54 protein-coding genes and 1 pseudogene (2 of these 55 cut by a window edge) are annotated in these 56,761 nt (G+C 69.7%); 16 read left to right on the top strand and 39 right to left on the bottom strand.

All coding sequences use genetic code 11. From position 1 onward, the window contains the following. On the bottom strand, positions 1–713 hold the 5' portion of the coding sequence (locus tag AB0M01_RS33145) for an MFS transporter (protein WP_363676421.1). The gene continues 646 nt to the left of window position 1, outside the view; 713 of the gene's 1,359 nt are visible here — the first part of the coding sequence; the start codon lies at positions 711–713; its stop codon lies off the left edge, out of view. Continuing rightward, positions 710–1,144 carry a MarR family transcriptional regulator gene (locus tag AB0M01_RS33150; RefSeq protein WP_363676422.1) on the bottom strand — a complete coding sequence of 145 codons (435 nt, stop codon included), beginning with the start codon at positions 1,142–1,144 and terminating at the stop codon, positions 710–712. Before AB0M01_RS33150 ends, AB0M01_RS33145 begins: the two co-directional genes overlap by 4 nt. 144 nt (positions 1,145–1,288) lie before the next feature. On the opposite strand from AB0M01_RS33150, the gene AB0M01_RS33155 reads away from it, so the two are divergent. From AB0M01_RS33155 to AB0M01_RS33180, 6 genes are read left to right on the top strand one after another with little or no spacing between them, the layout of a single operon-like run. Continuing rightward, positions 1,289–2,428 (top strand): ROK family transcriptional regulator, encoded by a 1,140-nt coding sequence (locus AB0M01_RS33155; RefSeq protein ID WP_363676423.1) that lies wholly within the window; start codon positions 1,289–1,291, stop codon positions 2,426–2,428. 11 nt (positions 2,429–2,439) lie between these two features. Next, positions 2,440–3,735 (top strand): extracellular solute-binding protein, encoded by a 1,296-nt coding sequence (locus AB0M01_RS33160; protein WP_363676424.1) that lies wholly within the window; start codon positions 2,440–2,442, stop codon positions 3,733–3,735. Positions 3,736–3,747: 12 nt separating this feature from the next. Next, complete coding sequence (locus AB0M01_RS33165; protein WP_363676425.1) at positions 3,748–4,716, top strand: sugar ABC transporter permease; 969 nt, start codon at positions 3,748–3,750, stop codon at positions 4,714–4,716. Then, entirely contained in the window at positions 4,713–5,531 is an 819-nt protein-coding gene (locus AB0M01_RS33170; protein ID WP_363676426.1) for a carbohydrate ABC transporter permease, read from the top strand. The genes AB0M01_RS33165 and AB0M01_RS33170 overlap by 4 nt, the downstream gene beginning before the upstream one ends. 20 nt (positions 5,532–5,551) lie before the next feature. Continuing rightward, positions 5,552–7,021 carry a glycoside hydrolase family 3 N-terminal domain-containing protein gene (locus tag AB0M01_RS33175; protein ID WP_363676427.1) on the top strand — a complete coding sequence of 490 codons (1,470 nt, stop codon included), beginning with the start codon at positions 5,552–5,554 and terminating at the stop codon, positions 7,019–7,021. After that, positions 7,018–8,115, top strand: coding sequence for an amidohydrolase family protein (locus AB0M01_RS33180; RefSeq protein ID WP_363676428.1), 1,098 nt, complete (start codon positions 7,018–7,020; stop codon positions 8,113–8,115). The genes AB0M01_RS33175 and AB0M01_RS33180 overlap by 4 nt, the downstream gene beginning before the upstream one ends. Here the strand turns inward: AB0M01_RS33180 and AB0M01_RS33185 are convergent. From AB0M01_RS33185 to AB0M01_RS33205, 5 genes are all read right to left on the bottom strand, one after another. Further along, positions 8,102–10,900: a BTAD domain-containing putative transcriptional regulator gene (locus tag AB0M01_RS33185; protein WP_363676429.1), complete on the bottom strand. Its 2,799-nt coding sequence runs from the start codon at positions 10,898–10,900 to the stop codon at positions 8,102–8,104. The two genes, AB0M01_RS33180 and AB0M01_RS33185, sit on opposite strands and share 14 nt — an antisense overlap. Before the next feature lie 89 nt (positions 10,901–10,989). Further along, positions 10,990–12,159, bottom strand: coding sequence for an ROK family protein (locus AB0M01_RS33190; protein WP_363676430.1), 1,170 nt, complete (start codon positions 12,157–12,159; stop codon positions 10,990–10,992). Then, positions 12,140–13,006: a carbohydrate ABC transporter permease gene (locus AB0M01_RS33195; RefSeq protein WP_363676431.1), complete on the bottom strand. Its 867-nt coding sequence runs from the start codon at positions 13,004–13,006 to the stop codon at positions 12,140–12,142. Before AB0M01_RS33195 ends, AB0M01_RS33190 begins: the two co-directional genes overlap by 20 nt. Beyond that, positions 13,003–13,962: a sugar ABC transporter permease gene (locus tag AB0M01_RS33200; protein ID WP_363676432.1), complete on the bottom strand. Its 960-nt coding sequence runs from the start codon at positions 13,960–13,962 to the stop codon at positions 13,003–13,005. Before AB0M01_RS33200 ends, AB0M01_RS33195 begins: the two co-directional genes overlap by 4 nt. 7 nt (positions 13,963–13,969) lie before the next feature. Beyond that, a complete protein-coding gene (locus tag AB0M01_RS33205) occupies positions 13,970–15,349 on the bottom strand; it encodes an extracellular solute-binding protein (protein ID WP_363676433.1) in 1,380 nt (459 codons plus the stop codon). 86 nt (positions 15,350–15,435) lie between these two features. Here AB0M01_RS33205 and AB0M01_RS33210 point away from each other — a divergent pair, with 86 nt between their 5' ends. From AB0M01_RS33210 to AB0M01_RS33220, 3 genes are read left to right on the top strand one after another with little or no spacing between them, the layout of a single operon-like run. Beyond that, entirely contained in the window at positions 15,436–16,446 is a 1,011-nt protein-coding gene (locus AB0M01_RS33210) for a zinc-binding dehydrogenase (RefSeq protein ID WP_363676434.1), read from the top strand. Further along, positions 16,446–17,240, top strand: a complete 795-nt coding sequence (locus tag AB0M01_RS33215; RefSeq protein WP_363676435.1) for a sugar phosphate isomerase/epimerase family protein — start codon at positions 16,446–16,448, stop codon at positions 17,238–17,240. The genes AB0M01_RS33210 and AB0M01_RS33215 overlap by 1 nt, the downstream gene beginning before the upstream one ends. Next, a complete protein-coding gene (locus AB0M01_RS33220; RefSeq protein WP_363676436.1) occupies positions 17,237–18,508 on the top strand; it encodes a hypothetical protein in 1,272 nt (423 codons plus the stop codon). The genes AB0M01_RS33215 and AB0M01_RS33220 overlap by 4 nt, the downstream gene beginning before the upstream one ends. Here the strand turns inward: AB0M01_RS33220 and AB0M01_RS33225 are convergent. The 6 genes from AB0M01_RS33225 to AB0M01_RS33250 all read right to left on the bottom strand — a co-directional run bounded on the left by AB0M01_RS33225 (position 18,499) and on the right by AB0M01_RS33250 (position 23,434). Further along, positions 18,499–18,765, bottom strand: coding sequence for a hypothetical protein (locus AB0M01_RS33225; protein ID WP_363676437.1), 267 nt, complete (start codon positions 18,763–18,765; stop codon positions 18,499–18,501). The genes AB0M01_RS33220 and AB0M01_RS33225 overlap by 10 nt on opposite strands. Beyond that, positions 18,762–20,351: a citramalate synthase gene (cimA, locus tag AB0M01_RS33230; protein WP_363676438.1), complete on the bottom strand. Its 1,590-nt coding sequence runs from the start codon at positions 20,349–20,351 to the stop codon at positions 18,762–18,764. The genes AB0M01_RS33225 and cimA overlap by 4 nt, the downstream gene beginning before the upstream one ends. 233 nt (positions 20,352–20,584) lie before the next feature. Further along, positions 20,585–20,983 carry a hypothetical protein gene (locus AB0M01_RS33235; RefSeq protein ID WP_363676439.1) on the bottom strand — a complete coding sequence of 133 codons (399 nt, stop codon included), beginning with the start codon at positions 20,981–20,983 and terminating at the stop codon, positions 20,585–20,587. Between the two features lie 46 nt (positions 20,984–21,029). Then, complete coding sequence (locus tag AB0M01_RS33240; RefSeq protein ID WP_363676440.1) at positions 21,030–22,121, bottom strand: branched-chain amino acid aminotransferase; 1,092 nt, start codon at positions 22,119–22,121, stop codon at positions 21,030–21,032. A gap of 102 nt (positions 22,122–22,223) precedes the next feature. Beyond that, positions 22,224–23,276, bottom strand: coding sequence for a 3-isopropylmalate dehydrogenase (locus tag AB0M01_RS33245; RefSeq protein WP_363676441.1), 1,053 nt, complete (start codon positions 23,274–23,276; stop codon positions 22,224–22,226). Then, positions 23,273–23,434, bottom strand: coding sequence for a hypothetical protein (locus tag AB0M01_RS33250; protein WP_363676442.1), 162 nt, complete (start codon positions 23,432–23,434; stop codon positions 23,273–23,275). The genes AB0M01_RS33245 and AB0M01_RS33250 overlap by 4 nt, the downstream gene beginning before the upstream one ends. 150 nt (positions 23,435–23,584) lie before the next feature. Here AB0M01_RS33250 and AB0M01_RS33255 point away from each other — a divergent pair, with 150 nt between their 5' ends. Continuing rightward, entirely contained in the window at positions 23,585–24,151 is a 567-nt protein-coding gene (locus AB0M01_RS33255) for a class I SAM-dependent methyltransferase (RefSeq protein WP_363676443.1), read from the top strand. A 151-nt stretch (positions 24,152–24,302) separates the two neighbouring features. Here AB0M01_RS33255 and serA read toward each other — a convergent pair whose 3' ends face one another. The 12 genes and pseudogenes from serA to AB0M01_RS33315 all read right to left on the bottom strand — a co-directional run bounded on the left by serA (position 24,303) and on the right by AB0M01_RS33315 (position 37,304). Then, a complete protein-coding gene (gene serA, locus AB0M01_RS33260; RefSeq protein ID WP_363676444.1) occupies positions 24,303–25,901 on the bottom strand; it encodes a phosphoglycerate dehydrogenase in 1,599 nt (532 codons plus the stop codon). Positions 25,902–26,000: 99 nt separating this feature from the next. Next, positions 26,001–27,230: a serine protease gene (locus AB0M01_RS33265; protein WP_363676445.1), complete on the bottom strand. Its 1,230-nt coding sequence runs from the start codon at positions 27,228–27,230 to the stop codon at positions 26,001–26,003. Between the two features lie 102 nt (positions 27,231–27,332). Then, the gene (gene ilvC / locus AB0M01_RS33270; RefSeq protein WP_363676488.1) at positions 27,333–28,355 is read right to left on the bottom strand and encodes a ketol-acid reductoisomerase; all 1,023 of its coding nucleotides are present in this window, start codon (positions 28,353–28,355) and stop codon (positions 27,333–27,335) included. Between the two features lie 187 nt (positions 28,356–28,542). After that, positions 28,543–29,046: pseudogene (gene ilvN / locus AB0M01_RS33275) on the bottom strand (acetolactate synthase small subunit); the annotation flags it as partial. Then, on the bottom strand, positions 29,046–31,073 hold the full coding sequence (locus AB0M01_RS33280; RefSeq protein WP_363676446.1) for an acetolactate synthase large subunit: 2,028 nt from the start codon (positions 31,071–31,073) through the stop codon (positions 29,046–29,048). The pseudogene ilvN and the gene AB0M01_RS33280, both read right to left, overlap by 1 nt. A 17-nt stretch (positions 31,074–31,090) precedes the next feature. Beyond that, positions 31,091–32,764 carry a dihydroxy-acid dehydratase gene (gene ilvD / locus AB0M01_RS33285; protein ID WP_363676447.1) on the bottom strand — a complete coding sequence of 558 codons (1,674 nt, stop codon included), beginning with the start codon at positions 32,762–32,764 and terminating at the stop codon, positions 31,091–31,093. 22 nt (positions 32,765–32,786) lie between these two features. After that, positions 32,787–33,758 carry a hypothetical protein gene (locus AB0M01_RS33290; protein WP_363676448.1) on the bottom strand — a complete coding sequence of 324 codons (972 nt, stop codon included), beginning with the start codon at positions 33,756–33,758 and terminating at the stop codon, positions 32,787–32,789. A 78-nt stretch (positions 33,759–33,836) separates the two neighbouring features. Next, positions 33,837–34,370, bottom strand: a complete 534-nt coding sequence (locus AB0M01_RS33295) for an AAA family ATPase (RefSeq protein ID WP_363676449.1) — start codon at positions 34,368–34,370, stop codon at positions 33,837–33,839. Between the two features lie 45 nt (positions 34,371–34,415). After that, positions 34,416–34,679 carry a ubiquitin-like small modifier protein 1 gene (locus AB0M01_RS33300; protein WP_363676450.1) on the bottom strand — a complete coding sequence of 88 codons (264 nt, stop codon included), beginning with the start codon at positions 34,677–34,679 and terminating at the stop codon, positions 34,416–34,418. Positions 34,680–34,687: 8 nt separating this feature from the next. Continuing rightward, a complete protein-coding gene (locus AB0M01_RS33305; RefSeq protein WP_363676451.1) occupies positions 34,688–35,776 on the bottom strand; it encodes an exo-alpha-sialidase in 1,089 nt (362 codons plus the stop codon). A gap of 46 nt (positions 35,777–35,822) precedes the next feature. Then, on the bottom strand, positions 35,823–36,752 hold the full coding sequence (locus AB0M01_RS33310; protein ID WP_363676452.1) for a 2-hydroxyacid dehydrogenase: 930 nt from the start codon (positions 36,750–36,752) through the stop codon (positions 35,823–35,825). A 9-nt stretch (positions 36,753–36,761) separates the two neighbouring features. After that, the gene (locus AB0M01_RS33315; RefSeq protein WP_363676453.1) at positions 36,762–37,304 is read right to left on the bottom strand and encodes a TIGR03086 family metal-binding protein; all 543 of its coding nucleotides are present in this window, start codon (positions 37,302–37,304) and stop codon (positions 36,762–36,764) included. A gap of 109 nt (positions 37,305–37,413) precedes the next feature. On the opposite strand from AB0M01_RS33315, the gene AB0M01_RS33320 reads away from it, so the two are divergent. After that, on the top strand, positions 37,414–38,793 hold the full coding sequence (locus AB0M01_RS33320) for an FAD-binding oxidoreductase (RefSeq protein ID WP_363676454.1): 1,380 nt from the start codon (positions 37,414–37,416) through the stop codon (positions 38,791–38,793). Then, positions 38,790–40,076, top strand: a complete 1,287-nt coding sequence (locus AB0M01_RS33325) for a cyclopropane-fatty-acyl-phospholipid synthase family protein (RefSeq protein ID WP_363676455.1) — start codon at positions 38,790–38,792, stop codon at positions 40,074–40,076. Before AB0M01_RS33320 ends, AB0M01_RS33325 begins: the two co-directional genes overlap by 4 nt. 329 nt (positions 40,077–40,405) lie before the next feature. On the opposite strand, the gene AB0M01_RS33330 is transcribed toward AB0M01_RS33325, so the two are convergent. From AB0M01_RS33330 to AB0M01_RS33350, 5 genes are all read right to left on the bottom strand, one after another. Continuing rightward, positions 40,406–40,798, bottom strand: a complete 393-nt coding sequence (locus AB0M01_RS33330; protein ID WP_363676456.1) for a hypothetical protein — start codon at positions 40,796–40,798, stop codon at positions 40,406–40,408. 166 nt (positions 40,799–40,964) lie between these two features. Further along, a complete protein-coding gene (locus AB0M01_RS33335; protein WP_363676457.1) occupies positions 40,965–41,387 on the bottom strand; it encodes an Imm10 family immunity protein in 423 nt (140 codons plus the stop codon). 4 nt (positions 41,388–41,391) lie between these two features. Next, a complete protein-coding gene (locus AB0M01_RS33340; protein ID WP_363676458.1) occupies positions 41,392–42,183 on the bottom strand; it encodes a hypothetical protein in 792 nt (263 codons plus the stop codon). A 46-nt stretch (positions 42,184–42,229) separates the two neighbouring features. Next, on the bottom strand, positions 42,230–42,541 hold the full coding sequence (locus AB0M01_RS33345; RefSeq protein ID WP_363676459.1) for a hypothetical protein: 312 nt from the start codon (positions 42,539–42,541) through the stop codon (positions 42,230–42,232). Further along, positions 42,531–43,130, bottom strand: a complete 600-nt coding sequence (locus AB0M01_RS33350; RefSeq protein WP_363676460.1) for a hypothetical protein — start codon at positions 43,128–43,130, stop codon at positions 42,531–42,533. Before AB0M01_RS33350 ends, AB0M01_RS33345 begins: the two co-directional genes overlap by 11 nt. A gap of 94 nt (positions 43,131–43,224) precedes the next feature. On the opposite strand from AB0M01_RS33350, the gene AB0M01_RS33355 reads away from it, so the two are divergent. Then, positions 43,225–44,361, top strand: a complete 1,137-nt coding sequence (locus AB0M01_RS33355) for a PQQ-dependent sugar dehydrogenase (protein ID WP_363676461.1) — start codon at positions 43,225–43,227, stop codon at positions 44,359–44,361. Positions 44,362–44,459: 98 nt separating this feature from the next. Next, the gene (locus tag AB0M01_RS33360; RefSeq protein ID WP_363676462.1) at positions 44,460–44,894 is read left to right on the top strand and encodes a hypothetical protein; all 435 of its coding nucleotides are present in this window, start codon (positions 44,460–44,462) and stop codon (positions 44,892–44,894) included. 107 nt (positions 44,895–45,001) lie between these two features. Here the strand turns inward: AB0M01_RS33360 and gatB are convergent, their stop codons facing one another. Genes gatB through gatC form a run of 3 tightly spaced genes read right to left on the bottom strand, consistent with a single transcriptional unit; the run spans position 45,002 to position 48,296 of the window. Next, on the bottom strand, positions 45,002–46,498 hold the full coding sequence (gene gatB, locus AB0M01_RS33365) for an Asp-tRNA(Asn)/Glu-tRNA(Gln) amidotransferase subunit GatB (RefSeq protein ID WP_363676463.1): 1,497 nt from the start codon (positions 46,496–46,498) through the stop codon (positions 45,002–45,004). Next, positions 46,495–48,000, bottom strand: coding sequence for an Asp-tRNA(Asn)/Glu-tRNA(Gln) amidotransferase subunit GatA (gene gatA, locus AB0M01_RS33370; protein WP_363676464.1), 1,506 nt, complete (start codon positions 47,998–48,000; stop codon positions 46,495–46,497). Before gatA ends, gatB begins: the two co-directional genes overlap by 4 nt. Then, positions 48,000–48,296 carry an Asp-tRNA(Asn)/Glu-tRNA(Gln) amidotransferase subunit GatC gene (gene gatC / locus AB0M01_RS33375; protein WP_363676465.1) on the bottom strand — a complete coding sequence of 99 codons (297 nt, stop codon included), beginning with the start codon at positions 48,294–48,296 and terminating at the stop codon, positions 48,000–48,002. The genes gatA and gatC overlap by 1 nt, the downstream gene beginning before the upstream one ends. Before the next feature lie 224 nt (positions 48,297–48,520). Here gatC and AB0M01_RS33380 point away from each other — a divergent pair, with 224 nt between their 5' ends. After that, positions 48,521–49,165, top strand: coding sequence for an amino acid-binding protein (locus AB0M01_RS33380; protein WP_363676466.1), 645 nt, complete (start codon positions 48,521–48,523; stop codon positions 49,163–49,165). 67 nt (positions 49,166–49,232) lie between these two features. Here the strand turns inward: AB0M01_RS33380 and AB0M01_RS33385 are convergent, their stop codons facing one another. The 6 genes from AB0M01_RS33385 to AB0M01_RS33410 all read right to left on the bottom strand — a co-directional run bounded on the left by AB0M01_RS33385 (position 49,233) and on the right by AB0M01_RS33410 (position 56,486). Then, positions 49,233–49,457 carry a hypothetical protein gene (locus tag AB0M01_RS33385; RefSeq protein ID WP_363676467.1) on the bottom strand — a complete coding sequence of 75 codons (225 nt, stop codon included), beginning with the start codon at positions 49,455–49,457 and terminating at the stop codon, positions 49,233–49,235. Between the two features lie 8 nt (positions 49,458–49,465). Further along, on the bottom strand, positions 49,466–50,896 hold the full coding sequence (locus AB0M01_RS33390) for a hypothetical protein (RefSeq protein WP_363676468.1): 1,431 nt from the start codon (positions 50,894–50,896) through the stop codon (positions 49,466–49,468). A 150-nt stretch (positions 50,897–51,046) separates the two neighbouring features. Next, positions 51,047–53,167, bottom strand: coding sequence for an NAD-dependent DNA ligase LigA (gene ligA / locus AB0M01_RS33395; RefSeq protein ID WP_363676469.1), 2,121 nt, complete (start codon positions 53,165–53,167; stop codon positions 51,047–51,049). Positions 53,168–53,212: 45 nt separating this feature from the next. Continuing rightward, positions 53,213–54,199 (bottom strand): methionine synthase vitamin-B12 independent, encoded by a 987-nt coding sequence (locus tag AB0M01_RS33400; protein WP_363676470.1) that lies wholly within the window; start codon positions 54,197–54,199, stop codon positions 53,213–53,215. Then, entirely contained in the window at positions 54,196–55,284 is a 1,089-nt protein-coding gene (mnmA, locus tag AB0M01_RS33405) for a tRNA 2-thiouridine(34) synthase MnmA (protein ID WP_363676471.1), read from the bottom strand. The genes AB0M01_RS33400 and mnmA overlap by 4 nt, the downstream gene beginning before the upstream one ends. After that, complete coding sequence (locus AB0M01_RS33410; RefSeq protein ID WP_363676472.1) at positions 55,284–56,486, bottom strand: cysteine desulfurase family protein; 1,203 nt, start codon at positions 56,484–56,486, stop codon at positions 55,284–55,286. The genes mnmA and AB0M01_RS33410 overlap by 1 nt, the downstream gene beginning before the upstream one ends. A gap of 140 nt (positions 56,487–56,626) precedes the next feature. On the opposite strand from AB0M01_RS33410, the gene AB0M01_RS33415 reads away from it, so the two are divergent. Beyond that, positions 56,627–56,761 carry the start of a serine hydrolase domain-containing protein gene (locus tag AB0M01_RS33415; protein ID WP_363676473.1) on the top strand. It continues 1,236 nt past the right edge of the window, so 135 of the gene's 1,371 nt are visible here — the first part of the coding sequence; the start codon lies at positions 56,627–56,629; the stop codon falls past the right edge of the window.

Here is a 56,761-nt window from a genome sequence, read left to right on the forward strand (position 1 = left end):
GCTACACCGATCAGCCAGAGGGCGGACAGGCTGGGGCGCATCAGAAAACCCATGAAGCTGACCAGCATCGCGGCGAACAGCACGATCCCTGCCAGATCAAGCTTTCCACCAGGAGAGCGACCAGTTGTTCGCGGCAACCAGATCGTGCCCAGGACCACGCAAGCCAGCGACAGCGGCACATTCACCGTGAAGATCAAGTGCCACCCACCCAGCCCGATCAGCAACCCACCAAGCGTCGGACCGATCACCGCGATCACCTGGTTGGCGATCGACAGCGCGCTCAGCACACCCGTCGGGCTGTCCATCCCCGTGCGGTCGGCCTCGCTGCGGATGAGCGACATCGACGCCGGGTACGCCGCTGACGTGCCGAAGCCGAGCAGCACGCGCGAGACGATCAGCACCCCGAGCGTCGGCGCGAACGCGCCGAGCAGCCCGGCGATGCCGACGAGCGCCGTACCGATCAGGTAGAGCGGGCGCGGTCCGTACCGGTCGACCAGGCGGCCCATCACCGGCTGGCCGACGGCGGTCGCGAGGTAGAGCCCGGTCACCAGCCATGCGGTGTCCGCCGGCCCGACCCCGAACGCTGCGCCGATCGGCACCAGCGCGACCGCGAGCATCGACGAGTTGATCGGATTGAGGATCGACCCGAGCAGCATCGGCGGCACCAACGTCCGCCGAAACTTCTCAGGAGCTTCAACCACAGAAGCGGTCAAGCCTGCGTCACCTCGTCCAGCAGACCCAGAGCAGCAATCAGAGCAACCCGCTGCTCCTCAGTGCACCGCTCCTCCAGCGCCGCGGCCAGCCACTCCTGCCGCACTCGCCGCCCACCCTGCAACCGCTCGACCCCAGCAGCAGTCAGCGACAGCACCTGTCGCCGCTTGTCCGCCTCGTCAGGCGCCCGCGTCACCATCCCCAGCTCCAGCAGCACCCCAACCGTCGCCGCCATCGACTGCGGCCTGACCCGCTCGGCAGCAGCCAGCGCGCTCGCTGTCGCGGGCCCGTCCTTGTCCAAACGCACCAGCACCGACGACTGTGACGGCGTCAGGTCCTCGGCGTCCGCGAGCTCCCGCAACCGACGGTGCAACCGCCCGAAAACGACCCGCACCTCGCTCGCCGCCCGCACCGAACTCTCGGAGATCTCCACACCGCCCAACCTAAACCATCAGTCCAAACTGATCAGTTCAGCCTGCACAACCAGAATGCATACAGAAGTCTGTAACCCCTGGACAGCGGTTACCAGGCAGCGCTAACCTCACAGCTCAACCAATTCTATTCACCGTGAGAATAAATGACGAAGCTGGTACGAGGCAGCGCCGGGACCCGGTCGGCCAACCGCGGCGCGATCATCGCCGCGGTGCTGTCCGGCGCCGGGATCGACCGTCGCCAACTGGTCGAGCAGACCGGCCTGAGCTGGGCCACCGTCGCCCGGATCGTCGACGACCTGCTCGCCGACGGGCTGGTGCTGGAGCAGCACAAGATCGTCCGCGACGGACCCGGCCGCCAGGCCGCTGCCCTCGGTTTCAACCCGCGGGCCGGCCTGGTCGCGGGGATCGACCTCGGCGGCACCTACTGCCGGACCGTCCTCGCCGACGCCCTCGGCACCGATGTCGTCCGCCGCCGCGACGAGACCCCGCGCGACCTGGGTGCCGTCGAGCTGGCCCAGTGGATCGCCGCCCGCGTCCTCGACCTGGTCGAGCAGCACGGCGACGGCGTGCCGCTGACCTCGGTCGCGATCGGGCTGCCCGGTGTGGTCGCCGCGACCAAGGACCGGGTCGTCGGCGCGTTCAACCTCCCGCAGATCCTCGGTACGACGTTCGTCGAGACGGTCGCCGACGAGCTCAAGGTCCCGACGATCATCGACAACGACTCCAACCTCGCGCTGCTCGGCGAGCTGCACTACGGCGAGCTGCCGCGCGACCAGACCGTCGTCCTGCTCAGCCTCGGCACCGGTCTCGGCTCGGCGGTCGCGTTCGACGGGCAGGTCGTCGCCGGACCGGAAGGCCTGCTCGGTGAGTTCGGCCGGCTCCGGCTCCCGGGTCGCCCGGAACGCCTTCGCGACCTGCTCTCCGGTGCGGGCCTGCTCAACCTCGCGCAGCAGCAGGGCCACCAAGTCACGAAAGCCGACGAGGTGTTCGCCGACCCGGCACGCTTCCCCGCGTTGCTCGACGACGTCCACGAGGCGCTGCTGCACCTGGTCTCGATCGTCGCCCTGGCCTACGAGCCACAGACGGTCGTGTTCACCGGCGGCTTCTCGGCCGCGTTCACCGACACCGTGCTCGACGCGGTCGGCAGTACGACGTACGAAACGGTCGGCGTGCGCACCGCTCTGCGCCGGTCTGTGCTCGGGGACTCCGGCGGCCTGCTGGGCGCGACCGCCGCGGCCCTGAGCGGTTACCACACCGCGATCGGCGTGGCCCGCCACCAGTGAAAGGAACAACCATGAAGCGTTGGAAGACGGCCGGCCTCGCCGCCGCGGTCTCGATCGCCCTGACCAGTCTGGCCGCCTGCGGGGGCGGTGACGCCAAGAGCTCGGGGCCGACGAACGAGCTGACGGTCTGGATGATGACCGGCGGCCCGGGCGACAACAAGATCATCGACGACGTCACGAAGCAGTTCCACGAGAAGCATCCCGACGTGACCGTCAAGGTCGAGGTGCAGCAGTGGGACAACATCGTCACCAAGCTGACCACGGCGCTGGCCTCGGACAACCCGCCCGACATCGTCGAGATGGGCAACACCCAGACCCCGCTGCTGACCGCGTCCGGTGCGCTCGCCGATCTCACCGGCGACAAGGCCGGCTTCGAGTCGTCGGACAAGTGGCTGGCCGGGCTCGCCGGCCCCTCGACGTACCAGGACAAGCTCTACGCCACTCCCCTGTACGGCGGGACGAAGGTCGTCATGTACAGCAAGAAGATGTTCGCCGCGGCCGGCATCGCCAAGCCGCCGGCGACCGTCGACGAGCTGATCGATGCCTGCGGCAAGCTCGCCCAGGCGCACAAGACACCGAACTTCTCCGCCTTCTACATGCCCGGTCAGTACTGGTTCGCCGGGATGCCGTTCCTGTTCGGCAAGGGCGGCGCGATCGCCACCGAGGACAACGGCAAGTGGACCGCGACGATGAGCAGCGCCGAGAACCAGGCCGGTCTGGCCGAGTGGAGGAAGTTCCAGAACGCCTGCTCGACCCCGTCGTCGATCGGCGCCAACACCGACAGCCCCGACCAGGACCAGATCTTCGCCGACAGCAAGGCCGCGATGATCTACGTGAAGGCCTGGGAGCCGGGTGCGGTCGCGGAGAAGAACGCGAAGACCGCGGCCGACGCCGGCTACTTCATCATGCCGGGCTACCAGCCGAACGAGCCGCTCCCGGTGATCGTGGCCGGCTCGACGATCGGCATCGCGGCCAAGAGCCCGAACAAGGACGTCGCCGTCGACTGGCTGAAGGCGATCACCGGCAAGACCTTCCAGCAGACGATGACCAAGACCATCCACCAGCTCCCGGTCGTCCCGGACTTCCTGCCGACCGGCGACATCCCGGACATCCTGAAGCTCGGCACGCAGGCCGCGACGGTCAGCCGGGCGCTGCCGGCCACGCCGGGTGAGGCGACGCTGGAGACCGAGAGCTACAACGAGCAGTTCTTCGCCAAGATCGCGAAGGGCGCCGACATCGCGAGCGCCGCGCAGGAGTACGACAAGCACGCGACCGAGGCGTTCAACGCGCTGTCCGGTCCGCGCTGACGGTCGCGGCTGATGACCTCGCTCACGCAGGAGCCGGCCACCGCAACGCCCGCGCTGCAGCGCACGGGCGCGGCGGTCCGGGCCGGCCGGCTCGCGCGCTTCACGCCGTACGGGCTGGTCGGGCCGGCCGTGCTCGCCTTCGCGGCCGTGCTCGGGTACCCGCTGGTCCGGCTGGTCTGGTTGTCGGTGCAGGACTTCGGGCCGCGGTCGCTGTTCACCGGCGAGGCGCCATTTGTTGGCCTCGGCAACTTCACCCGGGTCCTCGGCGACGCCGACTTCTGGCACGTGCTGCTGCGCACGCTGGTGGTCAGCGTCGGCTGCGTGGTCAGCCTGATGGTGATCGGCTTCCTGCTCGCGTCGCTGCTGCGCCTGGTCTCGAACTGGGCGCGCGTGATGCTGTCGGTCTGCCTGGTGCTGGTCTGGGCGATGCCGATGGTGTCGGCGTCGATGATCTGGCGCTGGCTGTTCGAGCCGCAGTACGGCGTGCTGAACTGGGTGATCACGCAGCTGCAGGTGTTCGGCGACTTCTCGGCGCACGACTGGTTCTCGTCACCCGGCCAGGCGCTGTTCCTGATCATCGCGCTGATCGTCTGGAAGGGCCTGCCGTTCGTCGCCCTCACCCTGTACGCCGCGATGGGCCAGATCCCCGACGACCTGTACGAGGCCTCCGGCCTGGACGGCGCCGGCCGCTGGGCGACCGCGCGGCACGTGACGCTGCCGATCCTCGGCCCGGTGCTCGGCGTCCTGGTGCTGCTCGAGGTGATCTGGTCGGTGAACTCGTTCACCCCGTTCTGGGTGCTCACGCAGGGCGGCCCCGACGGCGGTACGACGACGCTCGGCGTCTACTCGTACCTGGAGGCGTTCACCCGCAACGACTACGGCGGCGGTGCCGCGATCGCGATCATCACCGTCGTACTGCTCGCCATACTGGCGGTGCTCTACGTCCGGCGCCTGTTCGCGTCCGGTGAGGTGACCGCATGAACAAGCGCACGGTGCCGAACCTCATCGCGGTCGTGGTCTCGCTGATCGTGATCTTCCCGGTCTACTGGATGTTCGCGACCGCGCTCAAACAACCTGGCCGGATCCTGTCGGCGACGCCGGAATTCGTCCCGTGGCCGATCAGCTTCGAGAACTTCAGCACCGCGCTGACGCACGGCTCGTTCCTGCACTACGTCCGGAACTCGTTGCTCGTGTCGGTCTCGACCGTCCTGATCGCCCTGGTCGTTGCCCTCGGCGCCTCGATCGCGCTGGCCCGGTTCCGGTTCCTCGGCCGCCGCGCGTTCCTGGTCGGGCTGGTCCTGGTCCAGATGGTGCCGGGCTCGGCGATGGTGATCCCGCTCTACCTGATGCTGCGCTCGGTCGGCGCGATCGACTTCGTGCCCGGCCTGATCATCACCTACATGACCTTCGTGCTGCCGTTCACGATCTGGACGCTGCGCGGGTTCGTGGCCGGTATCCCGCTGGAGCTGGAGGAGGCCGCGCTGGTCGACGGCTGCGGCCGGTTCGGCGCGTTCTGGCACATCCAGCTGCCGCTGCTGGCGCCGGGCATCGTGGCCACCTCGATCTTCGCCTTCATCAGCGCCTGGGACGACTACCTGTTCGCCTACGTGTTCCTGAAGTCGCAGAGCAACTACACGCTGCCGGTCTGGCTGGTCTCGTTCCAGACCTCCGACGGTATCGACAACGGCGCCACCATCGCGGCGTCGGCGATCTTCTCGCTGCCGGTCCTGGTCGTCTTCCTGCTGGTCCAGCGCCGGCTGGTCGGCGGCATGACCAGCGGCGCGGTCAAAGGCTGAAACCCCTCAAGGAGAAACTGATGAGCTCAGAGCTCGAGCGGCTCGCGTACGGCGTCCTGTTCCCCGCCCTCGGCCGGCCCCGGGTCCCGAACTGGGTGCCGCCCCGGATCGAGGCCGGTCTCGGCGGGTTCGTGATCTTCGGCCGCGACATCGTCGACGGCGACCAGTTCCGCGACCTGGCCGGGCAGCTGCACGCGCTGCGCGACCACGTGCTGCTCTCGATCGACGAGGAGGGCGGTGACGTCAACCGGCTGGAGAACCTCGGCGGCTTCTCGATGCCGGGCAACCGGGCGCTCGGCGAGATCGACGACGTCGAGCTGACCCGGCAGGCGGCGTTCCAGATCGGGCTGTCGCTGGTCGACGCCGGCGTCGACTGGGACCTCGCGCCCGCGGTCGACACGGCCGTGAACCCGCTGAGCCCGAACGGGATCCGCTGCTTCGGCGCCGATCGCGACCTGGTCAGCCGGCACTCGGCCGCGTGGGTCGAGGGTCTGCAGGCCGCCGGGGTGAGCGCGTGTGCCAAGCACTACCCGGGCCACGGGCTGAGCGGCACCGACGCGCACCTCGCGACGCCGCTCGTCGACGTGTCGCGCGAGGAGCTGCTGGACAGCTACCTCGATCCGTTCCGGGCCGCGATCGCGGCCGGGGTGGACAGCATCATGGTGTCGCACGACCTGGTCCCGCAGGTCGACGACGTCCCGGCGACGATCAGCAAGGTGCTGCTCACCGACATCCTGCGGGGCGAGCTCGGGTACGACGGGGTGGTGATCACCGACGCGCTCGAGATGTACGGGATCGCCGACGTCGCGCCGCTGCCGGAGGCCGCCGTACGGGCGATCGAGGCAGGCGCCGACGCGTTGTGCCTGGGCTCGTGGGCGTTCCTGGACGACGTGGAGATCGCGGCGCGGGCGCTGGTCGAGGCAGTGGAGAGCGGGCGGCTGCCGCTGGAGCGGTTGCAGAGCGCGAACGAACGGCTCGCGCGGCTCGGGACGCGGCCGAAGGCCGACGTCGCGCTGCGGGACAACGCGCTCGGCGAGCGGCTCGCGGAGCAGGTCGCCGTCGTCCACGGCGACCCGGTGATCCGCAGCGACGCCGCCCTGGTGATCCGGCTGGAGCCGACCCACTCCCCCGCCGCCGGGTCGTCGGGTTGGGGCGTCGAGCAACTGCTGCGCGACGCCGGGAAGGTTGTCGAGAGCATCGGTCTGTCGGGGCAGACCTACAACGGCCCCGGGATGGCCAAGGCGAGCGTCGGCGAGTTTCGGTCGGAGTACGGCGACGACAGCCAGGTGGTCCTGCTCGTTCGCGGCGCGCACCGCTTCCCCTGGCAGGAGAAGCTGATCGCCGAGCTGCAGACCCAGCACCCCGACGCGGTCGTCGTCGACATGGGCGTCCCCGGCACCGACTACTCGGCCTTCGCCGCCTGGATCCAGACCTTCGGCAGCGCCAGGGTCTGCGCCGAAGCAGCGGCCCGCCGCCTGCTGGGCCGATGATCACTTTCCTCAACACCCAAATGGGTTCGGTACAGATCGAGAGAGGTGTCGTCACCTCTCTCGGTCTGTGTGAACCCCGAGGAGAAGTCATCGATCTGGCCGGTCGCTGGCTGCTTCCCGGCTTCGTCGACACCCACTGCCACGGCGCCGGCGGCGCCGCGCTGTACTCCGGCAACCCCGACGACGTCCGCCAAGCCGCGCGAGCCCACCTGCTCAGCGGCACCACCACGCTCTTCGCCTCGGTGGCGACCATGCAGCTCGACCGCATGCTCGCCGCCGCCTCCGCGATCGCCGCCGCGAACGCCCCGAACATCCGCGCCATCCACTTCGAAGGCCCCTTCCTCTCCCCGCACCGCCGCGGCGCCCAGACCGCCTCCGCGCTCCTCCACCCCGACGAGGACGTGTACAAGAAACTGATCGAGGCCGCCGGCGGCCTGGCGACTTCGATGACCATCGCCCCCGAGCTCCCCGGCGCAATCGACCTGATCGCCAACCACCCCGAGCTCACCTTCGCCGTCGGCCACACCGACGACGACGGCACCTGCACCCGCCAGGCCTTCGCCGCCGGCGCCCGCACCGCCACCCACCTCTTCAACGCGATGCCGGCCATGACCCACCGCCGACCGGGACCGGTCGGTGTCGCCCTGCTCGACGACCGGGTCGCCTGCGAACTCATTGCCGACGGCACCCACCTCTCCCCCGAGGCCCTCACCGTCGCGCTCCGCACCGCAGGCCTCGACCGCAGCATCCTGGTCACCGACGCGATGGCCGCGACCGGTCTCGGCGACGGCGACTACCAGTACGCCGACCGCCGCGTCACCGTCCGCGACCACGTCGCCCGCCTGCACGGCACCGACACGCTCGCCGGCTCCGTCCACTTCCTCTCCGACGCCCTCGCGTACGCCGTCCGGACGCTGCACCTGACGGTGCCGCAGGCAACCGCCCTGGTCGCCACCAACGCCGCCCGCCACTACCGCCTCGACGGCTGCGGCTCGCTTGCCGTCGGCAACCACGCCGACCTGGTCGTCCTGAACGAGGACCTGAGCGTCGACTCCGTCTACCTGGCCGGGCAGCGCTTGGTCAGCTCGACGTGACCGGCAGCCTGAGCAGCCGTTCTCGCACCGGCTCGGCCGCCGCCGGATCGACCCGGGCCAGGATCTCCGCGGAGATCGTCCAGGCGTCGCGAGCCGAGCTCTCGTCGCCTGCGGCCAGCAGCGAGTCGCCGAGGTGCCACAGGCTGTCCGCCCGGTTGACGTCGTCGCCGATGGCCTGGAACAGCTCGACCGAACGGCGCAGGCAGCGCACCGCGTCGGCGTACTGGCCCAGCTCGTGGTGCGCAGTACCCAGGCAGCTGTAGGCCTTGCCCTCGCTGTAACGGTCGCCGGCCGTGCGGGACCGCCGCACCGCCGCGGCGCTCAGCTCGAGCGCCTGCCGGTACTCGCCGCGCTGGACGTGCACGATCCCGAGCCCGTTCAGCGCCTTCGAGCAGAGCGTCTCGTTGGTGGTCAGCTCCAGGACGCGCTCGTTGGCGCGGATCGACTCCTCGTTGCGGCCGAGGTCGGCGAGCAGGCTGCCGAGGTTGATCGACGTGCTCGCCGCGCCCTCGGGGTCGTCGGCCTCGTTCAGGAACAGGTCGACCGCGCGGTTCAGGTGCTCCAGGGCGGCGTCGTTCTCGGCGATCTCGCTGTACAACCGGCCGATGCTGTTCAACGTCCGGGCCACCAGCTGCGGCGCATCCAGGCGCTCGAGGGCGATCAGCGCCGTCTTCTCCAGCGCGAGCGCCTGACGCCAGTGACCGACCCGGGCGAGGTAGGTCTGCAGCAGCCACGACACCCGCCAGACGTACTCGTCCAGCCCTTCCTCCAGCGCGAGCGCCTGCGCCGACTGCAGCGCTTCGCGGTGCGTGGCGAACCAGGCCCACGCGTCGTCGTGCCGATTGAACTCCCGTACGACGGCGCCCGGGCACGGCGTCAGCGGCTCGATCGGGCGCCGGGTCGGGTTGAGCCGGGCCTCCGCGTTCTGGCCGCTGAGCACGTAGTGGTCGAGCAGCCGGTGGATCGCGGCGCGGCGCTCCTCCTGCGGCAGCGCCTCGGCCAGCTCGGTCGCGTACAGGCGGGTCAGGTCGTGGAACGTGTAGCTGCCCGGCCCGTACGCCGCAATCAGGTTGGCCGAGAGCAGCTCGGCGAGCGTACGGCGTACGACGGTGATCGGCAGGCCGGTCAGGCTCGCGGCGGTGTGCTCGTCCCAGGTCAGCGAGCGGGTCAGCGCGAGCAGCCGGAACAGGTCGGTGGCCTTCGGCGAGAGCGCCTTGAGCGACCAGGAGAACACCGAGCGGACATCGACGACCGCGTCCACCTCGGTGAGCGCGTCGAACGGACTGCCCTCCGCGCGCAGCTGGGTGAGGATCTCGACCAGGTCGCTGTGCGAGGTGACGGCGACGCGGGCCGCGATGACCGCGATCGCCAGCGGCAGCCGTCCGCACCAGTCGACGATCGCCTCCATCGCGGCCAGGTCCTCGACACCGCGCTCGCTGCCGATCCGGCGGGCGAGCAGGCAGACCGCGTCGGCGGCGGGCAGCACGTCGAGCTCGATCAGTGCAGCGCCTTCGGTGACCGCGAGGGCGCGCAGCTGGTGCCGGCTCGTCACGATCACGAAGCTGTCGCCGCCGGGCAGCACCGGCCGGATCTGCTCGATGTCGCGGACGTTGTCGAGCACGAACAGCATCCGCCGCCCGGCCACCAGACTGCGCAGGTACGCCGCCTGCCGGTCCGGGTCGGCGGGCACCCGCTCCGGGCGGACGCCGAGCGAGTCGAAGACCGCGCCGAGCGCCTCCTCGGCGGTCAGCGGCGGTCGGGCGGCGTCGAAGCCGCGGAAGTTCAGGTAGATCTGGCCGTCGGGGTAGCGGTCGGCGATCCGGTGCGCCCAGTGCACGGCGAACGCGGTCTTGCCGACGCCGGCCATCCCGGTGATCACCACCGCGCCGTCCACAGCGAGCAGTTCGTCGGCCGCAGCCAGCTCGTCCGTCCGCCCGGTGAACCCGCGCAGATCCGCCGGCAGTTGAGCAGGCACCGGTACAGCTTGCTCACGGCGTTTTTCAGGTTGCCGCGGCTTCTCCCCCGGCAGCAGCGTCGGGTCCGCGCGCAGGATCCGCTCCTGCATCGTCCGCAGCCCGTGCCCGGGATCGACGCCGAGCTCCTCCGACAGCAGCTCCTGCGACGTCCGGTACAGCGCCAGCGCGTCCGACTGCCGCCCGTGCCGGTACAGCGACAGCATCAGCAGCTCCCGGAACCGCTCGTTCAACGGGAACTGCCGGATCAGCTCAGTCAGCACCGCCTCAGCGTCGGCGTGGTCACCGAGGTCGATCTGCGCGACCACCTTCGCCTCGACCGCACCCAGCCGCTGCAGCTCCAGATGCCGCCGCTGCGCGGCCACCGACTCCCCCGGCACACCGGCCAGCGGTGTCCCGTGCCACAACGCGAGCGCCTCGTCGTACCGGGCCACCGCGCCGACCAACTCACCGGCGCTCGCCATCTCCTGCGCAGCCCGCACGCCCTCCCGAAACGCCGCGAGATCGAGGTTCTCCGCGCCGGTCCGGATCAGGTACCCGCTGCCCACCGACACGATCGCGGGCTCGCCGTCGACCGGCCCGAGCGCCTTGCGCAGCCGGTACACGTACGTCCGGAGCACCTGCTCAGCCGACGCCGGTACGTCGTGCTCCCACAGCGTGTCGATCAGCTCCGCCGGCGACGCCGCCACCCCTTCACGCAGCAGCAGCGCCGACAGCACCGCCTGCTGCTGAGGCGCTCCGAGCCGCAGCTCGCCGTCTCCCCGCCAGGCCCGGACGGGACCGAGTACGGCGAACCTCAACCGATCCGCCACCCGCATCCTCCTCCAGCTCGCCCGGCCACTGGACCACGTTACTCCCGCGCGAGACGGCGTCTCATCCAGTGACCAGTCCTCGCGACCGGTCAGGCGAGCCGGGCGTCGATCGCGGCCGGCGAGTACACCTCGCTGACCACCAGCCGGGCCATCCCGTCCAGCGCCGCGTGGTCGGCCAGCTGCCCGGTCGCGACGGTCAGATGACGCGTGGCCCGCGGCAACGTCGTCTGGTAGAGCACCTCGTGCACCCCGGCAACGAAGTCGGTGTGCGCGAGATCTCCTGCGATCATCAACACACCCGGATTGATCAGACTCACCACGGTCGCCAGCACCTCGCCGACCCGCCGCCCGGCGTCGCGGGCGAGCCGCAACGCGTCCGGCTGCCCCGACTGCAGCAACACCCGGACGTCGGCCCCCGACCGCGCCGGAACGCCCAGCTCGGTCAGCGCCGCCGCGATCGCCCCTCCGCTGGCGACCGCCGCGAGACACCCGATCGACCCGCACTGGCACTTGGTGTCACCCGCGTCCCGCACTCTTACGTGCCCGATGTCGCCGGCGCCGCCGTCGATCCCGCGGAACACGCTGTCCCCGATCACGACCCCCGCGCCGATCCCGGTCGACACCTTCACCAGCACGAACGCCGGGCTGTCGGCGTACCCGGCGGAGTGCTCGCCGAGCGCCATCGCGTTCGCATCGTTGTCGACGAACACCGGTACGCCGTACTGGCGGTGCAGGTGCTCGCGGATCGGGTACTCGTCCCAGCCCGGCATGATCGGCGGCCGGATCACCAGCCCGGTGTCGAACTCCACCGGCCCCGGCACGGACACCCCGATCCCGGCCAGCTCGCCGACCGTCCGCCCGGCCTCCACCAGCAGGTCGTCGAACCAGTCGGCCAGCGTGTCGAGCACGACGCCGGGGCCGTCGGCAATCACCAGCTCGCCGGAGTGCTCAGCCAGCACACCGCCGGCCAGGTCCATCAACGCAGCGCGCGCATGCCGCGTGTCCAGGTCAGCCGCCAGTACGACGGCATGCTGCTCGTCGAACCGCAGCACCGTCGGCGGCCGGCCACCGGTCGAGGCCGTCGAACCTGCCTCGACCAGCCAGCCGTTGCCGAGCAGCGGCTCCAGCCGCTGGCCCAGCGTCGAGCGCGACAGGCCGGACAGCTCCTGCAGCTCGCCACGGGTCCCGGCCTGGCCGGTCCGGACGAGGTGCAGCAGCCGTCCCGCGGACGTCGTCGCGTCAGCCCTTGTCTGCCCCACTCGTCAGCCCTTCCGTCAGCAACCGTTCGGCGCCGTAGAACATCAGTACCACCGGCAGTGTCAGTACGACGGATCCTGCCATCAGCACGGTCTTCGGCACCTCCACGCCGTTCGCCAGCTGCTGCAGCCCGAGCGAGACCGTCCAGTGGGCCGGCTCGGCGGCCAGGAACAGCAGCGCGAACAGGAACTCGTTCCACGCGATCATGAAAACGTACAGGGCGGTCGCCATCACCGACGGCGCCGCCAGCGGCAGCACCACCTTGCGCAGGATCTGGAACCGGGACAACCCGTCCAGTGCCGCCGCCTCCTCGATGCTGATCGGCACGGTGCTGAAGTAGCTGCGCAGCATGTAGATCGCGACCGGCACGGTCTGGGCGATGTACACGATGATCAGCCCGACCAGGCTGCCCTGCAGGCCGGCCTTCGCGAACATCACGAACAGCGGCACCGCGAGCAGCGTCGCCGGGAACAGGTAGACACCGAGGAACAGCGCGCTCACCTTGCGGTGCCCGGTGAAGCGCAGCCGGCTGACGGCGTACGCGCCCGGGATCGCGACCAGCAACGTGAGCAGCATCGCGCCGATCGAGACGATCGCCGAGTTGCGCAGCATCAGCGGGAAGCCCTGGCCGCCGTTCTCGACCGAGGTCAGCACCGACCGGTAGGAGTCCAGGCTGAACTCCTTGGCCGACACCCAGATCCGCCCGGGGTCGAGCAGCAGCGCGTCGATCGGCTTCACCGACAGCAGGACCATGTAGTAGAAGGGGAACAGCGTCGCGATCACCAGCGCCGCGATCACCACCCAGCGCATGATCCCGAAGAACTTGATCTGGAACGCGTCCCTGGTCATGCCTGGTCCTCCTGCACCTTGCGTCCGAAGAACCTGAAGTACAGGCCCAGCAGCACGATCAGTACGACGGCCAGTACGACCGCCTGCGCCGACGCCAGTCCGACGTCGAAGCGCGCGGTCAGGAACCGGTACACCCGGACCGCGACCACGTCGGTCCCCGCGCCGCCGCCGGTGAGCAGGTACACGTCGTCGAACTTGTTGAACGTGAAGATGAACCGCAGCACCGCGAGCAGCGCGACCACCGGCATCAGCTGCGGCAGCAGGATGAACCGGAACCGCTGCCACGGCGTCGTCCCGTCGACCACTGCCGCCTCCTCGAGCACCGGCGGCACCGCCTGCATCCGGGCGATCAGGAACAGGAACGCGAACGGGAAGTAGCGCCAGGTCTCGAAGGCGATCACCGTGAACAGCGCCATCGGGACCGGGACACCGAGTACGTCGTACGAGCGCTGGGTCAGGAAAGCGATCGGGCGGTCCCAGCCGAGCCACTCGACGCCGACGTGGTTCACGACGCCGAGGTCGGGGCTGAGCAGCACCTGCCAGACGAACGCGACGGCGACCACCGGAGCGACGTACGGGAGCAGCATCGCGCCGCGGATCAGGGCCCGGCCGCGGAACGGCTTGCGCAGCGCGAGCGCGGCGACCAGGCCGACCACGATCGAGCCGAGCGTCGAACCGACCGTGTAGACCACGGTGGTCCACAGCGACGACCAGAAACCGGGTGAGCTGAAGACGCGTTCGAGGTTGCGCAGCGTCCAGTGGCCCCACAGGCCCTGGCTCTGGATGTCGACCAGGCGGACGTTCTGGAACGCCAGCATGATCGTCCAGAGGATCGGGAGTACGACGACCACGAGAACGATCACGAGGGTCGGTGAGACCAGCGTCAGGCCGGCCCGGTTCTCCTCCCGTCGGAGCGGGTTCTTCCGCGCCCGGCGCGCTTCGGTCACAGTTGTCATCTCCGCCTCACCCGAGCGAGTCCTGGATCGCGGCGACGTCGTCGGTCGCCTGCTGCGCGGCTTCGTCGGCATCGACCTGCCCACTGGCCAGCGCACTGATTGCCTTCGGCACCGGAAGCTCGCCGAGCGTGGCGCCGACCAGCGCGCCCTGTCCCTGCGTGATCCCCCAGCGCTGCATCTTGCCGATCCCACCGCGCAGCTCGGCGATCACCGGCGCCGGGTAGATCGCGGCCAGCGGCTTGCGGGTGTCGACGCCGATGTCGGCCTTGTCCCACGCTTGGTCGAACTTGTCCGGGTCGGCCGCCGTCCCGTGCCGGACCGGGAACTTGCCCTCGGCTGCCATCCCGAACCAGTCCTGGTAGCCCTGGTCGAGCATGTACTCGACGAGCTGCTCCGACGCATCCGCCTTCGCGGTCTTCGTCACCGTCCAGCCGGTCACCTCGCCGAACTGCGCGGGCTCGGCGCCGTCCGGGCCCTGGACCGCGGTGACGACACCGGTGTTGCGGGCCAGCCAGCCCTTGTCCTTCGCGCACGGCTCGCAGCTCGGCAGCGCGTCCTCGCGCAGCCCGGCCAGCTCGTCGAGCAGGAACGAGGACCAGACCACCATCGCCGACTTGCCCGCGAAGTACGACGCTCGCGTGGAGTCGACGGTCTGCGTGCCTGCGGCGGAGTACTTGGTCGCCAGGTCGCCGTAGAAGCGGAACGCCCCCTGACAGGGCGGACTGTCCAGCGTGATCTTGCCCTGGGCATCGACCAGCTGGCAGTTGTTGGCGAGGCCGAAGTACTCGAAGCTCTGCTGGGTGAACGGGTCGGCCGGGTCGGTGGCGATCGAGATGCCCTCGGTGCCGCCCTGGTTCAGCGTCTGCGCCGCCTTCTCGATCGCGGCGTACGACGTGGGCTCGGCCAGCCCGGCCTGCGCGAACAGGTCCTTGCGGTAGTAGAGCAGCTGCGTCCAGCTGTCCGACGGTACGGCGAGCTGCCGGTCGCCGTCGCGGGTCAGGTCGAGCGCGCGCTGGTCGAAGGTCTTCGGCCCGAGCTGGTCGACGACCTTGCCGGCCGCGTCGGGATTGAGCAGACCGTTGCTGGACAGCTGCTGGATCGCGGCCAGCGGGACCGCGCCGATCACGTCCGGGAGCTTGCCGGCGGCCGCGGCGGACATCACCAGCTGGCTCAGCTGCGGCTCGTCGACACCGACCAGCTTCACCTGGATCCCGGTCTCGGCGGTGAACTTCTCGAAGATCGCCCGGGTGGTCTCCAGCCGCCCGGACACGTTCTCGAGCGACCACACGGTGATGCTGCGCTCGTCGCCGGCGGTGGAGTCGTTCCCGCACGAACTCAGCAGCAGGAGCGCCGTCGCCACGGAGAGCGCCCTGATGAAGCGTGACATCTATCCTCCTGAGGGAGCTGACTTACGCATAACATCAGGACTATTGTATTTTGACAAGACCTAAGTCCGTCGCTCTGGAGGTTTCCGTGGCTCGCGTCGTGCAGTTCTCCGCTCCCCGGGTGGCCGAGGTGGTCGACTTCGACCCGCCACCGCTCCCGCCCGGTCACGTCCGGGTCCGTACGGCGTACTCGGGCATCTCGGCCGGCACCGAGCTCACGGCGTACCGGGGCACGAACCCGTACCTGACCCGGACCTGGGACGCCGACGCACGAATCTTCCGCGACGCCGAGGCGGGCGTCGCCTTCCCGGTCGTCGGCTGGGGCTACTCGGAGTCGGGCGAGGTCACCGAGGTCGCCGACGACGTCGCCGGGCTGTCGGTCGGCGACCAGGTCTGGGGCATCTGGGGCCACCGCAGCGAAGCAGTCCTCCCCGCCGACAAACTCACCGGCCACCAACTTCCCACCGGCGTCTCCCTCGCGGCAGCCTCCTTCACCCGAGTCGGCGCCATCGCCTACAACGCGATCCTCTCGGCCCGCATCACCCTCGGCGACGTGGTGGCCATCTACGGCCAAGGCGTGATCGGCCTCCTGGCCACTCGCCTCGCCACACTTTCCGGCGCACAAGTAGTCACCATCGACGCCGTCGAAGCCCGCCGCGAGGAGTCCCTGAGATACGGCGCTGTTGCTTCCTTCGCCCCCGGCACAGCTGCGGAGCAGATCCATCCGGTGGACACCGCCATCGAACTGTCCGGTGTCTACCCCGCCCTCCACGAGGCCATCCGCTCGGTCGGTGTCGGCGGGCGCGTGGTTGCCTCCGGCTTCTACCAGGGCGACGGCACCGGCCTGCGCCTCGGCGAGGAGTTCCACCACAACCGCGTCGAGCTGATCAGCTCGCAGATCGGTGGCGTCCCACCTGAGCTGGCCAACCGGTGGTCCGTCGACCGCCTCCAACGCGGCTTCCTCGAGCTGGTCGGCCGCGGCGCGGTCGACCCCGAGCCGCTGATCACCCACCGCGTCCCCGTCGAAGCCGCCGCCGACGCCTACGTCCTGCTCGACACGCGTCCCGGTGACGCCCTGCAAGTAGTACTGGAGTTCTGATGAAGATCGCATGCCAGGAGCAACTGTTGCCGGGGGCGACGTTGCCGGAGAAGTGGGAGTTCGCCACCGCCGCCGGGTACGACGGCATCGAGCTGCGCGGTAAGGGCGACCGCAGCTTCCGCGACCGGCTGCCGGAGCTGCAGAAGGCGCAGGCCGAGGGGGTCGTGATGCCGACGGTCTGTGTCGACATGCTGCACTTCTTCGGCGCCTTCGACGCCGTTCAGCGCGCCGACGCGATCGTGCAGATGAAGGACGAGCTGACCGTGATCGCCGAGCTCGGCGGGCTCGGCGCGCAGACGCCGGCGTCGTACGGGATGTTCTCGCGCCGGCTGCCTCCGTTCGAGCCGCCGCGCGACGAGGCCGGTGACCGCGAGGTGCTGCTCGACGGCCTGCGTGAGCTCGGCGAGCACGCCGCGGCCGCGGGCGTCGAGCTGTTTCTGGAGCCGCTGAACCGGTACGAGGACCACATGGTCAACCGCCTCGACCAGGCCGCCGAGCTGATCCAGGCGGTCGGCCTGGACAGCGTGCGGATCGGCATCGACAGCTACCACATGAACATCGAGGAGACCGACCCGTCCGCCTCGATCGTTGCCCAGGCGCCGTACGTCGGTCACGTCCAGCTGAGCGACTCCAACCGCTTCCAGCCCGGCGCCGGCCACCTCGACTGGGCCGCGTTCCTCGGTGCGCTCGATGCCATCGGCTACGACCGCTACCTGGCCGTCGAGTGCCGCCTGACCGGCGACCCGGTCGAGGCCGTGCGCTCCATCCCGTCGGTGGTCAGGCGGTACGTGTGAGTTTGCGTCAAGCTGCTGAGCGGGTGCTGCTGGGCAACTGGATCGGGCACTCGACGGTCCCGTCGCGATCGCTGTACCCGCACCAGTGGAGCTGGGACTCGGCCTTCATCGCGATCGGCCTGCGGCACCTGTCACCCCGTCGCGCCCAGGTCGAGCTGGAGTCCCTGCTCGGCTCGCAGTGGTCCGACGGCCGGATCCCGCACATCAGCTTCTCCCCCGCCGTCGCCCGCGACGCGTACTTCCCCGGTCCCGACTTCTGGCAGGCCACCACGGTCGGCGGCGTCGAGACGTCGGGCATCATCCAGCCGCCGGTCCACGCACTGGCGGCCTGGCTGACCCACCAGGCCGACGAGGCCGAGTCCGTACGCCGGAACTTCCTGCCGCGCGTCTACCCGAAGCTCGTTGCCTGGCACACCTATCTCCGCACCCGCCGCGACCTCGGCGGCCACGGCCTGGTCGCGATCGTGCACCCGTGGGAGTCCGGCATGGACAACAGCCCGGCCTGGGACGACGCGCTGGCGCGGGTCACTCCCGCGCCGCTGGACTCCTTCACGCGCCAGGACACCAACCACGCCAACCCGACCGACCGCCCCACGGACCTCGACTACGCCCGCTATGTCCAGCTCGCGGCGACGTACCGTGATCACCAGTACGACGACGCGACCACGCCGTTCGAGTTCGCCCTGGAGGACCCGGCGTTCAACGCGCTGCTCATCACCTCGGAGCACGCCCTCGCCGACATCGCGGAATACCTCGGCCTGGACCCCGCCCACCATCTGAAGGCAGCAGAAGAACTGACCCATGCCCTGGGACAGCTCTTCTCAGAGGATCTGTTTCACGCCCGGGACCTGCACACCGACCTGGTGCCGGCGCGCACGATCTCCGGGCTGATCCCCCTGATCGTCCCCGGTCTCCCCCAGGCCGCCGACCTGCTGGCCACCGCCCGCAGCGACCACTTCAAGCTCGGACAGGTCCATCTGGTCCCCAGCTACGACCTCACCGGCCCCGCCTTCGAGCGCAAGCGCTACTGGCGCGGCCCCAGCTGGTTCAACACCGCCTGGCTCGTCCACCGCGGGCTCCAAGCAGTCGGCGCCCACCCAGACGCCGACCACCTGAAAGACGACCTCCTCGCGCTGGCAGGCCGCACCGGCTTCGCCGAGTACGTCGACCCGTACGACGGCTCGCCGCGCGGCGCCCAGACCTTCAGCTGGACCGCCGCACTAGCCCTCGACCTGCTGGAGTCGCAGAACGCGCCGACTCAGCTGTAGCTGACGTCCAGCACACCGACCACCTTGTCGAGCCGGGCCGCCACCCGGCCGGCGTCGAACCCATTGCCCTCGACAACGATCCGCAGCTCGCAGCGCTCCAGGCACAGGCTGATCGTGCGCACGTCGTACGGGTTGAGCAGCACGGCGATCCGCGCGAGCAGTCCCGTCGTCTCGACGATCTGCGCGGTGAAGACGGTCATCGGGCGCTCGACCAGCTCCGGCCCGGCGTACTCGGGAGCGGAAACGACAGCAGTCATCGCACTACCTCCTTGTGGCGCAGCAAACCGAACGTGACCCCGTCGACCAGCGCCTCCCAGGACGCCTCGACGATGTTGTGGCCGACTCCGACGGTGACCCACGAGCCCTCGCCGTCGGCGGTCTGGATGAGGACTCTGATCACCGCGTCGGTCCCGTGCCCCTGGTCGAGGATCCGCACCTTGTAGTCCACCAGGTCGAACTTGTTCACCACCGGGTACGCGCGCTCGATCGCCGCCCGCAGCGCGTGGTCGAGCGCGTTGACCGGCCCGTTGCCCTCACCGGTCACCACCTCGCGGTCGCCACCCGCGACCAGCTTCACCGTCGCCTCGGACACCGCCTCGCCCTCGGCGCGCGACTCGGTGATCACCCGCCACGACTCGACGTCGAAGAAGCTCGCCCGCTCGCCGGTCACCTCCTCGGTGAGCAGCAGCTCGAACGACGCGTCCGCCGACTCGAACGTGTACCCGCGGGCCTCCATCTCCTTCACCCGCTCGGTCACCCGCCCGACCAGCTCCTTGTCGTTGCCGAGGTCGAAGCCGAGCTCGCGGCCCTTCAGCTCCACGCTGGCCCGCCCGGCCATCTCCGAGACGAGCATCCGCATGTCGTTGCCGACCAGCGCCGGATCCGTGTGCTGGTAGAGATCCGGGTCGACCTTGATCGCGCTCGCGTGCAGCCCGGCCTTGTGCGCGAACGCCGACAGCCCGACGTACGGCTGCCGGGCCGACATCGGCACGTTGGTGACCTCGGCGATCGCGTGCGCGATCCGGAACGACTCGGCCAGCTTGCCCGGCGGCAGCAGTTCCATCCCGCGCTTCAGCTCCAGGTTCGCGACCACGGCGAGCAGGTCGGCGTTGCCGGTGCGTTCGCCGTACCCGTTGACGGTGCCCTGCACGTGCGTCGCCCCGGCCTCCACCGCCGCGATCGAGTTCGCCACCGCGCACCCACCGTCGTTGTGGGCGTGGATGCCGAGCCGCGCCCCGGTCGTCTCCAGCACCTCCCGTACGACGTCCTGCAGCTCCCGCGGCAGCGAGCCGCCGTTGGTGTCGCAGAGCGCGACCACGTCGGCGCCGGCCTCGGCCGCGACCCGGACCACCTCCAGCGCGTAAGCCTTGTTGGCCTTGTAGCCGTCGAAGAAGTGCTCGGTGTCGAGGAACACCCGCTGCCCGTGCTCGCGCAGGTGCTTCACGGTGTCGGCGACCATCCGCAGGTTCTCGTCGAGCGTCGTGCGCAGCGCCCGCTCGACGTGCGCGTCGTGGCTCTTGGCAACCAACGTGACGACCCCGGCACCGGAGTCGCGGAGCGCGGCGACCTGCGGGTCGTCGGCCGCGGCCGCGCCCGGCTTGCAGGTGGCACCGAAGGCCGCGAACGTCGCGTGCCGCAGGTGCAGCTCGGTGCGGGCCCGCGCGAAGAACTCGGTGTCCTTGGGGACCGCGCCCGGCCAGCCGCCCTCGATGAAACCGACGCCCAAGTCGTCCAGGTGCTGCGCGATGGCGATCTTGTCGGCCACGGACAGCGCCAGACCCTCCTGCTGCGCACCGTCGCGCAGGGTGGTGTCGTAGACGTGGAACTCGTCGGGTCTGCTCACGGGGGTCGCCTTCCGGTGGATGGGGGCATCAGGCAAACAAAAAACCTCCCGCAAGGTGCGAGAGGTCTGCGCGCTCAGGTACTGCTGCTGAGCGCGCCTAGCCAATAATGACCCGGAAGTTCTTCATGACATTTTTCAGTCTGCCACAGCAGGTCGTGACCAGGCCGGAATGTCTCGAAAAGCGAACATCCAGTACGGCGTGCAGTACTACGGCGTGCGCCGCAGTCCAGGTTTCACGCGGTGAGCGACCATTCTGGGGTGTCCCAGGCGGTGTAGAAGTCGTCGCGATCCAGGGCCCGCAGGCCCCACTCGTCGCGGTCGAGGGCCTGGTCGGTCAGCGCACCCTGCTCGTCCTCGAGCCGCTGCCACCAGTACCGGGTGATGGTGCCGTCCTCGCTGACGTGCAGCTCGCGGACGACGACCCACTCGCGCTCGTGCCAGACCGCCTCGAACAGGCGGTCGGTCCCGTCGGCGTCGGCCTTGGCGCCGAACGTGCGCGCCGCCGTGCCCCGGTCCAGGTCGCGGATCAGCTCGACCGAGGCGCGAAACGCCGCCCGGGTGTCGTCTTCCCACTCCCGCACCCGGGCGAGTTCCGCGTAGTACCGCTCGACGTCGTCCGGTAGGTCGCTCATGGCCGCGACCCTACCGAACCGACCTGAAGGAATTCTGTGAAACCGGTCAGCAGATCCGGGTCATCCAGCCGTGGGTGTCCTTGGTGCGCCCGTACTGCAGGTCGAGCAGCGCGCTGCGGACCGCCGCGGTGACCGGGCCACCGTTGCCGTCGGCGACCTGGACCTCGCCGCCGTTCCACTTCAGCGACGCGACCGGGGTGATCACGGCCGCCGTACCGCAGGCGAACACCTCGCTGATCCGCCCCGACGCGGCACCGTCGCGCCACTCGTCGATCGAGATCTTCCGCTCGGTGACGGTGTGCCCGAGGTCGGTGACCAGCTTCAGGATCGAGTCCCGGGTGACGCCCTCGAGGATCGTGCCGGACAGCTCGGGGGTGACCACGGAGCCGTCGTCGAGCACGAAGTACAGGTTCATCCCGCCGAGCTCTTCGACCCACTTCTTCTCGACCGCGTCCAGGAACGCGACCTGGTCACAGCCCTGCTCGATCGCCTCGGCCTGGGCCAGCAGCGACGAGGCGTAGTTGCCACCGGTCTTGGCCGCGCCGGTCCCGCCGGGGGCCGCGCGGGTGTACTCCTCGCTGAGCCAGATCCGGACCGGCTTGACGCCCTTGGCGAAGTACGAGCCGGCCGGGGACGCGATCACGCAGTACGTGACCTGCGCGGACGGGCGGACGCCGAGGAACGGGTCCGAGCCGAACATGAACGGCCGCAGGTACAGCGAGGTCTCGCCGCCGCCCGGAACCCACGCCTTGTCGATCTCGACCAGCTTGGTCAGCGAGTCGAGGAACGCCGCCTCCGGCAGCTCCGGCAGCGCGAGGCGCTTCGCGGAGCGGTTGAACCGGGCCGCGTTCGCGTCCGGGCGGAAGGTGTGGATCGAGTCGTCGGGGTGCCGGTAGGCCTTCATCCCCTCGAAGATGGTCTGGGCGTAGTGGAACACCGAGGTCGCCGGAGACAGCTCCAGCGGCCCGAAGGCGGTGATCCTCGCGTCGTGCCAGCCGTTTTCCCGGTTCCAGGTGGCGATCGCCATGTGGTCGGTGAAGTACTGCCCGAATCCCGGGTTCGCCAGGATCGAGGCGCGCTGGTCGTCGCTGGCCGGTTGGGTGTTGGGCTCAACGGAGAACTGCAGATCGGCGCTCATGAGCGCACCGTACCTCTCGATGCAGTGGTCAGGCGAGCGCCGCAGACAGCGCCCACCCGACCGCCGGAGCGTGCTGTCCGGCAGTCGAGCGAAGACATCTCATCACCCGGCCGCGCGCTTGGCGATCGCGTCACCGATCTCCGCGGTGGACCGGGTCCCGCCGGCGGTGCGCTCCTCGATGTCCGCGGTCACCGCGGCCTCGATCGCCGCCGCGGCCTCGGTCAGCCCGAGGTGGTCGCAGAGCAGCGCCGCGGACAGGATCGCCGCGGTCGGGTCGGCCTTCTGCTGGCCGGCGATGTCCGGCGCGGAGCCGTGCACCGGCTCGAACATGCTCGGCGCGGTCTTGTCCGGGTTGATGTTGCCGCTCGCGGCCAGCCCGATACCGCCGCTGATCGCGGCCGCCAGGTCGGTGATGATGTCGCCGAACAGGTTGTCGGTGACGATCACGTCGAACCGGGCCGGGTCGGTGACCAGGAAGATGGTCGCCGCGTCCACGTGCAGGTAGTCGACGGTGATGTCCGGGAACTCGGTCGCGACCGCGTCGACGGTCCGCTTCCACAGGTGCCCGGCGTGCACCAGCACGTTGTTCTTGTGCACCAGCGTGAGCTTCTTGCGCGGCCGGGCCTGGGCCCGCGCGAACGCGTCCCGGACGACCCGCTCCACGCCGTACGCCGTGTTGACGGAGACCTCGGTGGCGATCTCGGCCGGCGTCCCGACCCGCAGGGCGCCGCCGTTGCCGACGTACGGGCCCTCGGTGCCCTCGCGGACGACGACGAAGTCGACCTCGCCCGGGCTGGCCAGCGGCGAACCCACCGACGGGTAGATCTTCGACGGGCGCAGGTTCACGTAGTGGTCGAGGGCGAACCGCAGCTTGAGCAGCAGACCACGCTCGAGTACGCCGGACGGCACGGTCGGGTCACCGACCGCACCGAGCAGGATCGCGTCGTGCTGACGGATCGCCTCCAGCTCGGTGTCCGGCAGCGTCTCGCCGGTCGCGTGCCAGCGCTTCGCGCCCAGGTCGTACTCGGTCCGCTCGAACGTCACGCCGTGCACCGCGCTGACCGCGTCGAGCACCTTGAGTGCCTCGGCGGTCACCTCGGGGCCGATCCCGTCGCCACCGACGACGGCCAGCGTGAAGTTCTTCTGAGTGCTCACTTCTTGGGTTCTCCCCCGTTGTCGCGGCGGTTCATGGCTTCTTGGACAGCTCTGGCCTCGGCCGCGGTCTCGCTCGACGCGCGTGGCCGGCGACGCCGGGCCGCCTTGCGCTCGCGGCCGTCGATCGCGGGCCAGTTGGCTGGGTACATGTCGTACATGCTGCTCCTCCCGGAAAAGGGGATTGCGGGCGGCAGGGTGTCTCAGAATTTACTCTGACGTCCGACTATTTCACCACAATGCGGGCACTCTGTCCCGAAATGTGAGATACCAGTGACAGTGCTGGACCGAAGCTGTGCAACTCTCAACCGGTGAGCGCTCCTCCAGAACTGCCGCCGCTGGTGTCGGCGGCCCTCAGCCTGTCCGGCCGGCGCGGTTTCGTGTCCTCGACCCGCAACGAGACCGGCCGGCTGCTCGCGACGCTGGCGGCGTCGCGTACCGGTACGGTCGGCGAGCTCGGCACCGGCTGCGGCGTCGGCTCGGCCTGGCTGCGCAGCGGCGTAGCCGAGGGCACCAAGATCGTCACCGCCGAGAGTGATCCCGAGCTGGCCAAGGCGGTGGCCGAGCTGTTCGCCGCCGACGAGCGGATCGAGGTCGTCGAGGCCGACTGGACCGCGCTGATCGAGCGCGGCCCGTTCTCGCTGCTGTTCGTCGACGCGCGCGAGGCCAAGCTGTCCGCGCGGGACGTGGTCGCGGAGGTCGTCGAGCCCGGCGGGTTCGTCGTACTGGACGACTTCACTCCGTCGGCGGTATGGCCGCCGATGTACGAAGGCAGAGTCGACACTCTTCGGCAGGAGTGGCTGATGGACAGCAGGTTCACGACGGTAGAGGTGATGGTGGCGCCGGACGCTGCCGTACTGCTGGCAACCAGGCGGTAGACAAACAGGTGGGCCCGAGCCACGCCTCCCGGGTGGGAGGGGCTCGGGCCCTGGCCGGCCGCCATGCGCCTGCGGGCGGCAGGCCGGTCCTGCCTTTCCAGTGTGACGGTCTCCTGGGGTCAGTGCTCCCCCAGGAGTGTCACAGTCCTGCTCAGGCCTCCAGGTCCACCGTCCGCGCCGTGTCGGCCTGTACGGCGGACGCGATGTCGTCCAGCTTGGCCGGCGGGATCGAGGAGTCGACGCTCAGCGCGACCAGCGCCTTGCCGCCCTTGCGGTCCCGGCTGACCTGCATGCCCGCGATGTTGATGTCGGACTCACCGAGGATCCGGCCGACCGCACCGACGATGCCCGGGCGGTCCTCGTAGCTGAGGAACGCCAGGTGCGCGGACAGCTCGATCTCCAGGTCGAACCCGTCGATCTCGACCAGCCGCTCGGACTGCTTGACGCCGACCAGCGTGCCGGAGACCGACACCTGCCCGCCGTCGGCCAGCGTGCCGCGCAGGGTGATCAGGTTGCGGTGCTCCGGGCTGTCGTGGTCGGTGACGAGCCGGACCTCGAGGCCCCGCTCGGCGGCCAGCAGCGGTGCGTTCACGTACGACACGTTGTCCTCGACGACGTCGGCGAAGACACCCTTCAGCGCCGCCAGCTCGAGCACCTTCACGTCGTACTGGGTGATCTCGCCGCGGACCTCGACGTCGAGCTGCTGCGCGACGCCGCCGGCCAGCGCGGTGAAGATCCGGCCCAGCTTCTCGGTCAGCTGGATGCCCGGGCGGACCTCCTCGGCGATGACGCCGCCCTGGACGTTGACCGCGTCCGGGACCAGCTCGCCGGACAGCGCGAGGCGGACGGACTTGGCGACCGCGATCCCGGCCTTCTCCTGCGCCTCGTCGGTGGACGCGCCCAGGTGCGGGGTGGCCACGACGTTCTCGAACTCGAACAGCGGCGAGTCGGTGCAGGGCTCCTTGGCGAACACGTCCAGCCCGGCGGCCGCGACCCGGCCCTCCTTGAGCGCGGAGTACAGCGCCTGCTCGTCGACGATGCCGCCGCGGGCGGCGTTGACGATGATCACCTCGGGCTTGACCTTGTGCAGCTGCTCGTCACCGATCAGGCCGATCGTCTCCGGCGTCTTCGGCAGGTGCACGGAGATGAAGTCGGACGCGGCCAGCAGCTCGTCGAGCGAGGCGAGCCGGACGCCCATCTGCGCGGCGCGACCGGCCTGCACGTACGGGTCGTAGGCGATCACGTTCATGCCGAAGGCGGCCAGCCGCTGCGCGACCAGGACGCCGATCTTGCCCAGGCCGACGATGCCGACGGTCTTCTCGAACAGCTCGACCCCGGAGTACTTGCTGCGCTTCCACTCGCCGTTCTTCAGCGACTGGTCGGCGGCCGGGACCCGGCGGGCCGCGGCCAGCAGCAGCGCGACCGCGAGCTCGGCGGCGGACACGATGTTCGAGGTCGGCGCGTTCACGACCATCACCCCGGCCTGGGTGGCGGCCTTGACGTCGACGTTGTCGAGGCCGACACCGGCGCGGGCGACGACCTTGAGCCTCTTGGCCGCGGCCAGGGCCTCGGCGTCGACCTTGGTGGCGCTGCGGATCAGGATCGCGTCCACGTCGGCGATCGCGGGGATCAGCTCGGCGCGGTCGGCACCGTTGGCGTGCCGGATCTCGAAGTCCGGCCCGAGGGCCTCGACGGTGGCGGGAGACAGCTCTTCGGCGATCAGGACGACGGGTCGGGTGGCGTCAGTCATGACAGACAACTCCTGCTGGAAGCGGTAGGGGGCTCGAAAAGATCAGAGCACCGCGCTGTGCCCGCTGAAATCGATGCTACCAAACGCCGAGGGTGACGCTCAGTCGGTGTCACACCCTGAACGGTTGGCCAGCGTCTGAGCGCCGTCGATCCGCAACCGCTGCTGCTCACGGACCAGGTGGTACCGGATCCGCAGCTGCGCGCAGGTCTGCCCGTTCGCCTGCGTGCTGGTCGGCGAGAACAGCACCGTGAACATCATGTCGGCATCCGCGTCGCTGGCCGCCCCCGACGCCGCGACCTTGTCGATCACCGCACCGAACGCGTACGACGTACCGTGCTTGCTCGCGTCGACCTTCGCCGAGCTGCGGCTGCGCAGCCGGGTCGAGTAGGTGGTCTGCATCGCCGTGAAGTCGTGCTGGTTGAGCGCGTCGAGGTACTCACCGAGCGCGGTGCTCACCTCCCCCGCCAGCGGCGTGTTCGCCACCGCGAGATCGGGCTCGACCGGCGTCTGCGGCCCGCGGGACTGGCAGGTCTTGACCGGCTCCGGGAACAGACCGGTGACGTTTCGCGCGAACGGCAACGCCGCGGTCGGAACGATCTTGCCGGCGGCAACGGTGTCGCCGGTGAACACCCCGATCAGCCGGCCCTTCCGGTCGACCACGGGCGCACCGAGCGCACCCGCGTCCACCACCCCGGCGAGCTCCCTCGGCTGCTCCGCGGTACCGGCCGGGACCACCACCTGCTCGCCGCCCAGGTCGTAGGCAACCACCGCCCGTTCGGCCTTCGGGTCGGGCACCTCCTGCTCGACACCGGCCGTCGGCTTGTCCACCGGCCCGGCCATCGACAGCAGGGCGACGCCGTCCGAGGTGCTCCCGTTCACCGTCGCCCGCCGGACCGCGCCGTCCTGCAGCAGCACCGCCACCGAGATCGGCGACCGGATCGCCGACGCCGCGGTCAGCACCAACCCGCCCGGCAGCAGGACGCCGGACGCCTGCCCGGTGCCTTCGCAGGTGGTCGCCAGGACCCGTACGACGGCGGGGCCGACGGCTTCCTGCACGTCCTTGGTGTCGAGGCTCAAGCTGTCGGCCCGCACCAGCCACCCGGCGGCCGCGCCGAGCACGAGCACGAACACCACCAGAGGAAGCACAAAACGAGGCCGGAACCTGGGTGGCAGCTCGTCGCCGCCGGCGCCGCCGGCCGCGGCGACGGCCGCGCGGCGGCGCGGCTCGATCGTCGTCCGGGGACCACTCGGCTCGGGTGCGTTCTCCGCCGCCCAGCTCGGGACCCGGCGCGGCGGGCGCGGCAGCTCGCGGCGGCCCTGCTCACCCATCGCCTGCCCTCCCCTGTCCGGTCCAGTCCCGATTCTGTCAGAACGGACGGACGCCCGGGTCACTCAACGTGACCCGGGCGTCCGGTACGGCGTACGGCTGGATCAGCGCGCCGCGGTGCCCTCGACGTAGTCGTCGGCGTCGTGCGACTTGACCCACGCCATCAGCGCCCGCAGGTCCTTGCCGACGGCCTCGATCGGGTGCGCCTCGCTGGCCTTGCGGAATGCGGCGAACTCCGGCGCGCCGGCGTCCTGGTCGGTGATGAAGCGGTCGGCGAAGGTGCCGTCGACGATGTCGTTCAGCACGTCCTTCATCCGGGCCTTCACCGACGCGTCGATGATCCGCGGGCCGGAGACGTAGTCGCCGTACTCGGCGGTGTCGGAGACCGACCAGCGCTGCTTGGCGATGCCGCCCTCGTACATCAGGTCGACGATCAGCTTGAGCTCGTGCAGGCACTCGAAGTACGCGACCTCCGGCTGGTAGCCGGCCTCGGTCAGCGTCTCGAACCCGGCCTGGACCAGCGCCGAGACACCACCGCAGAGGACGGCCTGCTCACCGAACAGGTCGGTCTCGGTCTCCTCGGTGAAGGTGGTCTTGATGCCGCCGGCGCGCAGGCCGCCGATGCCCTTGGCGTAGGCCAGCGCGAGGTCCCACGCCTTGCCGGTCGCGTCCTGCTCGACGGCGACCAGGACCGGGACGCCCCGGCCCTCGGAGTACTCGCGACGGACCAGGTGACCCGGGCCCTTCGGGGCGACCATGAAGACGTCGACACCGGCCGGGGGCTTGATGTAGCCGAACCGGATGTTGAAGCCGTGGCCGAAGACGAGCGCGTCGCCGTCGACCAGGTTCGGCTCGATGGCCTCCTTGTAGAGCGCCCGCTGGGCCGGGTCCGGCGCCAGCACGACGATCACGTCGGCCTCCTCACAGGCCTCGGCCGGCGAGACGACGCGCAGACCCTGGGCCTCGGCCTTGGCGCGGCTCTTGGAGCCTTCCGGCAGGCCGACCCGGACGTCGACGCCGGAGTCGCGCAGCGACAGCGCGTGGGCGTGGCCCTGGGAGCCGTAGCCGAGGACGGCCACGTGCTTGCCCTGGATCACCGACAGGTCGGCGTTGTCGTCGTAGAACATCTCTGCTGCCACTTCTACTTCTCTCCTCTGAAATGTTTGTTTTTCAGTTCGATTGTCACCGGACAGCAGGGCGGTGGCCCGGCGGAGGTCCAGGAACTGGATGGCTGGAAGTCGCCATCTGAGCGGCCGGGCGGGCCTGCAGCGCCGGGGCGCCGTCGGCCACGTGCGGCGGCGGGACCGGGACCGGGCGCAGCGAGCGGTCGGAGATGGACCGGCCACCGCGGCCGATCGCGACCATGCCGGACTGGACCAGCTCGCGGACGCCGAACGGCTCCAGCACCCGCATCATCGCCTCGAGCTTCTCGGGGTTGCCGGTCGCCTCGATGGTGATCGCGTCCGGGGCCACGTCCACCACTTTCGCACGGAAGAGCTGGACGGTCTCCAGCACCTGCCCGCGGGTCAGGGTGTCGGCCTTGACCTTGACCAGCACCAGCTCGCGCTGCACGGTCTGGGTCGGCTCCAGCTCGACGATCTTGATCACGTTCACCAGCTTGTTCAGCTGCTTGGTGATCTGCTCCAGCGGCTGCTCCTCGACGCTGACCGCGATCGTCATCCGGGAGATCTCCGGGTGCTCGGTCGGGCCGACCGCGAGCGAGTCGATGTTGAAGCCGCGGCGCGAGATCAGCGCCGCGATCCGGGCCAGCACACCGTGCTTGTTCTCGACCAGGATGCTCAGCGTGTGCTTGCTCATTACAGCTCCTCCGAGTCCCAGTTCGGGGCCATGTCGCGGGCGATCTGGATGTCGTCGTTGCTGGTGCCGGCGGCAACCATCGGCCAGACCATCGCGTCGCGGTGCACGACGAAGTCGACCACCACCGGCGCGTCGGTGACCGCCATCGCCTTCTCGATGGTGGCGTCGACGGAGTCGCGGTCGGAGCAGCGCAGACCGACCCCGCCCATCGCCTCGGCCAGCTTGGCGAAGTCCGGGATCCGGGCCGAGTGCAGGTCGGTGTTGGAGTAGCGCTTGTCGTAGAACAGCGTCTGCCACTGCCGGACCATGCCCAGCGACTGGTTGTTGATCACGGCAACCTTGATCGGGATGCCCTCCAGTGCGCAGGTGACCAGCTCCTGGTTGGTCATCTGGAAGCAGCCGTCGCCGTCGATCGCCCAGACGGTGGCGTCCGGCCGGGCCACCTTGGCGCCCATCGCGGCCGGCACCGAGTAGCCCATGGTGCCGAGGCCGCCGGAGTTCAGCCAGTTCAGCGGCTTCTCGAACGGCAGGTAGTGCGCCGCCCACATCTGGTGCTGGCCGACGCCGCTGGTGTAGACCGCGTCCGGCCCGGCGATCTGGCCGATCCGCTGGATCACGTACTGCGGGGAGAGCGTGCCGTCGTCGGGCTCGTCGTACCCGACCGGGTACTTGGCCTTCACCGAGTCGAGCAGGTTCCGCCAGGCGGTGTAGTCCGGGGTCTTGCCGTTGCTGGCGATCTCGGCCTTCAGCGCGCCGATCAGGTCGCCGATCACCTCCTTGCAGTCGCCCACGATCGGCACGTCGGCGGCCCGGTTCTTGCCGATCTCGGCCGGGTCGATGTCGGCGTGGATGACCTTGGCCTCCGGCGCGAACGACGACAGCTTGCCGGTCACCCGGTCGTCGAAACGGGCGCCGAGCGCGATCAGCAGGTCCGAGCGCTGCAGCGCGCCGACCGCCGAGACCGAGCCGTGCATGCCCGGCATCCCGAAGTGCAGCTCGTGCGTGTCGGGCAGGGCGCCGCGGGCCATCAGCGTGGTGACCACGGGGATGCCGAGCAGCTCGGCGAGCTCCTTCAGCTCGGCCGAGGCCTTGGCCCGGATCACGCCGCCGCCGACGTACAGGACCGGCTTCTCGGCGGCCGCGATCAGCCGGGCCGCCTCGCGCACCTGCTTGGGGTGCGGGCGGGTCACCGGGCGGTAGCCGGGCAGCGACAGCTCGGTCGGCCACTGGAAGTCCACGGTGGCCTGCATCGCGTCCTTGGTGACGTCGACCAGGACCGGGCCGGGCCGGCCGGTGGCGGCGATGTGGAACGCCTCGGCGATCGTCGAGGCGATGTCGTTCGGGTCGTTGACCAGGAAGTTGTGCTTGGTGATCGGCATCGTGATGCCGCGGATGTCGGCTTCCTGGAACGCGTCGGTGCCGATCGAGGCGCTGGCCACCTGGCCGGTGATCGCCACCATCGGGACCGAGTCCATGTAGGCGTCGGCGATCGGGGTGACCAGGTTGGTCGCCCCCGGGCCCGAGGTCGCCATGCAGACGCCGACCTTGCCGGTGGTCGACGCGTAGCCCTGGGCCGCGTGCCCGGCGCCCTGCTCGTGACGTACCAGGATGTGGCGGATCTGGGTCGAGTCGAGCATCGGGTCGTACGCCGGGAGGATCGCGCCGCCCGGAATGCCGAAGACGGTGTCCACCCCGGCGTGTTCCAGTGCGCGGATCAGAGCCTGTGCCCCGGTCAGCTGCTCACTCATGAGTGCCTTCCCTTGTCCAGTCACGATGTTGGCTTGCTCGCGACCGATCCATCCTCGCTCGTCTGGCCTTCGGCCAGGGCTTCTGGGTCCCAGATAGTCGCCCTGGCAACAACGGTGCCAATAAAAAGGCCCCTTCTGCCGGGTTGGCTGAAGGGGCGCGCTCGACTCGGTGGTCGCGTCAGTCGGCGCGCCGCACAAGTACGAGGAGAATCGATCGCATGCAGGTAACAGTCGCCGACCGGCGGCGATCTGGTCAAGTTCCCCGCTGAGTTGTCTCATTTCCTGAGATGACTGTCCTAGATACAGACAGCGCCTTCCGAGGCGGAGCCGACCAGGCGGACGTACTTGCCGAGTACACCGCGGGTGATCGCGGGCTCCTTCGGTGACCAGCCCACCTTGCGCCGCTCCAGCTCGTCAGCTTCAACGTGCAGCTCCAGGGTCCGGTTACGCACGTCGAGGGTGATCCGGTCGCCGTCGCGGACGAAGGCGATCGGTCCACCGTCGACGGCCTCCGGGGCGACGTGGCCGACGCAGAGTCCCGTCGTACCGCCGGAGAAGCGGCCGTCGGTCAGCAGCAGCACGTCCTTGCCGAGGCCGGCGCCCTTGATCGCGCCGGTGACGGCGAGCATCTCGCGCATCCCGGGACCGCCCTTCGGCCCCTCGTACCGGATCACCACCACGTCACCGGCCTGGAGGGTGCCGTCCTCGACCGCGTCCATCGCGCCACGCTCACCGTCGAAGACCCGCGCGGTGCCCTCGAACACGTCGGAGTCGAACCCGGCGCTCTTCACCACCGCGCCCTCGGGCGCCAGCGAGCCGCGCAGGATGGTGATCCCGCCGGTGCCGTGGATCGGCCGGTCGATCGCCCGGATGATCGTCCCGTCGACGTCCGGCGGCGCGATCTCGGCCAGGTTCTCGGCCATCGTCTTGCCGGTGACGGTCAGGCAGTCGCCGTGCAGCAGACCGGCGTCGAGCAGCGCCCGCATCACCACCGGGATCCCGCCGACCCGGTCGACGTCGGTCATCACGTACGCGCCGAACGGCTTCAGGTCGCCCAGGTGCGGGACCTTGTCGCCGACCCGGTTGAAGTCGTCGAGGGTGAGCGCGACGCCGGCCTCGCGGGCGATCGCGAGCAGGTGCAGTACGGCGTTCGTCGAGCCGCCGAGCGCCATCACCACGGCGATCGCGTTCTCGAACGCCTCCTTGGTGAGGATCTGGCGGGCGGTGATGCCCTTCTCGAGCAGACCGACCACCGCCTCGCCGGACTTGCGGGCGAACCCGTCGCGGCGCCGGTCCACCGCGGGCGGCGCGGCCGAGCCCGGCAGCGACATTCCGAGCGCCTCGGCCGCCGAGGCCATCGTGTTCGCGGTGTACATCCCGCCGCAGGCGCCCTCGCCGGGGCAGATCGCGCGCTCGACGGCGTCCACCTGCTCGCGGCTGATCAGCCCGCGCGCGCAGGCGCCGACGGCCTCGAACGCGTCGATGATCGTCACGTCCTTGTCGCCGAGCCGGCCGGGCATGATCGACCCGGCGTACAGGAAGACGCTGGCCAGGTCGAGCCGCGCGGCGGCCATCAGCATCCCCGGCAGCGACTTGTCGCAGCCCGCGAGCAGCACCGAGCCGTCCAGCCGCTCGGCCTCCATCACGGTCTCGACCGAGTCCGCGATGATCTCCCGGCTGACCAGCGAGTAGTGCATCCCGACGTGACCCATCGAGATCCCGTCGGAGACGCTGATCGTGCCGAACTCCAGCGGGTAGCCACTCGCGGCGTGCACCCCGTCCTTGACCGCCTTCGCGAGCCGGTCCAGCGACAGGTTGCACGGGGTGATCTCGTTCCAGCTGGACGCGACGCCGATCTGCGGCTTGGCCCAGTCGTCGTCACCCATCCCGACCGCGCGCAGCATCCCGCGCGAGGCCGTGGCCTCCAGCCCGTCGGTGACCGTACGACTCCGCGGCTTGATGTCAGTCATGCCCCTGACTGTATGCCTGTCGTCAGCGCCGGTACTCCTCCGCGAACGCCTCCAGCGGGTCGCCGCTGTAGGCCCAGGGCAGCGTGCCGACCCGGTTGAACATCGCGTCGGCCGACGCCCGCCCGGCGTCGCGGTGGTTCTTCAGCAGGTAGGCGTAGTAGTTGTGGGCGTCCAGGTCGGGCGCCTCCGGCGTACGGCCTGGCTGCAGCCACTTCTCGCGCGCCGCGATCAACGGATCGGCCCAGGTGTTGGCCAGCTTTGTCGCCGCCGCGATCTTCTTCACCGCGCCCGCATCGGTGAAGCTGAACACGTGCAGCCGCGCCTCGGTCACCGCCTTGGCCAGTACGCCGCCCAGCACGCTCCCCGGCGCCGCCTTGTCCGCCGTCTCCGCCCCGAACGCGAGCATGTCCTCGACGCTGGTGCCGTACCACTTCGGGGCGATCGCGTGCACCTTGTTGCCGTGCGCGGCGTAGCTGGCGGGGTGCCGCGCGATCGCCTCCTGGAACAACGCCTCGTGCGTGTCCAGGTTGGCTCCGAGCCCGATCGCCACCCACTGGTAGACCGTCCACGGCGTCGGGTCGTCCGGAGCGACGTCGATCGCCAGCTCGACCACCTCGTGCGCGGTCCGCAGGATCCGGTGGAAGGTCTCGGCCTGCTGCTCCGACACGTCCTTGGCCCTGCGGCCGGTCCGCACCTCCCAGCCTTCGAGCACCAGCGTCTGCGCCAGCCACAGCAGCAGCTCGGGGTCCTTGCCGCCGACCTCCTCCAGCCGCGCCTCGAGCTGCTCCGACCGGCCCTTGGCCGCCTCCGACAGTCCGCCGTTCCAGACCGCTCGCCGGTCCCCGGTCTGCGCCTTGAACCCGGCCAGCGCGGTGTCCAGGTCGCCCGCCTCGACGGCCGCGACCGCGACGTCCAGCTCCCGGTCGGCCCAGGTGCGGTCGAGGATCAGCCCGTCGGTCTGCGGACGGCGCTTGGTCCGCGAGAAGATTCCCATCGCGCCAGCCTAGGGCTCCTGGCGATCCCGACTCGGCACTCTTGCAGCTTGCTGCAGAACCCTTGACGCGCAGGGGCTTCAGCCCAGCCGGAACCGCCCGGACGCGACCGCTTCGCGGACCGCCGCGGCGGTCTGCTCGGCGTCCAGCGTGGTGGTGTCGATGACGTGCTTCTCGTACTCGCCGAGGTCCTTGAACGCGTCGTACAGGCCGGTGATCGCCTCGACGTCCTTGAGCTCGGTGTCGGCGCGGTCCCGGGCCCGCTGCAGCGTCGTCTCCAGGTCGGGCCGCAGCACGACGTACGAGACCGGCAGCTGGTCCGCGACCGCCCGGAACGGCTTCAGGAACCACGGGCCGATCACGCCGTCGACGACGATGTCGTACCCCCCGCGGGCGTACGTCGAGGCGGTGGCGACGATCGCGTCGACGACCACCTCGTTCTGCTTCTGGGCTCCCGGCATGTACGGCGCGACGAAACCGGTCTTGATCGCCCGGTAGTACAGGTCGGTGGTCAGGTGCGCGGCCGGCTTGGCGGCGTCGGTCGCGACGAGCGCGGCCACGGTCGTCTTGCCCGCGCCGGGCGAACCGGTCAGCAGGATCACGTGCCCAGTCATGCGGTGACGCTAGCGGTTGGTTCTCCTCAGCAACAGTCCCTTTCGTCAGCCGCCCGCCACGCTCGGCAGCACCAGCAGTTCGGCGTCGTCGGGCAGCTGCGTGTCGAGGCCGTCGAGGTCGCGGATGTTGTCGTTGCCCAGGTACACGTTGACGTGCCGGCGCAGCGCGCCCTGCTCGTCGGTCAGCCGGCGTCGAAGCGCCGGGTGCTCGCGCTCGAGCTGCGCGAACGCCTCGCCGACCGTCGTCGCCTCGATCGCCACCTTCTCGTTGCCACCGGCGAACGCCTGCAGCACCGTCGGCAGCTTCACCCGGACCGTCACAGCACGGCCGCGCGAACGCTCAGTACGTCGGGCAGGTGCCGGGCAACCTCGGTCCAGCTGTCGCCCGCGTCGGCGCTCGCGTAGACGCAGCCGTCGCGCGTACCGACGTAGACGCCGGCCGGCGTACCGGTGTCGGTGCAGAGCGCGTCCCTGAGCACCGGCGCGTACGACGGGACGTCGGGCAGGCCCTTGGTCAGCGGCTCCCAGGTCGCGCCGGCATCGCGGGACCGGTAGACGCGGCACTTGGCGTCGGTCGGGATCCGGTTGCCGTCGGCCACCAACGGGAAGACGTAGACGGTCTCCGGCTCGTGCGGGTGGACGGCGATCGGGAAGCCGAAGTCCGAGGGCAGCCCGTCGGCGATCGACTTCCAGATCGCGCCGCCGTCGTCGGAGCGGTAGACGCCGTGGTGGTTCTGGGCGAACATCCGCTCCGGCATCGCCGGGTGCCCGGCGAGCTTGTGCACGCACTGGCCGAACTCCGGGTCCGGGTCGGGCATGAAGTACGCCTTGATGCCGTGGTTGGCCGGCGCCCAGGTCTGCCCGCCGTCGGCGGTCTGGTAGACGCCGCCGGTCGACATCGCGACGCTGACCCGCGCGGGATCGGTCGGATGCGGGAGCACGGTGTGGATCGCCTGGCCGCCGAAACCGGCGCCCCAGTCCTTGCGGTGCGGGTGGTCCCAGAGGGCGCGGACGAGCTCGAAGGTGACGCCGCCGTCGGTCGACTTCCACAGCGAGCTCGGCTGCGCACCGGCGTACACGACGCCCGGCTGGTCGGCCGGGGCCGGCTGGATCTGCCAGACCCGCTCGACCGAGGCGTCGGCGTCCTTCGGGAAGCCGATCGAACCCTCCGGCGGCTCGGCCCAGGTCTGCCCGAGGTCGTCGGAGTGGAAGACGGCCGGGCCCCAGTGCTCGCTCGTCCCGCCCGCGAACAGCCGCGGCCGGTCGCCGCGGGTGTCGACCCCGACGGAGTAGATGCCCTGCATCTCGAAGTGCGGCCCGTCGAGCGTCCAGAGCCGCCGGTCGGCGTCGCTGCGCCCGATCCAGAGCCCCTTCTTGGTCCCGATCAGCAGTACGGCCTCGGACATCCTCGTCCTCCAGTTCGGTTGTGTCGCGGCGTTCGGCCGCCGCCAGTTACCGCGGCGGCCCCGCCACCACGTTGATCAAGGGTTCGTTCTTCACGTACCGGTCGAGCTGAGCCTTCACCAGCCGCGCCACCCGCGGCGGAAACGCCGTCGACGCCCCGCCCCGATGCGGGATGATCAGCACGTTCGGCGCCGACCACAACGGATGTCCCGCCGGCAACGGCTCCGGATCGGTCACGTCCAGCGCGGCCCGGATCCGCTTGCTGTTCAGCGCGGCCACCAGGTCGTCGGTGTTCACCACGACCCCGCGCGCGACGTTGACCAGCAACGCCCCGTCCTTCATCCGATCGATGAACGCGGCATCGACCAGCCCCTTCGTCTCCTCCGTCGCCGGCGTCAGCAGCACGACCACGTCCGCCTTCGGCAACAACTCCGGCAGCTCACTGATCGGGTGCACACCCTCCCGCGCCCGCCGCGCCACCCGGATGACGTCGCACTCGAACCCGGCCAGCCGCCGCTCCAGCGCCTCCCCGATCGACCCGTACCCGAGGATCAGCACGGTCCGATCGGCCAGCGAGTCGTCGATCCCCGCATCGGCCGGCCAGATCCCCTGCTGCTGGTTCGCGACCGCCAGCGGGATCCGCCGGTACGACGCCAGGATCAGCCCGACCGCCAGCTCCGCCGTCGACGCGTCGTGCACCCCGCGCGCGTTGCACAGCGTCACGCCGTCCGGCAGGAACGGCAGCACGTTCTCGAACCCGGCCGTCTGGGTCTGCACGACCTTCAGGTTCGGCATCTGCGCGATCACCTCGACCACCTGGGAGCTGCCCATGTAGCTGGGCACGTAGAACTCCACCTGGTCGGCCTCGGGCGGCAACTCGCCACCGGCGTAGTACGTCGCCTCAACCCGCTGCGGAAGCCCGCCGAGGAACCCGTCCGGGTCCTCCCACGGGAGCCATGTGATCACCGAATCAGCCATAGGCCGAACCTACTCGCCCCCACCGACACGCGGCGACCGTCCGGTGATCCCCACGAGACGGTCGAGCAGCGCGGCCCGCTCGTCCACCTTCACCGGCGTACCCCACAGCTCCGGTACCGGCGGCTCGTCCAGAAACGTCGCGACGTGCTCGTAGCACGCCCGTACGGTCTCCTCCGGCAGCACGAGCTCCTGCCCGGTCGCCCGCGCCAGGTCCCAGCCGTGCACGACCAGCTCGGTGAGCGCGATCCGGCCCCACTCGGCGTTGCTGAGGCCGAGCCCGGCGAGCTCGGACGACCCCTCCCACGCCTGCGGCGCGGCCCACGCCGTACCGACTTGCTCGACGCGGTGCTTCAGCGTCTCCCGCCAGCGGTCCGCACCAGGCGTGAGCGGCTCCCCGTCCACTCCCCCGAACCCGCGCGCCGCCTCGTCGACGTGCACCAGCAGCTCCGCCACCGAGTACTCGTCGCACGGCGTCGCCGCGCTCAGGTCGCTGTCGGTGATCCCCGCCACGACCGCGTTCAGCGCCCGTCCGGCCGGCCTCAGATCGATCATCTGTTCCTCCTCGTGTCAGGGGCGACGTCGGAGCGGGTTGCGGCGTCTCGACATCCGGTTGCAAAAAATTCTCCTGCCCGTTGTTCGAACGTCGTCGTACTCTGACAAGGTGCCTTCGACATCGGGTTCGACCTCGACTGTGGAACACGATCAGGCGGTCGGACGTCTCCGAGCGTCCTACCAGCGCATTCCCCCCGGGGAGCCGGTCCGCCTGGCCAAGCGCAGCTCCAACCTCTTCCGCCCCCGAACGGCCGTCGAGACTCCCGGCCTGGACGTCTCCGGCCTGACCGGCGTCCTCTCGGTCGATCCCGAGGCGCGCACCGCCGACGTCCAGGGCATGTGCACGTACGAGGACCTGGTCGCCGCGACGCTCCCGTACGGGCTGACGCCTCTCGTCGTGCCTCAGCTGAAGACCATCACGCTCGGCGGCGCGGTGAGCGGCCTCGGCATCGAGTCGTCGTCGTTCCGCGCGGGACTGCCGCACGAGTCGGTGCTCGAGCTCGACATCCTGACCGGCGCCGGCGAGGTGGTCACGGCCCGCCCGACCGGCGAGCACGCAGCGTTGTTCCGCACGTTTCCGAACTCGTACGGCTCGCTCGGCTACGCCACCCGCCTGCGGATCGAGCTCGACCGCATCTCGCCGTACGTCGCGCTGCGGCACGTGCGGGTCGAGCTGGACGCGCTGGCGCCGGCTCTTGGCTCGATTGTTGCCGAGGGCACGTACGACGGCGAGCCCGTGCACTTCGTCGACGGCGTCGCCTTCAGCCCGACCGAGGCGTACCTGACGCTCGGCCGCAACAGCGACGCCGCCGTACCGACGAGCGACTACACCGGCCAGCAGATCTACTACCGCTCGCTCCAGCAGCGCTCCACGGATTTCCTCACCGCCCACGACTACCTGTGGCGCTGGGACACCGACTGGTTCTGGTGCTCGGCCGCCTTCGGCGCCCAGAACCGCTGGATCCGCCGCCTCTGGCCTTCGAGGCTTCGCCGCAGCGACGTCTACCACCGCATCGTCGGCTTCGAGAACCGCCACGGCTACGCCGCCCGCCTGAACCGCCGCCGCGGTTTGGGGGACCGTGAGCGCGTCGTCCAGGACGTCGAGATCCCGCTGGACCGCCTCGCCGACTTCCTCCGCTGGTTCGACACCGAAGTCGGCATGCGCCCGGTCTGGCTGTGCCCTCTGAGGTTGCGCGGCGCCGACACCTGGCCGCTGTATCCCCTGGACGCCGGCGTCACCTACGTCAACGTCGGCTTCTGGGGCACCGTGCCGATCGCGCCCGGCGCGTCCGACGGCGACGTCAACCGCCGTATCGAGTCCGCCGTCGCCGACTTCGGCGGCCACAAGTCCTTGTACTCCGACGCCTACTACGACCGAGACACCTTCGACCGCCTCTACAACGTCCCGGCCCTCACCGCGGTGAAGAACCAATACGACCCCGACGCCCGCCTCACCGGGCTCTACGAAAAGGCGGTAACGCGCCGATGACCACCCTCGCCACCCAGATCTCGATCGCCCAGGCCCTCACCACGGTCGCCCCCGAAGGCCTCCCCTTCCGCTTCACCGCCTACGACGGCAGCGCCACCGGCCCGTCCGACTCCCCCATCCACATGCACCTCCCAACGGAACGCGGCCTCTCCTACATCCTGACCGCCCCCGGAGACCTGGGCCTGGTCCGCGCCTACGTCCAAGGCGACCTGGAAATCACCGGCGTCCACCCCGGCAACCCCTACGAGCTCATGCGCATGATGCTCAACCAACTCCACTTCGAACGCCCGACCCCGTCGGAAGCTCTGCGCATCGTCCGAGGCCTCGGCTGGTCCCACCTCAAGCCCCCGCCGCCGCCCCCTCAAGAACACCTCCCAAAGTGGCGCCGAACCTTCGAAGGCCTCCGCCACTCCCGAACCCGAGACAAGGCGGCGATCCACCACCACTACGACGTCTCGAACACGTTCTACGAGTACGTTCTGGGCCCGTCGATGACCTACACCTGCGCCGTCTACCCCACTGCCTCTTCTACTTTGGAAGAAGCCCAGTTCGAGAAGTACGACCTGGTCGCCCGCAAACTGGACCTTCAATCCGGCCAACGCCTGTTGGACGTCGGCTGCGGCTGGGGCGGCATGGTCCGCCACGCCGCCCGCGAGTACGGCGTACAAGCCCTGGGCGTCACCCTGTCGGCCGCCCAAGCCGAATGGGCCACCAAAGCCATCAAAAAAGAAGGCCTCGAACACCTCGCCGAAGTCCGCTTCCTCGACTACAGAGACGTAGCAGAGCGAGACTTCGACGCCATCAGCTCCATCGGCCTCACCGAACACATCGGCGTCCGCAACTACCCTTCCTACTTCTCTTTTCTCTTGGATCGTTTGAAGCCAGGCGGCAGGCTCCTCAACCACACCATCACCCGCCCCGACAACCGCTTCCGCTCCACCGGCGCCTTCATCGACCGCTACATCTTCCCCGACGGCGAACTGATCGGCTCCGGTCGCATCATCCTCGAAGCCCAAGACGCCGGCTTCGAAGTCCGCCACGAAGAAAACCTCCGAGAGCACTACGCGTTGACGCTGGCAGGCTGGTCAGCCAACCTCGAATCCCACTGGGATGAAGCAGTATCCGAAGTCGGCTACCCCACCGCCAAAATCTGGGGCCTCTACCTAGCAGCCTGCCGAGTAGGTTTCGAACGCAACAACACCCAACTCCACCAAATCCTCGCGGTAAAACTCGACGACCAGGCCAACGCCCACTTCCCGCTACGTCCGACCTGGGGAAGCTGATTCAGCCGAGGTGATCCTGGCCAGTTGCGGCTCCGGAGTTGTCCCCCGGAGCCGCAAGAAGGAGTCCGAAGCCGCGTCTCCTCAGCAGCGGATCGGTAGCCTACGTTTTCATCGCAGCCAACCGGCCGCCCGATCGATCAGACCAACCTGACCTGCACCTTCCAGTCGCTCCTCCACCGGGACGGACTCCGTCGCATACGCTTCCACGACCTCCGCCATTCCACCGCCACCTCTACGCCCACGTACGCATCCGCCTCGAGCGCCAAGCCCTCGACGCCCTCGACCAACTCCCCTGAACCACCCACGGCAACTATTGCCGTCAGAGCCGGCTATACGTCGTACGGATAGAGATGGATTTCGGGAGTCCGGAATGAGATCAAATCGCCTACGGAGAGCTCCGATCGTCGATCAGTAATCTCAGCCAGAATGACACCAGCTCCCACTCTCAGCTCTACGACCGGATCATCATCACTACCGCACGCGATAACTTCTCCTACAACCAACACGGCGAAAGAATCTTCCACGATGCCCGATAGGGATGTGGAGGCTGAAGCGCTAGGCACCCATTCCACAACCTCTTCAGGGACCTCAACTTCCACGTCGAATTCCGCCACTTCGGCGGAGCGTGACCCCTTCCAGAAGCCGTTAGCCGTTCCGGAACCACACCTGAAGGACACGACCCCCTGCAAGGGATCCACGATTTCGAGAATTTCAATTCTCATTATCTCAGCCCCAAAGGAACGCGTTGCATCGTATTTCCGACAGTCCAAGTGTTGGTGACAGAGTTCCAATCCCAGGTTTCCACGTGGAAGTGGAATTTTGTAGGCTTACTGTTCATCTCATGGTCACCCACTCGAATAGTGACCGACGTCCGCGTCGTCTGCTCACTCAATGAGGCCTGCCACCGCTGAGAACCAGTTCGGGGCGCTTGCTTGGAGAGCCCCAGTCCAGGGCGTCGCGCAACAGACGGCTCACCTCGCCCTCGTCGACCGCCGATCCAGCCAGGTCGATCTCCACCACCCGCGGGATCTCGAGCACATCGGCATCCTCCGGCGTGAACTCCAAGGTCAACACACCCCCGCCGAGCCGCACCCTCGACAAGCACCCGTACGCCGAGAAGCCGCGCTCGGTCGACACACAGTAGGAATCCATCCCCAGCCGCACGTCCTGCTCGTCCGGCTCGTGCGTCGAGCGCTGCACCGAGAACGACCTCCGTTCACCGGCTTCGTCGGTCCCGGTGAACGCGACGTCGAGGATCTCCTCGTCCTCGCGGTCCTCGAAGAACCCGACCTCCACGGCGGTCAGTCGCATGTGATCACTCCTCCTGTTCGAACAGGGCTTGGTGGACTGTGACTTCGTCGTGGTCTGGTAGTGCCAGGTCGACGGTTGTTTCGAGATGGGCGGTGGAGAGTAGGCGGTAGCCGGCTGAGGTGATCGCTCGGTACGTCGTGAGCTCGTCGGTGGAGTGGCAGTCCTGCTCGGTGGTGAGGACCCGGTTGGGCGAGCGGGTCAGTACGGCGTACTGGCCGACCATGGAGAGTTGGATGATCAGCGCGGGCTCCAGCTCGAGGTGGAGGCGGAAGCAGACTTCGCAGTTGATGTCGGTGTCGTCCTGGATCGCAGCGAGGCGTTCGAGGTCGGTGAGGAGCTGCTGGGGCGGCCCGTTGTGGACGGCGGTGATCGGGAACCGGCGGCGTGGGTGTTGGAGGTCGCCGTACGCCGTCCACAGGTCGGCGGTGAGCTGCTTCCACTCGGTGGGGGTCCATGGTCGGATACCTGCTGCTGCGCGGTGGTTCATCAGCGACTTGTCGGTACGGAAGTCGGTGAATGCGCGGATGTCGTCGAGGGCGTCCTCGGCGATGCCGCCGAGCGCGGGATCGTCCAGCAGGCGCACGAGCCGCTCGACGACGTTCGGGCGTACGGCGCCGTCGAGGCGTGCCACGTGTCCTAGGCAGGTGGTCGCTAGGGCGCGGAGGTTCGGATCGCCTGCGGTGGAGGTGAGCTTCAGCAGGTAGCCCTGGAGCCAGTCGCGGTCTTCCACGTGATGGGTCAGGTCGAGCAGCGCTTGTGCCGCCTGCTCGCCGTTCGGGCCCTCGATCTGCTCCACGAGAGCGCGACGTCGACGGGAGTCCGCTGGCCCACGAACGCTCAACTCAGTCTCCTTCGAGATGGAGTTCGGTCGCACGGTCTGCCGCGCATGTCCGCGCCACCCGCAGCACATCGTCGAACACCTGCCGGTCGACCGTCGAACCGAGGCCGCGGACGACTCCCTCGACCTCGCTGATGAACTGGCTCATCTCGTCCGCCGTGAGGACCAGAGAGCCGTACGGTTTCACGCGCCCGAGCATCGGTGTGCAGCTGGTGACGCAGGCTTCGCTGAAGATGTCCTGCGGGTCGGCGACGACTTCTTCGACGAGGATCGGGCGCTTCTTGCCGCGCCGTACGAGGAGCACGTCAACGCCCATCGGTAGCGTCCGTCAGTCGGCCGTGGATCTCGCCCTCGCCTGCGTCGATCAGGTGAGCGATCGTCTGGAGGGTCTCCAGTGGAGTGAGGGTCGAGTTGTCGATGGGTGCTGACCACGACGACCGCTTGGCTCGCGCGTGCTGCAGTTCGCTGATGAGGTGAGCCGGCGACCGGTCGAGGTCGTTGGCCGTACGGCGGAGAACCGCCTCTTCGGTGGGCTCCAGCGTGACGTGAAAGACCCGACCGAGCCGCAGCAGCTCGGGGAGGATCGGGTTCAGGTCGACCGCGTCATGGATCGCGTTGCCGGCGATGAGGACGTTCTCGTAGCCGGCACCGAAGAACGACTCGGCGAGTTGGGCGCACTGGCGCAGTACGAGCGCGGCGCGGGCGTCGTCGTACGGGAGGTCCCAGCCGGGGTCGACCATGAGGAACAGTTGGTCGGAGTCGATCGCGGCGGTGCGGCCCCAGACGGCGAGCTTCTCGGCGTGGCTCAGGCGGAGCACGGTGGTCTTGCCGGAGCCGGCTGGGCCGGAGAGGAACACGGTTCTGGGCGTCAGGCCGGCGTCGGGGACGTGGGGCCTGGGCTGCATGAAGAGTGAGGGTAGTCGGGGGCGGCGCGGCTTTCGCGGGGTTTTCGGGGGTACTTCGGGATAGTGGGAGGGTTGTCGACCTGGAGGAGATGGCGTGCGTACTGCGGCTCTGGTGGTGGCGGTGGGGTTGTTGGCTGTTGGGTGCTCGGACGGGGACGACGGTGGGGCTGCGGCCTCGCCTTCGGCGTCGGGGAGCAGCAGCACTACGCCGTCGAGTACGCCGGTGCCGACTGGACAGCCGACGAGTAGTGCGCCGCAGGGGCCGGTGAAGTTGGAGGTCGCGGGGACGGTTGCCACCGGGATCGAGGTGCCTTGGGGGTTGGCGTTTCTGCCGGACCGGTCGGCGTTGGTGACCGAGCGGGACTCCGGGAAGGTGAAGCGGGTCGTCGGCAACACGGCGACCGAGGTGGGACGGGTCGACGGGGTCGATGCCTCGTCCGAGGGCGGGTTGTTGGGGATTGCTGTGGATCCGCAGTACCCGACGCGGCCGTACGTGTACGTGTACTACTCGACGGGTGAGGACAACCGGATCGCTCGGATGACCTATCAAGGCAACCGGCTGTCAGGGCAGCAGGCGATTCTCGAAGGGATTCCGATGGCTGCCGTGCACAACGGTGGGCGGTTGCGGTTCGGGCCGGACGGCTTCCTGTACGCCGGGACCGGCGACGGTAGTGACCGGCCGAACTCGCAGAACGACGACTCGCTGGGTGGGAAGATCCTGCGGATCACCACCGACGGGAAGGCGGCGCCGGGGAATCCGGGTGGGCGGGTCTGGTTCTCGAAGGGGCATCGCAACGTACAAGGGCTCGCGTTCGACAAGAATCAGCTGTACGCCGCCGAGTTCGGGCAGGACACCTGGGACGAGTTGAACGCGATCACCGCGGGCGCCAACTACGGGTGGCCCGGCGCGGAGGGGGTCAGCCGGCTGGACGGGATGGTGGACCCGATCGCGCAGTGGCGGACCGATGACGCGTCGCCGTCGGGGATCGCGTTCGCGCAGGGGCACGTGTTCATGGCGGGGCTCAGGGGTGAGCGGCTCTGGGCGATTCCTGTTGCCGACGGCAAGCGGACCGGCGAGCCGGTCGCGTTCTTCACGAACCGGTACGGGCGGCTGCGGACCGTCGAGGCGGCGCCGGACGGGTCGTTGTGGGTGACGACGTCGAACACCGACGGGCGCGGCGACGTACAGGACGGGGACGACCGGATCCTGAGGTTGACGATTACTCGCTGACGACGCATGCGATTACCTCTCACCTGGTACTAGTGGAAGGACCACACACTTCAGGGAGGGGAGACGTCGTGCCTCATCAGGCGCCACTGGAATCCAGCGTGATCACGTCGACGGAGCACTACTCGGACGCGGTGCGGACCGTCGAGCAGCTGAGGGCCTACGGGATGACCGGGCTCGAGATCACGGGCGCCGGCCTGCGGATGGTCGACAGACGCGGGGGTGAGGTCGCGAAAGCGAGCGGGGTCAGCGCGCTGAGCGGTGCGGCGCTGGGGCTGGCGCTCGGCGTGTTCGTGACGCTGGTCGCCGAGACGAGCATGACCGGGCTGGTCGTCGTGTTCTGGGGTCTCGTGTACGGCGCGATCCTGGGCGCGCTGACCGGCTTCTTCAAGGCGCTGGTGCGGAACCGGCCCGAGGCCCCGGCGAGCGAGGTGCGCCCGACGGAGTACGAGGTGCGCTGCGCGCCGAACGACGTCGCCGTGGCGCAGAAGCTGCTCAGCACTCCCCCGGACCTGCACCACCAGGAAGCCGCCTGACAACAGCAGGCCAACCGAACAGATGAGCCCCGGGTCGGACTCCCCCGGGGCTCATCGTTCGTTACTCAGGTCTCCGGAGCCCAGCCGCGGGCTCCGGAGCGCTCGGGTCAGATCCCGAGCTTGGCGTTCAGCAGCTCGCGGACCTTCGCTGCGTCACCCTTGCCGCGCAGATCCTTCATCACCGCGCCGATCAGCGCACCCGCCGCAGCCGGCTTACCGGAGTTGACCTTCTCGACCACGTCAGGGTTCGCCGCGATCGCGCGGTCGATGGCCTCGATCAGCGCCGAGTCGTCCGACACCAGCGCCAGCCCACGCGCGGCGACGATCTCGTCGATCGTCCCCTCGCCCTTGACCAGCCCGTCGATCACCTGACGCGCGAGCTTGTCGTTCAGCTCGCCCTTGTCGACCCGGGCCTGGACGTTGGACACGTCGACCGGCGTGACGCCGAGGTCGAGCAGGTCCTTGCCGGACTCGTTGGCCGCGCGCGCCAGCTCACCCAGCCACCACTTCTTCGCCGCAGCCGCCGAAACCCCGAGCTCGACCGTCCCGACCACGAGCTCGAGCGCCCCGCCGTTGACGACGTCGCGCATCTCCAGGTCGGTGAAGCCCCACTCCTCCTGCAACCGCGCGCGCCGCGTGGCCGGCGCCTCGGGCAGCGTCGCCCGCAGCTCCTCGACCCACTCCCGCGACGGCGCGACCGGAACGAGGTCGGGCTCGGGGAAGTACCGGTAGTCGTCGGCGTCCGACTTCTCCCGGCCCGACGTGGTGACGCCGGTGTCCTCGTGCCAGTGCCGGGTCTCCTGCAGCACCTTCTCGCCCGACGCCAGTACGGCGGCCTGCCGGGTGATCTCGTAGGTCACCGCACGCTCGACCGAACGGAACGAGTTCACGTTCTTGGTCTCCGTGCGGGTCCCCAGCACCGAAGACCCCGAAGGCTTCAGCGACACGTTCGCGTCGCAGCGCAGCGAGCCCTGGTCCATCCGGACGTCGGACACGTCGAGCGCGAGCAGCAGGTCGCGCAGCATGCTCACGTACGCGCGCGCCACCGCCGCGGCCTTGGCCGGCGGGACCTCGATCGTCTTGGTGACGATCTCGATCAGCGGGATGCCGGCCCGGTTGTAGTCGACCAGCGAGTGCGAGGCGCCGTGGATCCGGCCGGTCGCGCCGCCCACGTGGGTGGACTTGCCGGTGTCCTCCTCCATGTGCGCGCGCTCGATCTCGATCCGGTACGTCTCGCCGTCGACGACGACCTCGGTCCAGCCGTTGAACGCGATCGGCTCGTCGTACTGCGAGGTCTGGAAGTTCTTCGGCATGTCCGGGTAGAAGTAGTTCTTCCGGGCGAACCGGCACCACTCGGCGATCTCGCAGTTCAGCGCCAGGCCGATCTTGATCGCCGCCTCGACCGCCTTGGCGTTGACCACCGGCAGCGCGCCGGGCAGGCCGAGGCAGACCGGGCAGGTCTGCGTGTTCGGCGGCGCGCCGAACACGGTCGGGCAGCCGCAGAACATCTTCGACTTGGTGTTCAGCTCGACGTGCACCTCAAGGCCGAGCACCGGGTCGTACTGCGCGAGCGCATCCTCGATCGCGAAAACCGCCGCGGTCATCGGGCCACCTCCAGCTCCGGAGCCTTGGACATCAGGACGCCACCCCACTGGTCGGCCAGGGCGGCCTCGAGCGCGCCACCCACCTGGTAGAGCAGCTCGTCGCGCATCACCGGGGCCATCACGTGGAAGCCGACCGGCATCCCGTCCTCGTCGGCCAGGCCGCACGGGAACGACGCGGCCGCGTTGCCGGCCAGGTTCGACGGGATCGTGCACAGGTCGTTCTTGTACATCGCGATCGGGTCGTTGACCCGGTCGCCGATCGCGAACGCCGTGGTCGGCGTCGCGGGCGAGACCAGCACGTCGACCTGCTCGTAGGCCTTCTCGAAGTCGCGCGCGATCAGCGTCCGCACCTTCTGCGCCTGGCCGTAGTACGCGTCGTAGTAACCGCTGGACAGCGCGTGCGTACCGAGCATGATCCGGCGCTTGACCTCGGCACCGAAGCCGGCCTCACGGGTCAGGTTCATCACCCGCTCGGCGCTGTTCTCGCCGTCGTCGCCGACCCGCAGGCCGTACCGCATCGCGTCGAACTTGGCCAGGTTGGACGAGGCCTCGCTCGGCAGGATCAGGTAGTACGCCGGGAGCGCGTACTGGAAGTGCGGGCAGGACACCTCGACCACCTCGGCGCCGAGCTTGGTCAGCAGCTCGACCGCCTCGTGGAAGCGGGCCTCGACACCCGGCTGGTACCCCTCGCCGCCGAGCTCCTTGACGACACCGATCCGTAGGCCGGCCACGTCGGCGCGACGCGCCGCGTCGACGACCGCCGGCACCGGCTGGTTGATCGAGGTGGAGTCCATCGGGTCGTACCCGGCGATCACCTCGTGCAGCAGCGCCGCGTCGAGCGTCGTCCGCGCGCACGGGCCGGGCGTGTCCAGGCTGGAGGCGAGCGCGATCAGCCCGTACCGCGAGGTGCCGCCGTACGTCGGCTTGACGCCGACCGTGCCGGTGAACGCACCCGGCTGGCGGATCGAGCCACCGGTGTCGGTGCCGATCGCGAGCGGTGCCTCGTACGCCGAGATGGCCGCCGACGAACCGCCGCCGGAGCCGCCGGGGATCCGGTTCAGGTCCCACGGGTTGTGGGTGGTCCCGTACGCCGAGTTCTCGGTCGAGGACCCCATCGCGAACTCGTCCATGTTGGTCTTGCCGAGGATGACCACACCGGCCGCCTTCAGCCGCTGCACGACGGTCGCGTCGTACGGCGGCTTCCAGCCCTCGAGCATCTTCGACCCGGCGGTCGTCGGGACGCCGTCCTGGGTCAGCACGTCCTTCAGCGCCAGCGGTACGCCGGCCAGCGGGCCGAGCTTCTCGCCGGCGGCACGCTTGCCGTCGACGGCCGCGGCCTGGGCCAGCGCGCCCTCGGTGTCGACGTGCAGGAACGCGTGCACGGCACCGTCGACGGCGGCGATCCGGTCCAGGTGCGCCTGGGTGATCTCCACCGCGCTGGCCTCGCCGGACGTCATCAGCTCCGACAGCTCGGCGGCTGTCTTGCGGGTCAGGTCACCCATCAGTCCTCCTCCAGGATCCGCGGCACCCGGAAACGCTGCTCCTCCGCGGCCGGCGCGCCGGACAGGGCCTGCTCCGGCGTCAGGCACGGCACGTTCACGTCCGCGCGCATCACGTTGGTGAGCGGCAGGGCGTGCGAGGTCGGCGGGATGTCGTCCGCGGCCACCTCGCTGACCTGCCCGACCAGAGCGATGATCTGGTCGAGCTGAGGTGCGAGGTGGTCGAGCTCGTCGTCGGAGAGCTCGATCCGCGCCAGTCGCGCGAGGTGCGCGACTTCTTCGCGGGTGATCGATGGCATGAAGGGCATCCAATGTGTTCGGTCGCTGATCGAGCCGAAAAGAGACTCGTTGAGCCATCCTAGAGGTCCGTTGTGACGGCCGTGTTGCCTGCTGCCGGATGCTGTGGACAACCCGGTGCCGACGATCGGATCAGCACCTCGGGCGTGTCCCTTTGTGCCGCTCTGTAACATTGGCCGCGACAGGGCGTGACTTGCGTGTTCTTGGGCTGGGAGATGATCGTTCGGTGTTCCTGTTACGACTGATCATCCCGGACCGTCCCGGTTCGCTCGGTACCGTCGCGACCGCTCTCGGTGAGGTCGACGCCGACATCCACGCGATCGAGATCGTCGAGCACCGCCGTGAGAACGGCACCGCCGTCGACGACATCGTGGTCGACCTGCCGCCCGGCGTCCTGCCCGACCGTCTGGTCTCGGCCTGCAACAGCGTCGAGGGCGTCGAGGTGATCTGGTTCTCCCGGTACGGCGCCGGCGGCGGTCTGCACATGGACCTGGAGGCCGTCGAGCAGATGACCTCGGCCCCGACCGAGGCGATCGACATCCTGGTCGAGCAGGCGCCCTCGGTGCTGCACGCCGACTGGGCCGCGCTGCTGGACGGTACCGGCGGCGAGGTCAAGGTCGCGCTCGAGACCAGCGCGACGCCGGAGTTCGGTGACCTGGTCGGGCAGTGGCTGCCGCTGGAGAAGGCGACGACGCTGGCCGCGCCGGACCACAAGGGCCTGGTCGAGTCGGTGCTGGTCGCCGCGCCGCTGGAGTCCGACCGCCGGGTGCTGGTGATCGGCCGCCGCGGTGGTCCGGAGTTCCTCGGCTCCGAGGTCGCCCGGCTGAGCTACCTGGCCAACCTCGCCGTCACCATTCACGCCACGGCCTGACCTGACCGACAGACAGCACAAAGCCTCCCCACACCAGCAGGTGTGAGGAGGCTTTGTCAGTACGGGATCAGCGCAGTTCGAAGTACGCCAGTGCCCCGAGCCCGACGATGGCCAGGACGACGAGTCCGCAGGCCAGCGCGGTGATCAGGATCGCGGTGAGGTTCTTGCCGTCGGCCGGCGGGAGCTCGAACTGGGTCGGCCCCCAGGCGCCGCCGCCGTCGATGCGCTGCAGCGCCTCGGGCGGTGGCTTGGCCACCGCCCGCGACTCACGCTTCTCCGGCTCGAACTTCACCTGGTTCCTCAGACGTAGAACGACTCGTACGAGAACTCGACCGACCGCGACCCGTAGGAGTCGTCGGCGTCGGAGAGGATCTCCACCCGCCAGCCGGACACGTACGCAGTGTACGACTTGCCGTCGTTGCGGGCGTCGACGAACGCCTTCAGCGCCGCGACGTCCGGGCCCTTCAGCACGGCGAGCCCGTCGGCGAACACCGCCGTACCGCCGGCCTTCACGTCCTCGATGTCACCCGAGGCGCGCATCTGGAACGAGCGCAGCCCGCCGCCCTGCGAACCGAAGCCGAGCACCGACAGCGACCCGTACTTGCCGAGCGTCTTGCGGCAGGTCAGACCGGTCTTGCAGTCGTACTTCTTGGCCTTCAGCTCGGCGACCATCGACGCCTGGGTGGTCTGGAACTCCTTGCGCGGCAGGTCGAGCTCGTCCGCGCCGGACTTCTTGCCGCCGACCTGGATGGTGTCGCCGTTGTTGCGCAGCGAGAACTCGCCCCAGGTGCTGCCGACCTTCTGCGTCTTCTGTCCGTTCTTCACGGCCTGCTGGACCTTGGCCACCTCGGAACCGCCGAAGGTGTCGTTGCCGAGCGCCTGCAGCGCGGCGTCGAAGGTGACGCCCGCGTTGTTGACGTTGTCGTCGTTCGACGACTTGATCAGCACCGCGATGATCGTGCCGTCGGACTGGAACTGGAAGACCGTCTCGGCCTCGGTCGCACCGTCGATCTTGAAGCAGCCCCGGTGCGCACCCTGCGCCCCGTTGAACAGGTCGCTGCACTGGTACCCGTCGTTCTGCAGCTTGTCGGTCGCGGCCTTGGCCTGACCGGTCGCCTCACCGAGCTGACCGGCCGGCGGCGCGTCGGTCGGGTCGCCGGTCGGGTTCGGGCCGTCGGTCGGCTGCGAGGTGGTCGTGGTCGGCTGCGTCACCGGGTCGTCGTCGCCACCGAGCGCCTTGATGCCGACGAAAACGAGCAGGCCGATCACCAGGATGCCGACGATGCCGCCGCCGATGTACAGCGGCATCTTGTCCTTGCCGCCACCGGAACCACCCGGGCCGTTCGGCTGCCACGGCTGCTGGCCGCCCTGCTGCTGGTGCCAGCCCTGCTGCTGCGGCTTCTGCTGGCTCCAAGGCTGCTGCTGGTAGCCGCCACCGCTCTGCTGCTGGCCCCAACCCTGCTGCGGAGCCTGACCCGGCTGCTGCTGAGGCTGCTGGCCGGGCTGCTGACCCCAACCGCCCTGCTGCGGAGGCTGACCCTGCTGGGGCGGCTGACCCTGCGGAGGCTGAGGCTGCTGCCCCTGCTGCGGCGGACGCTGTCCCCAGCCACCACCGCCCTGGGGCGGCTGCTGTTGTCCCCAGCCACCTTGCCCCTGGTTTCCCCCTTGCTGCCCGCCCGGCTGGCCCCCCGGCTGCCCAGGACCCCACGGTCCTTGTGGCGGCGTAGTCATATTCGCTCCTTAGTGACCCACGTGTCGACGTGCAAAGTTAACAGTCCGACGGGCCAGGTCCCGCCACGGATCCATCGATCGGAAAATGCTTCGTACCAAGCGGAATCGCCGTACCGAGCTAGGCCAGATCTGCCCGCCGAGCCGGACGAGCTACGGCTCCGGGGTGGTCGCCACCTCGGCCGCCGCCTCGGCGCCCGACTCGATCAGCACCTGGAACCCGGCCGCGTCCAGCACCGGTACCCCGAGCTGAACCGCCTTGTCGTACTTCGAGCCCGGCGAGTCGCCGACCACCACGAACGAGGTCTTCTTCGACACCGACCCGGCGACCTTGCCACCACGGGACACGATCGCCTCGGTCGCCTCGTCCCGGCTGAATCCCTCGACCGTACCGGTCACCACGACCGACAGCCCGGTCAGCGTCTGCTCGACGGCCGGCCCGGTCCGCTCCTGGCGCATCTCGACCCCGGCGGCCTTCCACTTCCGCACGATCTCCTGGTGCCAGTCGACCTGGAACCACTCGATCACCGCGTGCGCGATGGTCGGCCCGACGCCCTCGATCTCGGACAGCTCCTCCTCGCTGGCCGCCTCGACCGCGTCGATGTCGTCGTACGCCGCCGCGAGCGCGGCGGCCGCGGTCGGGCCGACGTGCCGGATCGACAACGCGACCAGGCCGCGGGACAGCTGCTGCGTCTTGGCCGCCTCGAGGTTCGCAAGCAGCTTCTGCGCGTTCGCCGACAGCGCGCCGGCCTTGGTGGTGAAGAACGGGCTGCGCGCCAGCGCCTCCTCGGTGAGCGTGAACAGGTCACCCTCGTCGGTGATCAGCCCGCTGCCGATCAGCGCGTCGGCGGCCTTGAACCCGAGCACCTCGATGTCGAACGCCGACCGCCCGGCCAGGTGGAACAACCGCTCCCGCAGCTGCGCCGGGCAGGACTGGGCGTTCGGGCACCGGATGTCGATGTCGCCCTCCTTCATCGGCCGCAGCGTCGTCCCGCAGGACGGGCACTCGGTCGGCATCCGGAACGGGTACGCCTCCTTGGGCCGAAGGTCGATCACCGGTCCGAGGATCTCCGGGATCACGTCACCGGCCTTGCGCAGCACGACGGTGTCGCCGATCCAGACGCCCTTGCGCTCGACCTCCTGCGCGTTGTGCAGGGTCGCGAACTCGACCGTCGAGCCGGCCACCCGCACCGGCTCCATCACCCCGTACGGCGTGACGCGGCCGGTCCGCCCGACGTTCACCTCGATCGAGAGCAGCTTGGTGGTGACCTCTTCGGGCGGGTACTTGTACGCGATCGCCCAGCGCGGCGCGCTCGACGTGGAGCCCAGCGCGCGCTGCAGGTCGACCTCGTCCACCTTCACCACGACGCCGTCGATCTCGTGGTCGACCGAATGCCGGTTCTCCCCGTAGTACGCGATGAACTCGTTGACCTCGGCCAGCGTCTCGACGCGCCGGGCGCGGTCGCTGACCGGGAGCCCCCACGCCTTGAGCTGCTCGTACGCCTCCGACAGGCGGGCGATGTGATGACCGTCGACGCGACCCAGACCGTGCACGACGAAGCGCAGCGGGCGCTGGCCGGAGACCCGCGGGTCCTTCTGCCGCAGCGAGCCGGCCGCGCTGTTGCGCGGGTTCGAGAACGGGTCCTTGCCGGCCTCGACGAGCTTCGCGTTCAGCTGCTCGAAGTCCTCGACCCGGAAGTAGACCTCACCGCGGACCTCCAGGAACTCCGGCGGGTCGTCGGTGTCGAGCACCTCCGGGATGCTGTCGATCGTGCGCACGTTCAGCGTGACGTCCTCGCCGGTGGTGCCGTCGCCGCGGGTGGCGCCGCTGTCCAGGCGGCCGTTCCTGTAGACCAGGTCGAGGGCCAGCCCGTCGACCTTCAGCTCGCACATGAAGCCGCTGTCGTGGATCTGCTGGACGGTGACCTCACGCTCGAGCCGCTTGGCCCAGGCCTCCATCTGCTCGGCCGAGAACGCGTTGCCCAGGCTCTCCATCCGCATCGGGTGGGTCACCGGCGCGAACAGGGTCGAGATCGGTACGCCGACCTTCTGCGTCGGCGAGTCCGGCGTGCGCAGCTCCGGGAACTCCTCCTCGATGCCCTGCAGCTCGTGCATCAGCGCGTCGAAGTCGGCGTCGGAGATGGTCGAGGTGGACATGTAGTACCGGAAGCGGTGCTCCTCGATCTCCCGGCTCAGCGCGGCGTGCCGCTCGCGCACCTCGGGCGGCGCGGGGGGCTGGTCGGCGGCGTCGGTCTCCGGGATCTCCGTGCTCATGTGCAGAACTTACCGCCCGGCACCGACGTTTTCGGGCTCTTGCCGCTAAGCCTCGGCGGCTTCGCCGATGGCGTCGACCACGCCGCGCAGCAGGTCCAGGCGGGCGCGGGCGTCGGCCGGCGACGCAGAGGCAGCGAGCCCGCACGCTGGGGTGACGACGACCTGCTTCATCAGCTCCGGGTCCAGCCCGAGGTTGCGCCACGTCCTGACCAGCGGTGCGGCGGTCTGCTCCGGGTCGAGCAGCGGGCCGGTGGTGGCGACCAGTCCGGCGTACAGGGTGGTCTTGGCTTCCACTGCGATGGCGATCTGCTCCCAGGCGGGTTCTGTGAGCAGCGACACGTCCACCGCTACCCCCTCGGCTCCTGCCTTGGTGAACACCTCGATAGGCGGCCGGGCCGCGCAGCAATGCACCAGAGTCGTCGCTGGGTCTGCAGCCTCGACGACACGCGCCAGCAGCTCCACAGCTCCCGGCCCGTCGACCGAGCGGTGCTTGCTCCAACCGCTGGCCGTCGGCACAGCTCCAGCCAGCACGGCGGGGAGCGCCGGCTCGTCCAGCTGCACCAGCAGGTCCACACCGGGCACCCGGCGGCGTACCTCGGCCACCTGGGCGTTCACCCCATGCGCCAGCGCGTCAGCTAGGTCCCGGCGAGCGCCGTGGTCGGCCAGCACCTTGTCGCCGCGCGGCAGCTCGACAGTGGCCGCCAGCGTCCACGGCCCGGTGAACTGGAGCTTCAGCGGCCCGGTGTAGCCGGCGGCGTACTCCTCCAGGACGTCCAGGTCCTCCTCCAGCACGGACCGCGCCCGGCGCTGGTCCAGGCTCGACCGGGCGTCCGACCCACCCGTCAGCCTCCAGCCGGCCGGCTGGAGGTCCGCCGACAGCTCAGCCAGTACGGCGACCGCCCGGCTGAGCATGTCGCCGTACGGGCGCGCCGGCAGCTCCGGCAGGAAGGGGATGTCGACCGCGCCGAGCACCACCTTGGTCCACTCGCGGATGTCGTCCCCGGGCAGCGAGCCGAGACCTGTGGTCGTCATACGTTGACGGTGGCGCGCTGGACCGAGTCGATCGTGGCGGAGCCGATGACGCGCGTGCCGTCGTACAGGACGACGGCCTGGCCCGGTGCGACGGCAGCGGTCGGCTCGTCGAAGGTCACGTGCACCTGGTCGCCGTCGAGCCGAGCGGTGACTGCCACCTCGTCGCCGTGCGCTCGCAGCTGCGCCTTGACGCTCAGCACGTCGTCAGGCGCCGGGCCGCACCAGCGCGGCTTGGAGGCGACCAGGCTCTCCACGGCGAGCTCCTCGCGGGAGCCGACCGTGACCGTGCGGTCGACCGGGCTGATGTCGAGCACGAAGCGCGGCTTGCCGTCGGCAGCCGGCGTACCGATCCGCAGGCCCTTGCGCTGCCCGACGGTGAAGCCGTGGGTGCCGCTGTGCTCGCCGAGCTTGGTCCCGCTGCTGTCGACGATGTCGCCGGGAGCCGCGCCGAGCTTGTCGGCCAGGAACCCCGGCGTGTTGCCGTCGGCAATGAAGCAGATGTCGTGGCTGTCCGGCTTGGCCGCCACCGACAGCCCGCGCCGCTCGGCCTCGGCCCGGATCTCGGTCTTGACCGTGTCACCGAGCGGGAAGAACGCGTGCTGCAGCTGCTCCTGGGTGAGCACGCCGAGCACGTACGACTGGTCCTTGGCGTGGTCGACCGCGCGGTGCAGCTCGCGGCCGGAAGCGGTCTCGACGATCTGCGCGTAGTGGCCGGTCGCGACCGCGTCGAAGTCGAGCGCCAGCGCCCGCTCCAGGACCGCGCTGAACTTGACCTTCTCGTTGCAGCGCAGGCAGGGGTTCGGCGTGCGGCCGGCGGCGTACTCGGCGACGAAGTCCTCGACCACGTCGGCGTGGAAGCGCTCGGCCAGGTCCCAGACGTAGAACGGGATGCCGATCACGTCGGCGGCCCGGCGGGCGTCGCGGGAGTCCTCGACCGTGCAGCAGCCGCGGGCGCCGGTCCGGTACGACTGCGGGTTGCGGCTGAGCGCCAGGTGCACACCGACCACCTCGTGCCCGGCCTCGGCCATCCGCGCCGCCGCGACGGCGGAGTCGACCCCGCCGGACATGGCTGCGAGTACCCGCATCAGCTGTTCCTTCCCACGTTCTGCAGACCGGCGGACATCGCCCGCTCCACGACAGGCCCGATGGTGTCCAGTACGGCGTCCACGTCGGCCTGGCTGGACGTGTGCCCGAGGGTGAAGCGCAAGGAGCCGCGAGCGCGCTGGTCGTCGTACCCCATCGCGAGCAGCACGTGGCTGGGCTCGGCGACGCCCGCGTTGCAGGCCGACCCGGTGGAGACCTCGATCCCCCGGGCGTCCAGCAGGAGCAGCAGCGAGTCGCCTTCGCAGTCCTTGAACGACAAGTGTGCGTTACCGGGCAAACGGCCGAGCGGGTCGCCGGACAGCAGCGCGCCCGGGACGGTGCTGGTGATGCCCGCGATGAGCCGGTCGCGCAGCGCGATCAGGCGCTGCGACTCGTCGGCCTGGTGCTTGACGGCGTGCGCGGCCGCGACGGCGAACCCGGCGGTCGCCGGGGTGTCCAGCGTGCCGGACCTGACGTCGCGCTCCTGACCGCCGCCGTGCACGATCGGCACCAGCTGGGTCTCCTTGTGGACCACCAGCGCGCCGATCCCGTACGGGCCGCCGATCTTGTGCGCGGACACGGTCATCGCGTCGACGCCGAGCGCCGCGAAGTCCACCGGGACCTCGCCGACCGCCTGGACGGCGTCGGTGTGCACCGGGATGCCGTACTCCGCGGCGATCGCCGCGACCTCCTGGATCGGCTGCAGCGTGCCGACCTCGTTGTTGGCCATCATCAGCGTGACGAAGGACACCGTCGCCGGGTCCTGCTCGATCGCGGCCCGGACGTCGTCGGGCCGCACCCGGCCGAGCGTGTCGACAGGCAGCCAGGTCAGCTCGGCGCCCTCGTGCTCCGCCAGCCAGACCGCTGGGTCCAGCACGGCGTGGTGCTCGACGCCGCTGAGCAGGACGCGCCGCCGGCGCGGCTCCTGCTTGAGCCGCGCCCACCACAGGCCCTTGAGCGCGAGGTTGTCCGCCTCGGTGCCGCCGGAGGTGAACACCACCTCGCTCGGCAGCGCGCCGAGCGCCTCCGCGATCGTCTCCCGGGACTCCTCGACGGTCCGCCGCGCCGCCCGCCCCGATCCGTGCAGCGACGAGGCGTTGCCGGTGCGCCCGAGGTGCGAGGCCATCGCCTCGATCGCCGCGGGCAGCATCGGAGTCGTCGCAGCGTGATCGAGGTAGACCGTACGACGGCCGGAAGAGGTCATAACACCCTCAAGAGTAAGTCCTCTTCCGATGTTCCCGCGCAGCGTACCGTCCGGCTGCTTCGTCCCGGCGGACGAAATCGGCCCGGGCAGTCGTCGGCCACGACGAATACGCGCGCTCCCGGGCGTCCTAGCGTCGGCGCATGGCGACCCTGACTGAGATCGAGACGTGGCTGCACGACCAGTTGCCGGCGCTGCTGGCCGAGCACGAGGTCCCCGGCGCCGCTGTCGGCGTCCTGTACGGCGGTGAGGTGGTGGACCACGCTGCCGGGCTGCTC

Source organism: Kribbella sp. NPDC051770, from assembly GCF_040681455.1.
In the GTDB taxonomy this organism is placed as follows: domain Bacteria; phylum Actinomycetota; class Actinomycetes; order Propionibacteriales; family Kribbellaceae; genus Kribbella.

Coding starts and splice junctions, on each gene's coding strand:
- AB0M01_RS33315 (WP_363676453.1), bottom strand. CDS start 37,304: ATGATCGATCTGAGGCCGGCCGGACGGGCGCTGAACGCGGTCGTGGCG.
- AB0M01_RS33160 (WP_363676424.1), top strand. CDS start 2,440: ATGAAGCGTTGGAAGACGGCCGGCCTCGCCGCCGCGGTCTCGATCGCC.
- AB0M01_RS33295 (WP_363676449.1), bottom strand. CDS start 34,370: ATGACTGGGCACGTGATCCTGCTGACCGGTTCGCCCGGCGCGGGCAAG.
- ilvD (WP_363676447.1), bottom strand. CDS start 32,764: ATGACTGACATCAAGCCGCGGAGTCGTACGGTCACCGACGGGCTGGAG.
- AB0M01_RS33215 (WP_363676435.1), top strand. CDS start 16,446: ATGAAGATCGCATGCCAGGAGCAACTGTTGCCGGGGGCGACGTTGCCG.
- AB0M01_RS33310 (WP_363676452.1), bottom strand. CDS start 36,752: ATGGCTGATTCGGTGATCACATGGCTCCCGTGGGAGGACCCGGACGGG.
- AB0M01_RS33175 (WP_363676427.1), top strand. CDS start 5,552: ATGAGCTCAGAGCTCGAGCGGCTCGCGTACGGCGTCCTGTTCCCCGCC.
- serA (WP_363676444.1), bottom strand. CDS start 25,901: ATGACTGACGCCACCCGACCCGTCGTCCTGATCGCCGAAGAGCTGTCT.
- AB0M01_RS33170 (WP_363676426.1), top strand. CDS start 4,713: ATGAACAAGCGCACGGTGCCGAACCTCATCGCGGTCGTGGTCTCGCTG.
- AB0M01_RS33335 (WP_363676457.1), bottom strand. CDS start 41,387: ATGCGACTGACCGCCGTGGAGGTCGGGTTCTTCGAGGACCGCGAGGAC.
- ilvC (WP_363676488.1), bottom strand. CDS start 28,355: ATGTTCTACGACGACAACGCCGACCTGTCGGTGATCCAGGGCAAGCAC.
- AB0M01_RS33350 (WP_363676460.1), bottom strand. CDS start 43,130: ATGCAGCCCAGGCCCCACGTCCCCGACGCCGGCCTGACGCCCAGAACC.
- AB0M01_RS33200 (WP_363676432.1), bottom strand. CDS start 13,962: ATGACAACTGTGACCGAAGCGCGCCGGGCGCGGAAGAACCCGCTCCGA.
- AB0M01_RS33195 (WP_363676431.1), bottom strand. CDS start 13,006: ATGACCAGGGACGCGTTCCAGATCAAGTTCTTCGGGATCATGCGCTGG.
- AB0M01_RS33180 (WP_363676428.1), top strand. CDS start 7,018: ATGATCACTTTCCTCAACACCCAAATGGGTTCGGTACAGATCGAGAGA.
- AB0M01_RS33155 (WP_363676423.1), top strand. CDS start 1,289: ATGACGAAGCTGGTACGAGGCAGCGCCGGGACCCGGTCGGCCAACCGC.
- ligA (WP_363676469.1), bottom strand. CDS start 53,167: ATGAGCACGGAGATCCCGGAGACCGACGCCGCCGACCAGCCCCCCGCG.
- gatB (WP_363676463.1), bottom strand. CDS start 46,498: ATGACCGCGGCGGTTTTCGCGATCGAGGATGCGCTCGCGCAGTACGAC.
- gatA (WP_363676464.1), bottom strand. CDS start 48,000: ATGGGTGACCTGACCCGCAAGACAGCCGCCGAGCTGTCGGAGCTGATG.
- AB0M01_RS33410 (WP_363676472.1), bottom strand. CDS start 56,486: ATGACCTCTTCCGGCCGTCGTACGGTCTACCTCGATCACGCTGCGACG.
- AB0M01_RS33235 (WP_363676439.1), bottom strand. CDS start 20,983: ATGAGCGACCTACCGGACGACGTCGAGCGGTACTACGCGGAACTCGCC.
- AB0M01_RS33325 (WP_363676455.1), top strand. CDS start 38,790: ATGACCACCCTCGCCACCCAGATCTCGATCGCCCAGGCCCTCACCACG.
- AB0M01_RS33390 (WP_363676468.1), bottom strand. CDS start 50,896: ATGACTACGCCGCCACAAGGACCGTGGGGTCCTGGGCAGCCGGGGGGC.
- AB0M01_RS33330 (WP_363676456.1), bottom strand. CDS start 40,798: ATGAGAATTGAAATTCTCGAAATCGTGGATCCCTTGCAGGGGGTCGTG.
- AB0M01_RS33345 (WP_363676459.1), bottom strand. CDS start 42,541: ATGGGCGTTGACGTGCTCCTCGTACGGCGCGGCAAGAAGCGCCCGATC.
- gatC (WP_363676465.1), bottom strand. CDS start 48,296: ATGCCATCGATCACCCGCGAAGAAGTCGCGCACCTCGCGCGACTGGCG.
- AB0M01_RS33165 (WP_363676425.1), top strand. CDS start 3,748: ATGACCTCGCTCACGCAGGAGCCGGCCACCGCAACGCCCGCGCTGCAG.
- mnmA (WP_363676471.1), bottom strand. CDS start 55,284: ATGCGGGTACTCGCAGCCATGTCCGGCGGGGTCGACTCCGCCGTCGCG.
- AB0M01_RS33305 (WP_363676451.1), bottom strand. CDS start 35,776: ATGTCCGAGGCCGTACTGCTGATCGGGACCAAGAAGGGGCTCTGGATC.
- AB0M01_RS33265 (WP_363676445.1), bottom strand. CDS start 27,230: ATGGGTGAGCAGGGCCGCCGCGAGCTGCCGCGCCCGCCGCGCCGGGTC.
- AB0M01_RS33250 (WP_363676442.1), bottom strand. CDS start 23,434: ATGTACGACATGTACCCAGCCAACTGGCCCGCGATCGACGGCCGCGAG.
- AB0M01_RS33400 (WP_363676470.1), bottom strand. CDS start 54,199: ATGACGACCACAGGTCTCGGCTCGCTGCCCGGGGACGACATCCGCGAG.
- AB0M01_RS33290 (WP_363676448.1), bottom strand. CDS start 33,758: ATGGGAATCTTCTCGCGGACCAAGCGCCGTCCGCAGACCGACGGGCTG.
- AB0M01_RS33240 (WP_363676440.1), bottom strand. CDS start 22,121: ATGAGCGCCGATCTGCAGTTCTCCGTTGAGCCCAACACCCAACCGGCC.
- AB0M01_RS33225 (WP_363676437.1), bottom strand. CDS start 18,765: ATGACTGCTGTCGTTTCCGCTCCCGAGTACGCCGGGCCGGAGCTGGTC.
- AB0M01_RS33280 (WP_363676446.1), bottom strand. CDS start 31,073: ATGAGACAACTCAGCGGGGAACTTGACCAGATCGCCGCCGGTCGGCGA.
- AB0M01_RS33205 (WP_363676433.1), bottom strand. CDS start 15,349: ATGTCACGCTTCATCAGGGCGCTCTCCGTGGCGACGGCGCTCCTGCTG.